This is a genomic window from Acetobacter oryzoeni (assembly GCF_004014775.2).
Classification (GTDB): domain Bacteria; phylum Pseudomonadota; class Alphaproteobacteria; order Acetobacterales; family Acetobacteraceae; genus Acetobacter; species Acetobacter oryzoeni.
Genome location: NZ_CP042808.1, coordinates 1,266,308 through 1,323,978, shown reverse-complemented (window position 1 = coordinate 1,323,978; position 57,671 = coordinate 1,266,308). Strand labels below are relative to the sequence as shown.

The window sequence follows — 57,671 nt, the reverse complement described above, 5'->3', positions numbered from 1 at the left end:
GTTTCCATCGTAAAAACCAATATTGGCAAGATGTGCGCCGCTATCGTTAAAACCCGGTAGTGTTTGCTTGTGAAACAGAAGCTTTTTAAGTGTTTTTACATTCCGGTTTGCAAAAGTTGTTTCCCACCGCAAATCTGTATCCCATGTGCGCAGCAAATGTAAAAAGAATGCAGCATCATCTTTAATTGGGTTCGGAAAACTGGAGAAAAATACCTCTTCTTCATCAGTGGATGCGGCATTATGAGCCTCCGCAGCCTGATACATAAGAAGCCTACGATACGGGGCTTCCAGTGTGCCTCCAATCCAACTGGCAAACGGGCATTCCGCCACAATCATGTCTTTCAGATTTCGGGTAAGCACAACGCCTTCCATGCGAAAAAGCCGCAATATTTTTCTAAAAGACCAGCCATTTTTTCCTTTGAGCCACATTTTGCGGAATGCTTTGACCCATTTTGGATCGTTCAAAATACGTGCACGGCCCAAACGGTCATCTAGTTCCAGTTCGTTAAGTGCCCGAAATTCAGGGATTTCATCAGCAATCGGATTGATGGCGCCGTCACTCCAGATGCGAAACGATGAGGAGAGAGCTTGAAAGCGCAAGTTCCCTTTGAATATGCGCGAGTTCAGTATTGAAGAAAGTAGGAGACAAAGATACATGGCGGAACGGTTGGTTTGTAGATCAATCGCTGCCAACACTGTGGTTTTGAGTGAATGCTTGTAAAGGCGTCCACTGCTGAGCATAAAGCTGCGTACAGCAACAAAAATATTGTCTTTTGGGGGCGTGGCCTGCCAAACACGATTATAACGTCGTACAATGTTTGTCAGCCGGGATAATTCTTGGAAACAAGCATACTGTGTTGGAATTTTTTTCTTTTTATTGGGTGAATTGGCCAGAAAATGAAAAGGCAGTGCATCGGTTGAGAAACCGGCATAACCTTGAGCCATGCCAGCTTCCAGAAGTTGCACCATATGGGCAAGTTCCTGCTGTGTTGGCTTCCTGCTGATAGATGCGGTTAACCCCATGACTGCAATTCTGAGCATGGAATGAGGTATGAGCGGCACCACATTTGGCCCCAGAGGCAGGCTTTCCAGATGATGAAGGTAGCTTTCTGAATCTGACCACGTACATGCATCGGCAACCCTTTTGAGGATTGGTTTTGGCATGTTTTCAACCCGTGCAAAACAATCAACAATAGGGTCTTCGCCATTACTGCGCTGATGGCCATATGTGACCCCAATAGAGCAATTACTTATGACAACAGTTGTCGTTCCATGCCGCACTACTTCTGGCAATTCGGGAGCGAGCTCTATTTCCAGATCAAGATGAGTATGAATATCCAGTAATCCTGGCATCAGCCATAAACCCTGACATTCTATCTCAACAGTATTACATGCCGCTTCAAGATGAGATCCGATGGCAGTAATTTTACCATTCGTAACAGCAACATCTGCAATGGCAGGAGGTGCTCCAGAGCCATCAAACAGAAGGCTATTTCGGCAAATAATATCAGCCATATATATCTCCGAAAATAGCGCAGAAAGGCATGAAAAGCATATGCTGACTGTTCTGTCGGCACATAATTTATCTCATCACAACAGATTTGAAGGGTAATTGGTTTCTAAATAATTTGTTTTGTATAAATGTGTGTGAAAATTAATTATACAATCAACATTTTTCGGAATTATAAGTGCATAATTCAAGAAGTATTTATTAAATGTATATATTTTTCGGAAATTCAGCGGAAAGCGAAGCCTATACACAAGAATAGAACCCGTTTTATGCACGAGTTTATAAGAAAATTAAGCAGATCGTAATTTTGTGTCTGCGATTTTCTGGTTTGGGATAATATATGGGCCAGCAGCCTTATCAACACTGCGGACAAACCTTTTGTTTGCCCGCAGTGAATGCACATTAATCAGAATACAGATATAGGAAAATAAAACCAGCTTTTCTATTTTTTATTCTTTAGCTTTGCATCCCATGCAGCTCGCACTTCGGCAGGTGTCATTTGCTTCTGTCCTTTTGGGGCTGGCTGAGCCGGTTGCGATTTCTTACTGCTTACTGTGCGGAATTTAGCAGGGGAAAGCTTGCTTTTTCCTACGGAACCACGTGCATGAGACAAGGCTCCGGGTGCAATGCCTGCTGCGGGGTTGCTGTTAACTTCCTGAACAGCACGGCTGCACAAAGATTTATCACCGACACCAATCTGAATGGTTGGAAGCAAAGCAAGTGGTGGAAAAACAAACCCAAGCCCTGCGGCCGCAGCTGCGCGGCCAAGAATTTCGGCACCAGGCAAAACAGTAGGGGATTTGATGGGACCGGTAATATGAAACGCACCAGGCAACGAAGCGATGGTGGGGTTTTGTGAACGTGTGGTGAGTTCGTAATCCAGCTTATTCGTGCGGAAATTGATGGTACCTTTGCCCAAGGTGCGAGATTCACCCGTTTCAAGCAACAGAGTGTTAGTGGAAACAATACCGTTCTTGAGCGGCATATCGGCAATAAAGCAGCGAATATCTGTATGGGAGGGCAGGCCAATCGCGCTAAGAACAGCGTTAGCCAATTGCAACCCCAACACACTTGGCAAGATAGCGGTAATATCCCCGCCTTGATCCAGCACCAGCGTAAGTCCCCCATTGCCAGCAGCCATTAAGGAAGCAATGGAATTACCTTTTGCTTTCAGAGTCATATGCCCACCAATAATACCTTGGGCTTTTGAATCTGTAGTGGCCTGCATTATGCGTGAAAGATCAATCCGGGCAAAATCAATCCGGGCGGTCGTATCAAACAGTTTGCCGTCTGGCTTAAGGGTGGCAGAACTGGCCAAAGTGCCATTTCCAACCGCAAAATTCAGGCGTTTGAGGTCAATGGCGCCATCAGTCACAAAAAACTCGGCATCAATGTTATCAAGCGGCACTTTCTGGTTTTCGATATGCGCCCCATGATACGTGACATGAGCATTCACAGCATTCAGTTTAGGAATGTTGATAGGCGTATCAGGCAGCACCGTGTTGCTTTTGGCTTCTGCTTTTTCTTCAGCCTTTGTCTTATCTGGCTTTGCACCAATAAAGCCCCCCAAATCAACAAGATTTACCTGCTTGGAATGAAGGTTTGCCTGTACGAATATGGTTTTTTCATGCGGGTTGACTTCAATGGTCCCCCCAATGTCACTCGTGCCCATTTTGCCTTCAAAATCTCGGAACACAATATGCTCACGGGTATAATCCAAAGCGCCAGTAATGTTGTAAGCTGGCGTGCGGGGAATGGGCACACCAGTGAGGGGGTACAGCAAGGACATATCTGGCCCGGCAAAGTGCAGTTTCAGGCGGGCACCAGCAAGAGTGAGGGGGTGGACCACATCACCTTTCAGTGTGGCTGTTGTTGGGCCATTTTGCACAAAAAGATCAACCGGGTAGGGTTCTTTATCTGTAACAAAAGAGAGAACCGTTCCTCCTACAAAGCGGGCTGTAATAGGTTGTTGCGCATAACGCCCCTTGGCTGTGAGGCGCAGAGCCCCACGGCTGTTACCTTCTGGTGGGGTTGTTTCCACTCCCATCTGCATATCAGCCTGTAGCGGATCATGCCGAACATGCAGCGCGCCATTGGTAATACGCAGTTCCCCAATATCAGGGAGGCTGGTTGCCTTATCTGCGTTCTTTTTATCTGTGGAGGCAGGCTTTCCGTCTGCAGTAAAGGTATAGTTGTTTTCACCATTCTTGCGGGCAAGAATATCTGCTTTGGGGTCTGTCAGCGCTATAAGCGGAATATGGAGCGCATGATGCCATATGTAGGACCAGACATCGACTGAAACAGCTAATTCCTTGGATTCAGCAAATAGGCTTTTTTCCTGAGAAAAGGTCTGAGGCTGTTCAATCTTCAGGTTTTCTACGCGAATGGTTGTGATGCGGCCCAAGCCCACATGCAGATGCTCAATAGTTGTTTTACGATGGAGCATTTCTGTAGCGCGGGAATTGACCAAAGGTACAAACCAGTCCCACGACCAGAACAGAATCAGCAGAATAATGGCCAGCAGGAAGGAGCCAAACCCTATCAGCACCGGGTGTGATTTTGCAGGTGTCTGAGGGGGTGTTTCAGTCATAAGGTAGGCTCCTTGATGGTATAAAGGCCAAAAAGATTAAAATTAAAATATGTCAGGGATAGAAAAACTTATCCCGGCATTACGTCTATATAACAAGGCCAACGCTATGTTGGGTTGCGAAGTTCCTGCCTGAAAACGGCAGAAAGGGAATGTGTGTTCCTAAAAAAGACACTCGTCCTAAATATGGCCAGAGATACCAGCGTAAGGCATACCTGTAATGCTTTGTGCTTGGATTGCTGGTTTACTTCTAAGGTTATGCCTAAACATGGCTTATGATCGCATCTCATCCGGCTCAGTCTGCAAGCCTTATCCCGCGTACCTTGCGCCATGCCAATGGCATAAAACTTCGTAAGGCTGCCCCACGCACCCAGCAAGCCGAATGGCATCCTTCAAAAAAAAGGGCGGATCCGGTGTCTATCCTTGAGGCGCAAGGGGCGCATCGGATCAGCGCATTGCTGCCTGTGCGGTATGCACGTATGGCAGTATCTCCTTTCGCGTTTTTGCGCGGAGCGGCGGCGGTGATGGCCGCAGATTTGGCTGGAACACTTACCGCAGGCCCAAAAGTGCAGAGTTGCGGAGATTGCCATCTGGCCAACTTTGGCAGCTATGCCTCTGCCGAAGGAATACCGGTTTTTGATATCAATGACTTTGATGAAACACTTCCTGCTCCATTTGAATGGGATATCAAACGCTTAGGCACCTCCTTGGTTCTTGCTGGACGGGAAGCAGGGCTTGCTGATGGATCTGCCCGTAATCTGGCACGTAGCATGGCGCAATCCTATGCGCAGGAAATGGCGCATCTGGCCCCTATAAGTCCTTTGGAAATCTGGGCAGAACGCATTGACCTTTCTGCTGCCATTGCGGGTTTTCAGAACAAACAGGCTCGCAAAAAAGTCCAGAGCCTGTTGGAAGCGCGATTAGAAAGCGCGCGCAAACATTTTGGCCTTGTGGCGGAAGATTGTGGAACGCCGCGTCTGACAGAAAAACCACCTTTGGTGGTGCGTCTGCCAGAACAGGATGCCGCAATACGCACAGCCTTTGCCAGATATATTGCAACACAACCTCCCGAGCGCGCTATTCTGCTTTCTCGCTATGCATTGCAAGATGTTATTTTCAAGGTTGTTGGGGTAGGGAGTGTGGGGACATTCTGCGCCATAGGTCTATTTTCAACGCCAGATAATGAAGTTTTGCTGCTTCAGATCAAGGAAGCCCAGACTTCTGTTTTAGCGCCATATCTTCAGCCTTCTCCTTTCCACAATCAGGGTGAACGTGTTGTGGTCGGGCAACGTATTATGCAAACAGCATCTGATGCATTTTTAGGCTGGACGCATAGTTGTGGCACGGATGAAGCAGATGGTGAAACCGGGAATCTTTCTATCGGGCAGCGTCAGTTTTATGTGCGCCGGTTGAAAGATCAGCGCTTGGCTGCAATTGGGGCAGAGTTTGCACAGGTTGGTCTGCCTGATTATGCGCTTTTATGTGGCCGTACGCTGGCACGTGCCCATGCACGCTCTGCCGATGTTGCCACTTTAGCAGGCTATCTAGGAGGAGGGCGTGCGTTTGCTGATGCCATAGCTGGGTTCTCCGTTGCTTATGCAGATCAGACAAAAGCTGATTGGAAAGCTTTTTGTGCTGCCATTAAAACTGGTCGTATTTCCACCCAACTTTCTGCATCACCATCCAAAGAAAGCACATCTCAAAAGCAGAAATCTTAAACAGCATATTACAAAGCCTTCAGCACCCCAAACACCATTAAAATCTGATTTTTGGGGTGCTGTGAATCTTGGCTTTACAAAAAACCGTCCAGCCGGTATGTTTTGTCTATGGCAAACCATAAGACACGTACGAACAATCCAGAATCCGTAAAAAGCAATCTTTTAGATGCTGCGGCTGAAATACTGATTCATGAAAGTGCACAAAAACTGACATTGAATCTGGTTGCGCAAAAAGCAGGCGTAAGCAAAGGTGGCTTGCTGCATCATTTTCCCTCCAAAGAGAAGCTTCTTGACGGATTGTTCCATCGTGAACTCAATCTCTTTAGAGATGAGATACTGGCCACCATGGAAAAAGACCCAGTGAAAACTGGGCGAGCGGCACGTGCCTATATCGGCTTGGGAAACGCCTCTAACCCACAGGATAAAAGCTATATTATTCTGCGCCAGCTTTTGTCTGTCATGCTTTCAGACAGCAAACTGTCTCAGGAATGGACGCGCATTTATTGGCAAACAATAAAATCTACTGGTCTTTTTGAAGAAAGCTCACCGTTGATGATTCTATGCTGCCTAGCAGCAGATGGATTGTCGCTGTGGGAAATATTAGGCGCGGAAAAACTGAATGGTATTCAATACGAAGAAATTCAGAACATTATTGAACACATCACACATTCCAAAAAGATTGAACAATGAAAGGATTTTTATATATATTCTTTACAGTGGTTGCTGAAGTGGTGGGCACGGCAGCACTTAAAGAAACACAAAATTTCACAAAACCTCTCCCAATTTTCGTTATGAGTATTGGGTATGTGTTATCATTCCTTTTTCTGTCCCTTGCCTTAAAAATTACACCTATGAGTGTAGTTTATAGTGTGTCTTCTGGGCTAGGTATTGTTTTTTCATGCCTTATTAGCAGATTTTATTTTAATCAAAGCTTAGATTACTCTCAAATATTAGGTATTGTTCTTATATTTTTTGGTGTTTTGCTGTCTAATGGCAGTAATATTCACAACACGTAGAACCCCGCACAATAGATCCAATGCATAGTTGTAAGTATTATGTATCATAACAGAAAAAAAACAAATTTTTTTTATAAGGCTGTTTTGATTGCAGCTTTTATATCTGCAAGTGGTTGCAAGGAAAAACGTCCTGAAACTGTAGCTCCACAACAAAAGCCTGTTGAAGCAGTTCAGGTTGTACCAGCTAATCATAACTCATCAAACTATGTAGGTTTCTACACAACCGAGCATATCATATCTGTTTCTTCAGTAAGGGAAGGAAAAATCAAAAATATTCCTGTACATGAAGGCGAAATCATACATAAAGACGATGTTTTGGTTGTTATGCACAATACAGATTCAAAACTTCTTCTGGCGCAAGCTCAGAATGAGTTTGAAGAAGCACATGCCAATACACTTCAACTTTCTGATCTCGTAAAGCGCAGTAATGGTTTGGATGCGATAGGTGCTTTATCTACAAGCGCAATAAAAGATAGACAATCAGCTCTCGCCATGGCGCGCGCAAAAGAAAAAGCCGCAAAAGAATCTGTAAAACTGGCTGAAAGTCATGAACAGCAAAGCATGATACGCGCCCCAGAGGATGGAACTCTCATAAAAATTTCTACGCAGCCCGGTGCATTAACCGGGGCAGGAAATGAGGTTGCTGTGCTGGCTGCAGGAAAACCCGAAATTGATGTCGAATTATATGATTCAAATTGTGTAAATATTGGCGAGAAAGCCGAAATTAAGATTACAACAGGCACCTCCCAATCTATTATTACACAAGGAGAGGTGGTACGTATCAGCCCATACTTTGATGATGAAACAAAAATAAGGCATGCAAGGGTGTTATTAAAAACACCCTTGCCAATACCATTTAATGATTCAGTTCTGGTCAACTTTATTCCAGAACAAGTAAAAAATCGTGTTCGTGTGCCTCTTACAGCGCTTTTTTATAAACAGGGGCTCCCTTATGTTTGGAAAGTGAGTGAAGACCAACAACATATTTCTGAACAGCGTATCACGATTATAAGCTTGAGCGGGCAAGATGCCGTTGTAACGGGGCTTTTGCCTCAGCAACTTGTTGTTTCAAATGGCCCGGATCTTCTTCGCCACGAAGATATCGTGAAAATTGTTCAAATGGATGATCATTCATGATGTCTCAAAAGTTCAATCCATCTCGCTGGGGTGTGGAACATCCTCAGCTTATTGGCTTTTTGATGATTATCTCTCTTATTGCAGGGGGATGGCAATTTGCAAATTTGGGTCGAGCTGAAGATCCTAATTTCACATTAAAAAGCATGACTATTTCGGCCCAATGGTCTGGTGCAAGCCCAGACGCATTGCAGACACAAATTATAGATCCGCTGGAGCAAGAATTACGTGGTATAGAATTTTTAGATTCCCTTTCTACTTACTGTAACCCGTCTTTCTGTGTCACTCAGGTTTCATTAAATGATAATGCTCCAAAAGAGCAGGTCCCGCAGATATGGCAAAAAGTTCGTAATAAAGTATCTGATGTTTCTCCTTCTTTACCAGAAGGAAGCAGTCTGTCTGTAAACGATGATTTTGCAGATGTGTATGGTTATACTTTTGCGCTCACAGGCCCTGAAATATCCAGTCTTTCTCCAATAGCCAAGAAAATCAAAACAGGTTTCCAGAGAATTCCTGATGTTGGAAAAGTACAGGTTATTGGAGAAATTCCAGCAACATTTAATATAGATATAGATCCTACCCGCCTAAAAAATACGGGTATAGGTTTGCAGCAATTTTCTGAATCTATACAGCAGCACAGTCTTATTGCCTCAGGAGGCATGCTGGACTTTGGCATTGATGTACCTATTGATGTTTCTGGTGCCGCAGATAATCAGGAATCTATAGAGCAGATCACATTACCTTCAAAATCTGGTAATTTGCATGTTAAAGACATTGCAACTGTTAGCCGTGGATATGTTGATCCTCCATCCAGCATTGTCCGGTATCATGGCCAGCCGGCATTAATTATAGCCGTGGCAATGGCAAAAGATGGAGATGGTCTGGCCTTAGGTAAAAGGCTGAATACAGAACTGGGCAAAATAAATGCGGACCTTCCTACAGGGCTAAAGTTTGTTCAGGTTGAAGATCAAAGTAAAATTATTAAGGAAGCTGTAAATACATTCCTTTTAAAATTCTTTTTTGCACTCCTGGTCGTGTTGATTGTGGCTTTTGGCACGCTCGGATTTCGAAGCGGTATGGTTGTGGCATTTTCTGTGCCGCTTACCTTATCTTTTGTCGCATTATATATGAAAATATCAGGTATTAGCTTAGAGCGTATTTCTCTTGGTGCTTTAATACTGTCTCTTGGTCTGTTAGTTGATGATGCTATTATTAGTATTGAGGCCATGATTGTGCAGTTATCTAACGGCGCAAGCCGAGAGGATGCTGCATCCTACGCATGGTCGCACACTGCGTTCCCCATGCTTACGGGCACGTTAATCACAATTATAAGCTTTCTACCTGTCGGAATAGCTAAATCTACTACAGGTGAGTATGCCGGTGAAATTTTCTGGGTAAGTGCAGCGGCATTACTTTGCAGTTGGGTTGTAGCTGTGGTTTTTATACCATTGCTTGGCGTATGGTTTTTACCACAACCCAAAAATGCACTAGAAAATGAACCTTCGTTAGAAAGCAAAAGCATTCTTCTTTTAAGAAAAATTCTTGAGTGGGTTATTGTTAAAAGAAAAACTGTGTGCGCAGTAACCATTTTTCTTCTTGTTATTGCAATATTTGGCACAAACTTAGTGAATCAGCAGTTCTTCCCATTATCGGACCGTCCAGAACTGATTGTTGATGTTGCATTACCCCCCGGCAGCTCGCTGAGTAAAACAAATAAAATTGTAAGTAATATTGAAAGCAGGATTTTATCCTTACCTTCACTGTATCATATTGAAACACATATTGGAGATGGTGCTCCCAGATTTTACATGCCTTATATTCCTGCCAGTCCCAGCGCTTCACACGCAACACTTTTGCTGGTTGCCAAGGATCTGGATGCCCGAGAAGAAATTTTCAGGAAGATCAAAGAATTTGCTAATGATATCCCGGCAAGCCTTCATGTACAAAGACTTTCCTTGGGGCCAACTGCTGATTTTCCAGTGCAATATCGGGTTATCGGGCCCAATGTAGATGAAATTATAAATATTTCCCATGAAATAAGAGATATTCTTAAAAAAACACCTGGCACATCTGATGTACAAATTGACTGGGGCAACCGCACTTTATCTGAATCATTCAAGCTGGATTCAGGTAAAGTTGTTCATTTTGGAAGTAATCGCATTGCCGTTGCACAACAGCTGCAGGCTTTTCTTTCTGGGGAAGTGGTAGGAACAATTTTCAGCACAGATAATCACCGTAGTCTGGTTATTCGTGCAGAAGAAAAATACCGTCATGACCCGCAATTATGGATGCTGCTTCCGATACAAACGCCAATGGGCAATGTGTTTTTAGGTCAATTGGGCTCCTTGGAAGTCAAACAGGTTTTTCCCGTTATATGGCGGCGAAATGGGGCGCCGTGCATAACCGTTCAATCTGATGTTCTGCCGGGCGCCGAACCCTTGGACATTGTTGAGCAAATAAAACCTGAAATAGATAATATAAAAAAGCATCTTCCATATGGTTATAGAGTGGAAATAGGGGGGGATGCCGAGCTTTCTCAAACAGCAAATGATGCGATATTTGCTTTATTACCCCCAACAGTAGGCATCATGCTGCTGATTTTGATGCTGCAATTACAACAGTTCAGCCGTGTTATACTGGTTTTATGCTCCAGTTTTTTAGGGGTAATAGGCGCTGTATTGGGCTTGCTTATTTTTAATGCCCCCTTTGGTTTTGTGGCTTTGTTAGGTTTAATTGCTCTGGCTGGAATGATCATGCGCAATACCATCTTATTGGTTGATCAAATAGAATATAATAAGCGGAATGGCTTATCCTTAAATGCGTCTGTTATTGATGCAACACTATTACGCGCAAGGCCAGTTATACTTACAGCCTTAGCATCAGTTTTTGCCTTCATTCCTTTGGCCTTCAATATTTTTTGGGGACCTATGGCCATTGTCATGATTGGAGGTTTGAGTGTTGCGACATTTCTTACTCTTCTTGCCTTGCCAGCTTTTTACTTAGTGATGTTTGGTGAAAAACAAAAAGATAAGGCTGTCCAATGATTTTTATATTTTCCAAATCCCAGAAAAATACAGTTGCACTCTTACTATCAGGAATATTGTTGGGAGCATGCTCCCTGCAGCCTAAAACACCACTCCCCAAAGTCGCCTTACCACAAATGTGGGAGAATACTCCTGCCCAGCAGTTTAATGGGAAGGTTCAAAAAAAATGGTGGCAAAATTTCAATCAACCAGAGCTGGATAAGCTTATAGATATTGGCCTTCAGGAAAATATTGATATCAATATTGCTTATGAAAAACTGCAGGCATCTCGCATTGAAACAAAAATAGCCTATGTCGCCAATATGCCAGAAATTAACGGCACAGCAGGGTATAGTAGAAATTATACATCTACAGCAGGTATAGGTGATGTATTGCGGCCTCTGTTAGGGCTAGATCAAGGTGGTTCATACCTAGAACCTAAAGGGGTTTCTTATAGTAATTTTAATACCGGCATGTTTGCATCATGGGAATTGGATTTATGGGGCCGCTATAAGTTAATGCGGAAGGTGGCAGATGCTAACCGTCAGGCTTTTCAAGATGATATAGAGGCTGTGTCTCTTTCATTCGAAGCAGAAATCTGTCGTCTCTATTTTCTTTGGCGCAATCTTGCACAAATGGTAGAAATAGAAAAACAAGCATCCAATATTTTAAAAGAAATAGAAGTTATAAATAATGCCTCATATCAACGCGGTCTCATTTCACAAACAGTTCTTCTTGAGCAAAGCAATCAGTTTCATAAGGTTTTTATGAAGTATCAGGAACTGGATAATGCACAGCTGGCCGTGCAGCGTGCGCTTTCCATGTTAGTATATAACCGCCCAGATGCTTTATCTGTAATGAATGATAGTTTTTCACCTATCGATTATACTCAGACCACACCAGCACCTTTAAAAATTCCATCCGTATTGGTGAAAAGTCGGCCAGATATTCGTGCGGCTGAACAAAGATTGCATGCAGCTTCAGCTATGGTTGGTATTGCCAGGGCGGATTTTTACCCCCGAATTACGTTTTCTGGCGAACTCTCCATAGATGCGTTAACCTTAACCGAGTTCGGATGGGGCGCACGAAATACTCAATTTGGCCCAACGCTCACACTACCTATTTTTGAAGGTGGAAAAATTGCGCGACAAGTGGAATTGCGCCAATCCGAACTCAAAAACGCTGGGCTGGAATATAAGCGAACTGTGTTAAATGCTTGGAAAGAAACAGAAGACGCTCTTGCCAACTACAACATGACACGCGAACAGTATGGAAATGCTGTGCAAATGGCTGAAAATGCAAAAATCAGCTCAAAAAGGGTAGGGGTTTCTTACCGGCACGGAGATGAATCTAAAGCAGAATTTCTTGTCAGCCAGCTTGCCAATCTAGATGCCGAGATTGAGCTTTTAAACATGCAACAACGTTTGATGGAGAACTACATTCGCCTTTACGTGGTTTCAGGCGGGTAAAGTGTAGGCCTCCAAAACCTACACAGAGGCCAACGCCAACCCTTCGGCAACAGAAACAAACTCCCCACCCAATTCAACCCGATCTTCTCCAAAGCGAGACGTAAAAAGTTGTCTAACTGCAGGTACGAAAGACGTGCCCCCAGTTAGAAACACGCGGTCAATCTGTTCTGGCGCAAGAGAGGCCTGACTGAGTGCTTGATCAATACCTTCACCAAGTTTGGCAATATCAGGGGCAATCCAGCGGTCAAAATCTGCGCGTGAGACGGTTGTTTTAATATCCAGACCGGGTTGAGAGTAAGAAAGCTCAGCACTTTCCGCAGAGGATAAAGCACGTTTGGTGGCAGAAACCGCATTATAAAGTTCTTGCCCATGCTGCTCACGAATAAGCTCTATCAGGCTTTTCAGTTTTTCCGGTTCAGAAGCCGTTCGGGCAACATCTGCAATTTCATTAAGAATACGCGGAGTGCGCATCAAAGAAAGACGATGCCAGCGTGCTAGAGAGTGGTACCATTCAATAGGTACTGGCAGGGGCTCCCCTCCCATAATGCGGAATGTGCAATCACGCCCAAGATAAGGGGCCACAACATTATCAATAATACGGAAATCAAACTGATCCCCAGCCAGCCCTACACCTGTATGGCCAAGCGGCTGTGCCCCTTGATTGCTGGCGGGGTCAAAACGCATGATCGAAAAGTCACTCGTCCCACCGCCAAAGTCACCAACCAGCACAGTTGCGGGCCGATCCAGCCGCTGCATGAAGCGCCAGCCCGCGGCTTCTGGCTCCATCATAACGGCCACATCTGCAAATCCTGCCTGCGTAAAGGCCGCCCTTAGCCGGGCTTCCCCCAAGGCGTTATCTGCGTTTTCGCCTACAAAATGCACCGGCCGCCCAACCGTAACGTGGCATTCTGCCGGAGTAATATCTGTAAGCGCCATCAATTCCCGCAGGAACGTAGCAATCAGATTTTCCAACGAAAGGCGCTGGCTAAAAACCTGTGTCTCACGAAAGCTGGCTTGAGCCAGATAAGACTTCATGGACATGATAAGCCGCGTTTCGGACGGATCATCAAGATGCGCCTCAACAGCGTAAGCGCCCACAGCCCGCTGGAGCAGCCGCCTGCCGCCTTCCATCTCTTGCCATAAGGCAAGAAGCGTGGGGCAGGTTTGAGAAGAACCACCATCCGGCGTAGGGAAAGAAATGGTCTGAATGGTACGATCAGGACGCGCGATAACGATGACGCTATTGGTCGTACCGAAATCAATGCCGATCTGGATGGGGCGGGCTGAAATAATCATGGTTGGCGGAAAATAATGTCCACTTGCCATGCTGTCCATGCCTCATGATGCTCTACCGCACCAGATATCTGCATTTTCCTCAATAACAGGCGCGATTAGTTCTGGGCGTTAGCTGGGGCAATCACTTTCAACGTACCATCTGGTAGGGGGCTTTGGAGCTGAAGAGCCTCTTCCGCTGGCGCATTCATCCAGATATCCAGCTCTTCCGGCTGCGTGAGAATAACCGGCATGGCTTTTGGGTGAATGGCTCCAACCTCCCGGTTGGCTTCTGTGGTCAGAAATCCAAAGAGATCATCCGTTGTTTCCCCGTCTGCCAGTTTGCGCACAGATGTCCATTGGCACCAGATCCCGGCAAAAAATGCCAGAGGTTCATCATCGCTACGGGCAAACCATACGGGTTGTGACTTACCATCTGGCAGGCGCGTGGGTTCTGAAAAAGCCGTTAGCGGCACAAGGCAGCGATGCCCCACATGCTCCCAACGTTTCCACCACATGGAAGATGGGTGGCGGATATTGGTAACACCCCGGTCAACCTTGTGTCCCTTAAGATAGTTTGGTGGGGTGGGCATGCCCCAGCGCGCCATCATCAATTCCCGGCCTTGTGCTGTATTGCGCACAATGGGCGCCATGGTGTTGGGGTAGATATCTGGCAACGGTTGAAGATTGCCCGTGTGGTCTGCCACCACCTTTGCTGCCTTGCGAATGGCCTGTGGGTTGGATGTCATGGAATAGAGATTACACATCAGCTGGCTCCAAAGGCACGTTAATCCGTGATCATGCTGGGTGAATGCTTTAACGCCCGCAATGCCTCTATCAGTTCAAGTGCATTCTGTGTGGCGGCACCAAAGGTAGTGTTATCATAAATTGTCCAAACATCCGTACCACATGCGCTTAATGCGGCAACACTGTTTGCATGTGCCTGCACAGCTTCTGCGCTATACGGTGATTCATAAATGCGCGGAGAGCCATGTAGCCGAAAATAGGCAAGACCATTCCATCCTCCGGGTTGTGCAGCAGAAGCAAATCGAGCCGGATCCGCCGCAACCCGTGAGACATGCTGCCTTTTCAGCATTAGATCAACTTCTGGCTGAAACCAGCTTACATGCCTAGGTTCCAGTACAACCGGGCCGTTGATGATAACTTTCAGATCATGAAGAAACTGTTCAGCAATATCTCCGGGATAAGCAAAACTGGGGGGCAGTTGCACCAGAATAGGGCCACGCTTATTGCCTAAACCGCTGGTTTCCTCAGCAAAGCGCGCAACAAGGTCCTGGCACCCTATAAAGCGCTGCTCATGCGTAATTGTCTTGGGAAGTTTAACGGAAAAACGGAAATCAGAGGATACGCTCGCCGCCCAGCGCACATAAGTTTTGTGCTGATGAGGGCGATAGAAACTGCTGTTAATCTCCACAGCAGAAAAACGCGTGCCGTAGCGTTCAAGATGCGTACCAGTTGCAGGAAATTCTGCAGCGAGTTGGGCAGGAACCGACCAGCCAGCAACGCCGATGCGAATGGGCATAAGCGGTTTCTCCTCTAGTTTGCTAAGAATTAAAAGAACGCCTTTCCATTTTGTAAAACAATTTGTTTCTGATGATAATCTTGCAGCGCTTTGCGGTGTGTCACGCTGATAATTGTACAATTGGGCAAGAGTGTTAGCAGCGCCTCATAAAGGCCGTGCTCATTGGTTTCATCCAGTGCAGAGGTGGCTTCGTCCAGAAACAGAATGGAGGGTTGAAATAGAAAAACCCGTGCCAAGGCCAGACGCTGCTGCTCTCCACCAGACAGGATATTCCCCCATACTTGCTCTTCATCCAGACGAGACACATAACCACCCAGATTTGCGGCATGCAGGGCTGCTTCATACGCGTGCAAATCATGCTTCTCTGGCAATAACGGGTAGGAAAGGGCTTGCCGCAAAGGCCCCGATGGCACGTAGCTTTGTTGCGGAACAAACATGGCTTTCGCGCTGTTAAGGCACACTTCTCCACTGCCATAAGGCCATAACCCGGCTAAGCAGCGTAAAAATGTGCTCTTTCCGCTGCCGGATGCCCCGTAAATGGCCCATCGCTCACCGGCTTGAAATGTCAGGCTGCCAAAGTCCAGAAATCTCTGCCCGGAAGGCAGGTTAAGAACCAGATTATGGGTTGAAACTGTATTTTGGTTTGTAGGTTTGCAAACAATACCTTGTCTCGGCTTTTGCTGTATGATGCGTTCAAATTCAGCCAGACGCTGCAATGTGGAGCGCAGATTGGCTAGATCTGTGTAGTTATCAATAAACCATTGCAAACTTCTTCGAACCTGCATGAAAGCCGCATTGATACGCGCATAAGTGCCAAACGTAAGTGCATGCGCCATAATTTTGGGCACCAGCAAAACCCATAAAATAATGGAAGCGGTTTGATTATAAAACGTTCCCACAAAGTTGGCACGCCAGGTGTAATGCACAACCTTGCGCCAATTTTTGGCAATGTGGGCTAGGTGAGTGGAAAAGCGCAGATGCTCAGCATCTTCCCCTTTATAAAAAGCAACCTGTTCAGAGTTGCGCCGCAAATCAAGCAGGCTTGCGCGTAAATCGGCATCGTAATGCTGTTGCTGATAATCAGCGTTTACTAAGGGGCCACCCACTTTTTCTATAACAAAGGAAACCAATACAGAAACAAGAACTGTTCCAAAAAACAGATAGCCGGGAATATGATAGATATGCCCCCAAAGTGGCACCGATAACGCTCCGCCGATTTCCCATAAAACAATGGAGAATGACAGCAACGTCATCACAGCCTGAATAGCATCCAACCCCAGTTTAAGAACAAGGGTTGTCATTTGTGCAAGGTCATCTGCAATACGCTGGTCTGGGTTATCTGCCTGCGCGGCATCATGCTCCAAACGGTAATAGGTCGTGTCTTTCAGGTAGTGTTGCAGATAAACCTTTGTGTTCCATAAGCGCCAGCGCATGGAAAGGATCTGTGTCAGATAGGTTTGCAGCACATAAATGCCGGCTGAAAGAGCGCAAGCCGCAATATAAACCGGCAACATGCCTAGGGCTTTGCGCACATGGAAGGCAAAAAAGGCATCAAAAAACTTTTGGTCCCAAATGCCAAACCATACGGCAGTGCGCACATAAAGCAGCGAAAGCCCAATAATAAGCCCTAGCAGCCCCCATGCTTTCCATTTTTCTGCGGACACCCAGAAAGGAAGCAGAATTTTCCAGTCCGAAAAAGAGTGAGAAGAAGAGGGGGGATCAGTACGTAGCACGAAGCGTTGCCATGAAATTGCGAGGGGCTGCAGGAAAGTTGAACTGCCATATACCACTGGCGCGTTCGTAATAATGGCGGTTGGTCAGATTATAGGCATTCAGTTGCAGACGCAGATTACGGTTGATCTTGTAACCAATCATGCCATCCATCGTCATGTATCCACCTTGCACGGTGGTAGCGTAACTCCCGCGCAGATTGCTGTTGGCATCTATTCCAACCCCTATGTTCAGGTCTTTCAACCGTCCATCTGGCACGGTGTAATGCACCCAGGATTTGAACATGTGGTGGGGAGAGTAAACGCCGCCAAAATCGCTTACGCGGGAATTGGAAACTTTGGTATCCAGATACGTATAGCCAATGGAAACATCCAGATTAGGCAGAACTTGCCCATCTATCTGCATTTCCCACCCCTGGCGGCGAATAGGCCCAGTGGTGACGTAAAACTGTGCATGCAGAGGGTCTTGCACCGGCTGGTTTACACTCTCCATCCGGAACAGAGCAGAAGAAACATTTAACCGGCCATGAAAATATTCCGCCTTAAACCCGGTTTCAATCTGGTTACCACGCTGAGGCGTTAGCCCGCCACCGTGATACGTTTCCTTGCCCACAGAAGGGGTGAAAATACTGGAGTAGCTGGCATACCAAGAGATATGGGGCGTAATCTGGTAAACTGCTCCCAGATAAGGCGTAAGCTCTCCATGTATGTTGGATGTTGTCTGCCATTGTGTTGCTGGTGCGGGGGCAATATCGCGCAGTTTCTCGTAATAGCGTGAGGCGCGTCCGCCCAGAATAAGAGAGAGCTTTTTGGTGAGTTCAAACCGGAGCTGGCCATAAAACCCCCATTGATAGGCGTAATCATCCGTGCCCCAACCATTGGTGTTTGTGGCATAGTTAAAACAGCTCGCTGCGGGTTTTTTAACAACATCCGTGTTGTTTATGCTCACATCATTATAGATGGCGTTACAGGTGTTGTTGGCATACTGCGTAACCTGTTCGTACGAATTATAGTTAAACCCGAAAAGCGCATGATGCGTGCGGTTTAAAAAATGGAAACTGCCCTGGGCATAAATATCCGCAGAGCGTGATGAATTCGTACCCTTAAAGGCAGCAATGCCTTGGTCCCGATACTGTAAGGTCCCTGTGCTGGGGTCTATCTGGTTCCAGGGTTCGTTATAAAGCGTGTTGTAGCTTTGATCGTAAAATGTGCCACGTGCTGTTGCTGACCAATCTCCCCAGAGTTTCTGGTTGAGTGAGGCAATGGTCTGTTGAGTCATGTAATTGGAATATCCCCAGCTCTGGCTAGGGTTTGCCGAGCGGCTGCCAGACCACAGCGTATTGGCCGTTGTAAGCGGCAATCCGTAGTAGGGGGCCTGATTATCCTGCTGTTGCGCTGCGTGAGAAACCATAAAGGTGGTGCGCGGGGTTATATCCCACTCCAGCACCCCATAGGCCTGCCATTTGCGGGTATGGGCATATTTGTAAAAGTAATCATTATCTTCAAACAGATCAGCCGTGCGAAAGCGAAGAGTTTTGGATTTGTTGAGCGCTACCGTCATATCCACATCAGCGCGGTAGTTGTTAAAGCTTCCAACGCTGGCGGCACCGCTTAGCGCAAAATCCTGCCCCGGTTTTTTGGTGACCTCATTTACAACGCCACCCGCGCCACCAGCCCCCTGTAACAGGCCCGAAGACCCACGCAGCACCTCGATACGATCATACATGGAAAGATCAAAACTGGCGTTATTCAACGTTCCTGAAGCGTTTGGCGTGCCATCCACAGAAGTGGTGAGTTGGTACCCACGTGAGTAGAAATTCGAATTGGCCGTAGAGGCCGGCATAACCCGAATACCGTTAATCTGGCGCATGGCATCCGTCATTGTCAGCATGTTGGAATCTTCCATACGCTGCTGTGTAATGACAGATACAGACTGGGGAATATCCTTCAGTGCAACCGGCGTTTTCCCCCACGCTTCTATTGTTGGCACAGTGTAGGAATGTCGGGAGCCAGATCCATATACAGTAATATTCTGATGAGTTGTTTCAGCAGATGCGTGATTTGCCGAAGATGAACACCCGCATGAAGGCCCTGAAGCGCTGCATTTTTTAGGCCCACTGGTTGAGGTTGGCGTGCAGTAGACGGGGGGTGAAGCAGCCAATGCTGGCGCACAGATAAGCGTAAGACCGCCTACCATAACCCCAAAACATGGGAGTGTTCGAAAAATACGAGACATACCTATCTGTCCTGACAGCGTCATACATAAAGGCTGACAGGGCAGGTTGATGTATCCAGCCCTTATGGCTGGTTCCCGCATAAGGCGGGAATGACAGATGCTATTATATTACAGATAGCAGCCGCAAAAACGTGTTCCTGTCAGTAAAGACATGACAGGGAAAGAGGCGGCCCACGTGTATGGGGAAGGCCCGTAAAAACACCAGCAGGTGGAGCCCGTGGGGCACGATCATGATAGATCTGCCGCTTTGCCAGCAGCATAATGCTTAAGGCAATAAAAACCCCGATAAAGGCGATATCAGGCAGTTGCAGCAGCGGGCAGAGAGGGCAGAACCCGTTGTTATCATCATGCGAATGGTGTGCGGGATCATGCCCTTCATCATCGTCAGGCATAACCATGGCATCATCCATATCAGGGCATGCCGGGCTTTTAAGTGCTGGGCCAATATGAAGGCCGGTAAGGCGTTCAAGCGTAGCGCGGGGCATTTCCCCCAGCTGCGCATGGCTTTGGAGGAAAAGCTGCCCAACAAGCCCCACCATCACGCAAATGGCCACCAGCCATCGGCTGGCAAACAGGCGCATTTTTGCGTGCATGGTGGCTGATCTAGACAAAAATCCTCTCCAAATTGTGCTCTTGTTAAAGGAAGATTATTTGCCTTTTGTCAAGAAAGAGTAAGTGGCATTGCACAATGTGGGCTGTAAAATGGCACATGCCACAGATCAGCAAGGCTGTTCTGTGGTAGGGGCAGGTATAGCTGCTCCTATATCAGTTCTCTCGCTTTTGTGGGTGCAGGGGCGTAACCCTGTAAAAGACCTGCACGAAGCTTTTGTCAGCTTACAGCTTTTTTAAGCCGCATGCGGGTTAGACTGTTATTCCTGCAAAGAGGAAACAAACCATGTCAGCTTACAGCATTTTACGTACCGCTATTGAACAGAAAAAAGCCGTTTCTTTTACGCTTCATGACAAGCCGCAGGTTGGTTCACCCCACGCTCTGGGCAAAGGAGATGGCGTAGAAAAAGTGCTGATGTATCGTGGTGTGGATGCACATGAAAAGCGCGTGCCTGCTCAGGGGCAGTGGGATTGCCTTGCCGTATCTGAACTGAGCGACGTGAAACTGCTTGCAGATGAGCCGTTCCACCAAGGCCACCCGGATGCCGCACAGCGCGCTGGCATTCGTGAAGTAGATATTGAACTCTGATATACCCCTGTTTATCGGCATCATTCTATGTGATGCCGATAAAACCGCACATTATTTCCAAAGGTGATGGAAATGGTGCAGCGGGCCGTGGCCATGCCCGACATCAAGCGTATCACTCGCCGCAAGAGCGCCATGTAGATACGCTTTTGCCTCACGCACGCTCTCTTCCACCGATTTGGAAGGTAGTAACGCCGCTATTGCAGCAGAGAGTGTGCAGCCAGTACCGTGGTCATTACGTGTGTGGATACGGGGCGCTGCAAACTCCATAATTTCATCGGGGCCATACAGCAGATCAACACTCTCGGTTGATCCTTCAAGATGGCCACCTTTCAGCAAAACCCATTCTGAACCCAGCTTGGCCAACTCTTTTACCCGTAAGCGCATTTCATCCAGCGTCCACATAGGGTCGGCATCCAGCAAAACGCCTGCTTCTGGCAGGTTGGGGGTAATAAGCGTTGCAAGTGGCACCAGCTGGTCTCTGATAGTGCTGACTGCACTGCTTTCCAGAAGGTGATCTCCACTTTTGGCTACCATAACCGGGTCAAGCACAATATTTTTTGCACCATGATGATGCAGCCGTTCTGCAATAACCTCGGCAATGCCGATATTGGGCACCATTCCAATTTTAACGGCATCCACCCGCACGTCATCAAACACGCTATCAATTTGCTCACCCACAAATTGTGGGTCTAGCGCCACAAAGGACCGTACGCCTTGGGTGTTCTGGGCCACCACAGCCGTAATGGCCGCCATGCCATAAGCCCCCATGGCCGAAAATGCTTTAATATCTGCATGAATGCCTGCGCCACCTGTGGGATCGGTGCCGGCAATACTCAAAACATTGGCGATCATGGTCAGGCAATTCCCTTTCCGCAAGAACATGGCTCCCTGCCGCGCAATTCCAGCAAAAAGGATAGGGTGGCCAAACCTGTCCCTTCGCCGGCATAACCCGGATCAGGTTCAAAGGGTCATTGCGCTGCCTGTTGGCTCTGCAATCTCTCAGCCCCATGTCGGGGCACCCCTCGGTAAGGCCTAACGTATCAGGGCAGGGCCCTTTATGCACGCCATATTCAAGGTGAATCTGGTAAGGCCGGGGTAACTCTGCTTTTTATTTTTGCAGCACAGGGGGAGAAATGGCTACGCCGTTTTCCCATGTTTCAATAATCTTGTCGGCATTTGCTATATTGGCGGCAGGGTTACCGGTAACCACCAATACATCTGCCCGTTTACCCGGTGCCAATACGCCCCTATCAGAAAGATTCAGCAAATCTGCTGCGTTCTGGGTGGCGACATGAATAGTCTGCAAAGGTGTTAGCCCTGCCTGCACGGTAAGGGCGAGTTCCCGATGTTCTGCCACACCGGGCACGCGCAAAGGGGTGGCGCCGCTATCTGTGCCAAAACCGATTTTTACACCAGCATCATGCAGTGTTTTCAGGTTTTGCAGGTTCATCTCTAAAGATGAGCGGGCAAAATCAGCCTGTTTGCCGGCTTTGTGCTGTGCCTGCCATGCAGGATCATTAATCTGTTTCTGTAACGGGCCAGAAAGCCCTGCTATTGCAAAGGGAGTTTGCGTCCACGGCGCGCGATCAGCCCATGCTGTTGTGGCTTCATCCAGTTGAAGGGTGGCAATATACCAGATGCCGCGGGATTTCAGCGCCGCAACCAGCTCTGGCGTAACGGGTTTGTCCCGCACGCCATGAGCAAGAATATCCACCCCAGCAGCCACAACATGCTGGGCATCTTCCAAGTCATGAATATGCGCTGCCACGCGTAACTTGCGTTTGTGGGATTCCTCCACAACGGCAGCAATAATATCCGGGCTCATTTTAACGGGAAGCGTGCCATCAAAATCATCAACCCAGATTTTAACCAGATCTGTGCCTTCATCTGCCATTGTATCCACGGCTTCTCGGGCTTCATTGGCCGTTTTGGGGCGAAAAAGCTGGTTAGGAGCAACATTTACAGGCGGCGCCCCATTGGGAACACCAATGCCCTGATCAACCCCAAATAGATCAGCCGGCGTTTTCCCTGCGTGCGCTTCCTTACGGAGCGGATCAAACACATCTGGCACGTTATTACCCAACGCCGTAACCGTGGTGACACCGTACCGACGATACTGCCCAAGTGCTGCCATGATATTGGCCCGTGTATAAAATTGGGAACCCGTGGTTACGCCCTCATACTGCCCAACATGGCTGTGATCGGAAATAATACCGGGCAGGGCAGTATCTCCTGAACGATCCAGCACTTTGGCATCTTTGGGTATGACCACATTCTTGCCAACAGCAAGAATATGATCTCCCTGCATCACAAGTGTTGCATCTTCTATAGGGGGTGCTCCGGTGCCATCCACAATACGCACATGCGTGAGTGCAACGGGAGGAGCAGAGGCTGCAAGCGCCGGTGTTATCATGAACAGAGCGGTTGTGATGAAAAACATACGGCGCATATTGATTCCCCTAAGAGCGGCATGAACGGGAAGAAATTGGTATTCGTTCCATGTTTAGCAGATATTCATGAGCCAAGGATCACTTCTACTTTATGTAAAAGCCCATCATCTTGCATGTTCACTTCATGCATCATGTAACTTTGCAGACCATCTACGGTGATCTTTCTAACACCACGGCAGACATGATCCGGGTTTTTCACCAGAATATTGTATCGCGCTGTTTTCCATTGCAATGTTACCTCAAATTCCGGCCAATGCTGCGGAATGCACGGGTCTATCAAAAGCTTGTCTGCATGGATACGCACGCCAAGAATGGTCTCGGTTCCCACCCGTTGCATCCAACCGGCAGACCCGGTGTACCAAGACCACCCACCACGCCCAACATGCGGGGCTTCGGAATACACATCAGCGGCAATAACGTAGGGCTCCAGCTTGTAACGGGCTGCTTGTTCCTGTGTCTGGCTATGGGTGATGGGGTTGAGCATATGAAACAACGTTTGGGCCAGATTACCATCACCCAAGGCCGCTATAGCCATAACCGTCCATAAAGCGGCATGGGTGTACTGGCCGCCATTTTCACGTATGCCAGGTGGGTATCCACGAATATAGCCGGGGTCTGGCATGGCTTTATCAAATGGTGGCGTAAGCACCAGAATGAGCCCATCCTGCTGCCGCACAAGCCTATGAATGGCAGAGCGCATGGCGTGGTTGGCCCGTTCCGGCATGGCTGCCCCAGAAAGCACAGACCATGATTGAGAAATGGCATCTATCTGACATTCCGGCATGGTGTGGGAACCTAGGGGCGTGCCATCATCAAAATAGGCCCGCAGGTACCAATCTCCATCCCATGTGTGTTCCAGCGCTTTGGCCAGTTTACGGGTGTGTTGTTGCCATTTATCTGCCCGCATATCCTCATTACGGGCGCGAGCAATAGGAATAAATATCTCAAGCGTGGTGTAGAGGAACCAACCAAGCCACACACTTTCTCCACGGCCCTGTTCCCCCACACGGTTCATGCCATCGTTCCAGTCTCCCGTGCCCATAAGGGGAAGGCCATGCACACCCACGGCAAGGCTCCGATCAAGCGCACGGGCGCAATGCTCAAAAAGTGTTGCGCTTTCGGCCGAGTGTGCTGGAACCATGAAGTTGTCATGCTCGGTTATGGGTAGCGGAGGGGCTTCCAGAAAACCGATATTTTCATCCAGAACAGCCAGATCACCTGTTGTGGTTACGTAATGCGCAACCGTGTAACCAAGCCATGTGCAATCATCCGAAATATGGGTGCGCACGCCTGCTCCTGTTTGCGGCAGCCACCAATGCTGCACATCGCCTTCCACAAACTGGCGGGAGGCTGCGCGAACAAGATGCTCCCGCACCAAAGCGGGGCAGGAGGCCGCAAGGGCCATGCCATCCTGCAACTGATCTCTGAACCCATAAGCCCCACTGGCCTGATAAAAACCTGCGCGGGCACGCACGCGGCTGGAAAGTGTTTGATACAACAGCCAGCCATTGAGCATGATATCCATGCTGCGATCAGGCGTTTTAACCTGAACAGACCCACAAATACTGTTCCACTGCTGTTTGACCTCATCCAGAACGGTGTCCAGATCAACCGTCCGGTAATGGGCAATTATTCGTCTGGCTTCAGCCTCGTTTTCTGCTTCTCCTAGCAGGAAAACAATTTCCACCCGTCCATCTGCTGGCAGAGTAACTATGGTTTGCAAAACACCGCACGGATCAAGCCCAGCACCGGTGCTTCCCTGCACGGTATCTGCCAATGTTAGGGCATAAGGGCTATTCAGTGTACCATTTCTACCTACAAAGGAGGTTCGGTCTCCTGAACTGGCAGTGACGTAACCGCCAATATCGGCAAAGGCAACGCGACCACCATAAACCGCACTCCATTGATTGCGTGCAAACAGCGCCCCTGTGGCTTCATCTATTTGCGTTGTAATAAACGGCGCTGTTTTGGAGCGCGCCGTACCAAGCACCCATTCAACATATCCGGTCAGAGAAAGTGTGCGGGCATGGCCTGAAAGGTTATGCAACTGAAGGCGCGAAATCTTTATAGGGTCTTTTACCGGCGCATATTGCAACAGCGTGCTGCCTATGCCGTGCGCGATACGATCATACCGCGTATAGCCTCGCCCATGTCGGCAAACATAGGTTGCTTCTATATCACGGCGAATAGTGGCTGTGGGGCTCCATAATACCTTTGTATCTTCATCCCGCAGATAAAAAATCTCGCCCGGTTGGTTACTGACAGGATCATTGGACCACGGGGTTATCTGGTGTTCACGGCTGTTCAGCGCCCATGTATAACCGCTTCCTTCGGCAGATGCCTGAAAACCCGCAGTATCATTGGCAATCACGTTAATCCATGGAGCAGGCGTTGTACGGCCAGATGCCAATACCACCACATATTCCTGGCCATTCTTAGCAAACCCGCCATGGCCATTAAAAAATTCAAGTTCGGGAATATCTGGTACCTTGAAGGCACTGGGCGTGAACACATGCGGTGTTTGAAACAAAACAGATTTTGGAGCCACGGCCACATCGGCCTGATCAAGCTGTTCTGCCAAACCCTTATCTGCTGAAAGAACAACCCGGGCTGCCGCCAACAAAAGGTTCTTAACTGGTGCGGATATCAGATCAGCCCGTAAAATGCTGATAGAGCCCGCCACGGTTGCCGTTTTGGGCATGGAGCGAACAAGGTTTTCAAGAGTGTTCTGTAAATCCTGCAGGTAAGAAGATGGATGTTCATTCATTAGCACCAGATCGACAGCAACCTGCTTAAGCCGCAAGTATTCATGGGCCAGCAGAACCTGCCGGATAATATCCGTATCTGGCGTATCCTTTACGCGCAAAACCACCAGAGGCAGATCACCAGAAATACCTTGTTCCCACAGTATTGGCTGGGCGGCCATACCCTGCATGATAACTGCGGATGGTGCCCGTAAGGCAGCATTTGCAAACAGAATGTGGCCTGCCAAACGCTGGAACAGATCTGCTTCTGCTGGTGTAATATCAAAATGCCGAAACTGGATTTGCGCCTGTGTCCAGGACAGTGTGCGCGCACGGTCCAGCGCTGTATCATCCTGATGCACCTCAATCAGGCGTTCGAGCTCCTGACGGGATGAAGCCACCATTGTCCAGAATGTTATCCGCGCTGTAGCGCCTGGTTTAATGCTGACACGGCTGCGCATTGCAAAGCAGGGGTCCAGCACTGTTCCTGTTTGGCCAGATAATTCTGTTTCTCCCGCCAATGCAGCAGGGGATTGTAGTGTACGGCCACGGCCAACAAACTGTGCGCGGTTTGTTTCTACCGTCATGGGTGTGGCGCACACAGCCACATGCGCAGCCCAGATTTCCGGTTCATCAGGCGTGCGGCGCCTACGGGTTGCTATAAGCGCTTTGGCTTCTGGTAGATAATCTGTTTCTACAAACAGTTTTGTAAACGCTGGATGCGCAAGATCAGCATCCGGCGCAAGCAAAGCGAGTTCTGCATAAGATGTAATGTCTATTTCAACATTCTCATAGCCACCATTAAAAACGGTCAGGTAGCGCACATCAGCATCATCTTCCGCAGAAACCATAACCTCAACCGTTGTGGTGAGAGCACCATCACGCCGGGTAAATTCTGCACGATCTTCATGAAAAACACTTACGTAATCATCTGGCTCCTCCCCACAGGGCTGAATGCCAGCAGACCAGACTTTCCCGGTTTTTACGTTTTTGAGGTAGAGATATGACCCAAAATTATCCAGCGTTGGGTCTTCCCGCCACCGCGTAACAGCCAAGCCTTGCCACATGGTGTAGCCTGATCCTGCAGCCGTGAGCATAACTGTATAACGGCCATTGGAAAGAAGATGCGTAAAAGGTACTGGCGTATAATCCGTACCGTAATAGCGGCCAGATGTAGCTTGCGGCAATTCCGAACGGGGAAGCGGGTATTCTTCTATTGGCAGAGGGTGAGCCACCGCACCGGTGCGTGGGGCGCGTTCCTGCAACAGCAATTCGGCCGAGGCTATCACCGGGTCATCATGAAAGCGTTTTCTCATGATGCCGTCCAGAACGGCATCTGCAACGGAAAGAATAGACATGCCCTGGTGATGCGCCATGTAAGCCTGCACAATGGCCATTTTCTGCCCATCCGGCACGCGTTCTGGAGTGTAATCCAGGGCTTCGTAAAAACCGTATCGACCGTGCGCGCCTGTTTTTTCCAGAACAGAGAGATTGGCCACAGCTTTTTGCGGATCAACCATAGAGGCCAGCAGGGTGGCATAGGGCGCCACAACTCTATCCTGCCCAAGGCCACGTTTTAACCCTAGCCCCGGAATGCCAAAGTTGGAGTATTGATACGTATAATCGACATCCCGCACATTATAGGCTGATTCCGAAATACCCCATGGAATGTTGTGCGATTGCCCATAAGCAATCTGGCGCTGCACAATAAGCGCATTGGTTTGCTGGAGCAGGCTGCCTATAGGCGCGCGCATAACCAGAGAAGGCATAAGATATTCAAACATTGAGCCAGACCACGATACCAGTGCGGCTCCGCTGCCAGCCGAGGTAAGGGCCCGCCCCAGACGGAACCAGTCTCGCGCGGGAATGTCTCCTTTTGCGATAGCAAAAAAGACCGCCAACCGAGATTCAGAGGCCAGCAGATCATAGCAGTTACTATCGGGCGTATCTTCGGTTACCACAAACCCGATAGACAGAAGCTTGCGTGCAGGATCGCGCAAAAAGGCAAAGTCCATACCATATGCAAGCATGGTTGCTTTGGTTTGCAGCTCTTTCAGCCGGGCTTCAAATGTTGTGCCTTGCGCGTGGTCCAAATCACGCAAATGGCTTTCAATCGCTTTTAATGGTGCCAAACACCAAAAAAGTGGGTCTGCGGCAGTTTGTTCTTCTGCTGCAGTGGGTTCGGCATACAGGTGGGATGCGTGTTCTGCTATGGTTTGCGCCTGCTTCAGCAATGAAAGCAAACTGGCCTCGGTTTTTACTTCAGAGGCGCTCAGAACAGATGTTTTTAACCGTGCGAGTGACCGAACAAGAACTTTTTGCTGCTTTGTATTCTGCAATCGTTCACCATTACGGAAAGTAAGATCTGTAATGGCTAAAGTAATGGCATCTGCTATTCCCTCACGCCACATGGATGGTTGGGCTGAATTGAGAGTCCATTCTCGGCAAACACGGGCCAAAGCAACAAGATGGCCAGCAAAATTACCGCTATCTACGGTAGAAACATATAAAGGTGCCAGAGGCTCCAAATCAGCCGTACTGTACCAGTTATACAAATGCCCTTTGTGTTTTTCTAATGCATCCAGTGTTTTAAATGTGTTTTCAAGCCGCTCTATTGTATCTGCCAAGCCATTCCAGCCAAAATCATAGGCGCTGACAGTGCATAAAAGATAAAGCCCTATATTGGTGGGAGATGTGCGTCTGGCTACAACGGGAGAGGGGACTTCCTGAAAATTGTCTGGCGGAAGCATGTGATCATCCGCTGTAACAAACTCCTCAAAAAAGCGCCATGTATTGCGGGCTGTCAGTCGCAAAGTGCGAATATCAGTGCGAGATGGGCGGGATTGCGCCGTTAAAACAGCTACCCGGCTTGTCCATAACCCAATAGCGGGAGAAAACGCCCACAGAACAGCCAGTGGGCCAATAAAAATCAGGTTTTCCACATCCTGCATGGTTACTTGTATGACAAGAATAACCGCAATAAGTGGGGCAGAAAGCATCTTCAGGTAATATTGAAGCAGCCCGGATTGCAAAAGATCTGCCGTTTGCGCTGCAGGCACCCATTGCAACAAATATCGCCGTGTTACAAAAACGCGCCCAAGGGTGCGTATAATTGCATCACCTAACAAACAGGCCTGATGCACCAGAAACGTGATGTTCAGTGCCGACATCACAACGGCATTGGAAATGGATGCTCCCAATACATTAAAATAGCTACGAAAACTGATCCATTCTCGGCGTGGAGCAATATCGGGAATAACTGGCAGAAAAGCAGGTACGGCCATAATCAGAAGGATAAACAACGTCCAGATACCGGCGTTTTCTGGCAACAAAATCCAACTGATAATCAGAGCCAACAAAGTAAAGGGCGCGCATAAGGTGCGGCGCAAATTATCCACCATTTTCCAGCGCGCAATTCCAGATAAACTGTCGCGCGGGGAAGGGGTGCGAAATATGCCTGAAACAATCCAGGGAAGCAGTTGCCAGTCTCCCCGCGTCCAACGATGGAGCCTTTGAGCCGCAACCAGGTAATCTGTCGGAAACTCCTCTATCACCTCAATATCAGACGCCAACCCGGCACGCGCAAAAATACCCTCAAACAGATCATGGCTTAAAAGGGTTGCTTCTGGCACACGCCCGGCCAAGGCTGCTTCAAACGCATCAATTTCGTAAATGCCTTTGCCCGCGTAAGATCCCTCTCCAAACATATCCTGATAAAGATCTGATATGGCAGATGAATAGGCATCTATTCCGCTAGATGCAGAAAAAATGCGTTGGAACAACGTGCTCTGATGCCCGATAGGCAAAGAGGGGGTAACGCGCGGTTGCAAAACGGCATAACCCTGTTGCACACGCCCGGTTGTGGCATTGAACTGTGGCGCATTAAGGGGGTGCGCCAGTTTACCCACCAGTTTTTTAACGGTTTCAAGGGGCAGGCGTGTATCTGCATCCAGCGTGACGATATATTTTACAGCTTGAGGAATATTCTGGCAGCATTCTGCCAAAAAAGTGGTGTCTGTTGCACCGCGCAACAGTCGGTTCAGTTCATGCAACTTGCCCCGCTTGCGTTCCCACCCCATCCATACACCTTCACTCTCGCTCCAAACCCTGTGGCGATGAAGAAGGAGAAACCTGTTACCATCCGGGACAGATCCGTATTTTTGGTTAAGATGATGAATACCGGCAGAAGCGGACTGAAAAAGTGCCGCATCCTCTGGGGCAGAAGCCTCTGAATGATCAGACCAGTCTGTCAAAAGCGCAAAGTACACACCGCTATCATGTGTGGCCAGGTAGTGGACTTCCAACCGGGATAAAAGCTCCTCCACCGTTTTTACGTTGGTAAGCAGGGCAGGAATAACCACCATTGTGCGCAATTTTACCGGAATACCGCCTAAAAGCTCCAATCCCGGTAATGCCGTTACCTTGGTAACGCGCAAAGCCATCCAGTTAATGCACGCAACTGCTGCTTCCAATGCGGGGGCAAATGCCAGAACCGCCACCAAGATTACCCACGGGAACCATGCTCTTTCCTGAAAGGAAAGCCATACAGGACCAACTAGGAAGATCAGCGCCAGCATAAAAACAATTACGGCATAACCTGTAATGCCGCTTTGGCAGAATGTTTGCGCCAGTTTTCTGGTAAGGCTTGGGCGAAAGCCGATGGAGGCCTCCAGAATGGAGCGCCCCTCCATTACCAGATAATAACCGGGATCATTCTTGCGTTGGTCAAACGTATTGGAAGAAGCAGCTTCCTGCGCTAAGGAAACCGCCTTTTTGGCAATATCAATTTCATCAACAGTGCTGCCATAGGCCAAATCTTCAATGGCTTTGCGGTAAAGGTCTCGGCTGGCAAAATCTGCGCATGTAAAACTTGCGTATTCTGCAAATACTGTATCTACCAAACACACTTGTTCAAATGTTTCTGTCCAGTCGGATTCTGCAATATGCCGCAAACTGGTAATAATATTTCGAATGGTAGCGTTAAAGGCGCCCTGTGTTTGTAAATATTCCTGAATGCCTTGCTCGATATTTGTTTTTTTGTCTGCCAGACGCTGCTCCAGCCATATAAGCACAGGATCTTTTTCTGGATCTATTCCTCTTGAGCGATGAGCAAGCTGCGCCGTAAATGCAGGCGTAATAATGCGTGGATCTATTTGAGATAATATGGCGGACAATGCGGGCGCATCGCTCTTTCGCGCAGATGCAAGCTGATCAGCCAAAATATCCGCTGCTTGTTGGCTGGCATGGCTATCTATAATGGCGCTTACAATCCGGCGCAGATTTTCTATTAAAACAATGCGCAAGGTAATGGGAACAGCCCAAAGCTCACCTATCGTAAGTGGTGTAACCGTTTGGTAGGCAAGCAGAAACCGGCGCAGAAAATCGGGCTGAAGATAGCTGTCTGTATGGGCCACAAAAGCCCATGTAATGCCAAACACGCGCGGCAAACCTATAAAAGGGCCATTCGCAAGCTTGGGCAGGCGCGTATAGTAACCACTCGGCAAATCCAGACTGGTTTCTCTAATTTGCATATCAATAAGGGCATAGTTATCTGCCAACCATTGGGCGGCTGGTGGTAGCAGTCGTCCTCTTTGGCTTGCCTTGGTTACTGTTTCATTCGCCGCAGCCAGCAGGGCCGCATTTTCTGCCAATCTGCGCTTAAGAGGCTGCCCGCGCCGATTATGTTTGGCGGGCACAACGGCCTGTGCAACTGCCAAGCTTTTGGCGTGCGCTTCCAAACGTTCAATGCCAAAAATTTCGCTTTTTATCGGGAAAAGGTCATCCTGTATGTTGATATGAATATGCCCCCCGAACAAACGGCGTAAAAACGAACGGCTGGCACTTTTGGGGCCGGTATCAGATGGTTGTTCTGTATGCATGTACCAACTCCCTTATAAGGGCCGTACTCACGTTAAACGCGGCCTTTATGTGCTATTTCCGAAACAGGCTTTTTCTTGTTTTTGAGGTAGAAGACGGTGCTTTTTCTTTTAGAAGAGTCTGCTTTTTCACCGCTTCATTTTGCGCTTTGTTGTTTTCTGAAGCCGGCTTTTTACCGCCTGCTTTGGCATCAGCTGTCTTCTGCTCCGCCTTTTTCTGTGTTTTGGAGGAACGGGAAGGGGCCTGAGTATTGACAAAAGGAGTGCGCATATTCGTTCTCCATCCAAGAGAAGCAGTCGCAGGTGTTTCGCGTGTACTTTGGGTAGATTGCAAAAAAGAAAATGAAGTTACCCGGCAGATAAAATATTATTCTAACCGCCAAGTATTCAGCCGTTATTCAACGCTGGAATGCATTAAACGTTCCAGAACGGGATGTATCTTAAAAAGTAGAAGCAGAAATAATTTTTAACGGAAAATAGCCGCTCATTCAGCTTGGGCTTATTGGGCGGTATCAATCATCCAACCGCACTGTTCGCCCTTGTTTAATACGTGCGCGATGAGCTTTTCCTTGTAGGCGCCGCTGCCGTGCTGCGCGGCTAGGACGGGTGGCAACACGAAAAGCCGGGCGATGCGCAGCCTCACGTATTAAAGCCGCCAGACGTTCTATTGCATCCTCCCGATTGCGTTGCTGCGTGCGAAAACGCCGTGCCGTAATAACAATAACGCCATCACGCGTGGCTCGACTGCCCGCCAATTCCAGCAAACGCGCCCGCACCCGATCTGGCAAGGATGCAGAATACGCTGCATCGAACCGTAACTGAGCAGCCGTGGCAACCTTGTTGACATTCTGCCCACCCGGACCAGACGCCAAGATATAAGTGACCTCCAATTCGGAATCGGCCAGAGAAATATTGGGAAGGATAGAAATTGCCATAAACTCAACATAACACGTTTTGTGCTGTTGTGCTTGCGTGCTGGCATCCACCACAGGAACTATTCTGCCCCCCATACGTAAGACTTAAAATACGGGGAGCGACGAAACCTTAAAGGCGTACGATTTTAAGACATGTAAAGGGACGACGCTCCCGCCAAAACAACGGCGAGGAGAAGATCATGGCTGTCAAAAAAAATACGTCAGGCAAGGCTGCTAAAACCAAATTTGAACCGAGTTATACAGAACAGCAGGGAAATGGGGGAGAAACACACCAACAAGCTGGGGGTGATGTTGCAACGCTTACCTCTGCTCAGGGTATTCCCGTAGCGGATGATCAGAACACGTTGCGTTACGGTGCCCGCGGCCCGGCATTGATGGAGGATTTCCATTTTCGGGAAAAGATTTTCCACTTTGACCACGAACGTATTCCCGAACGCGTTGTGCATGCCCGTGGCTATGGTGCCCACGGTTATTTTGAGCTGACAGATAGCCTTGCAGACGTTACCCGCGCAGCTATTTTCCAGAATGTGGGAGAACGTACACCTGCTTTTGTGCGGTTTTCCACGGTTGCAGGCTCCAAAGGCTCATTTGATGTTGCGCGAGATGTTCGCGGATTTGCCGTTAAACTCTACACCAAGGAAGGCAACTGGGATCTGGTTGGCAACAATATCCCGGTATTCTTCATTCAGGATGCCATCAAGTTTCCCGATATGGTGCATTCCGTAAAACCCGCGCCAGACCGTGATTTTCCGCAGGCTCAATCGGCCCATGATAACTTCTGGGATTTCATTTCGCTTACCCCAGAAAGCTTCCATATGATCATGTGGGTCATGTCAGACCGGGGTATCCCGCGATCCTTTCGTTTTATGGAAGGGTTTGGGGTGCATACATTCCGTTTTCTGGACAGCAATGACCGCTCAACCTTTGTGAAGTTTCATTGGAAGCCAAAGCAGGGCTTACAGTCTGTTGTCTGGAACGAAGCGGTCAAGATCAATGGGGCGGACCCTGATTTCCATCGGCGAGATCTTTGGAACGCAATTTCCAGCGGAGACTTTCCTGAATGGGAACTTGGCGTGCAGCTTTTTGATGAAGAATTTGCTGAAAAGTTCGATTTCGATGTGCTGGACCCCACCAAACTCATTCCCGAAGAGTTAGTGCCTGTAAGAACGGTAGGCCGCCTGGTGCTAGACCACGTAGTTGATAACTTTTTTGCCGAAACAGAGCAGGTTGCGTTTTGCACCCAAAATGTGCCGCCTGGCATTGATTTCTCGAACGACCCATTGCTTCAGGGCCGCAACTTCTCATATCTGGATACGCAGGTAAAACGGCTTGGCAGCCCCAATTTTACGCATATTCCCATTAATGCCCCCAAATGCCCCATGGCGCATTTTCAACAAGATGGGCATATGGCCATGCACAACCCCGTGGGCCGTGCCAATTACGAGCCAAATAGTTGGGGCGCAGCAGGTGGCCCGCGTGAAAACCCCAAACAGGGCTTCCGCAGTTTTGCAAGTGAGGAAACCGGCCCCAAACGGCGGTTGCGGCCCGAAAGTTTTTCAGACCACTACAGTCAGGCCCGGCAGTTTTACATCAGCCAGACGCCTATTGAACAGAAACATATTGCAGATGGCATTACGTTTGAACTGAGCAAGGTGGAGCGGCCTGATATCCGTTCGCGCGTTGTCTCTCATCTCCTGCATATTGATGAGGAACTGGCAACAACGGTGGCCGATCATCTGGGCTTACCTGTAGTGCCCGAACCCGCTGAGGTAACGCAGCCTACACGCACTGATCTTCCTCCATCTGATGCCCTCAGTATCGTTAAAAATGGGCCAAAAACGTTTGCTGGCCGTAAAATGGGTATTCTGGCGACAGATGGCGTAGATGCAGACCTTTTTGCTGCGCTCATTGCCGCTCTTCAGGCAGAAAAAGCCAATTATAAAGTCATCGCCCCCAAAATTGGCGGCATTACACTCTCAGATGGTACCAAGGTAGCTGCGCAGCAGAAAATAGACGGCGGGCCATCGGTATTATACGATGCTGTAGCCATTCTGGCTTCCAAGGAAGGCACAAAAGTGCTGGCCAGCACTCCTGCTGCCAAAGACTTCCTGACGGACGCTTTCACGCACTGCAAATATATTGGGTATTCTTCAGAAGCTTGCACATTATTCAAAAAGGCAGGTTTGGCAGATGATGTTGATAAAGGCTGCATTAAACTGGGCAGTCAAAACGATGCCAACGCATTTGTAAAAACCTGTGGCAATCTCCGCTTCTGGCAGCGTGAAAAACTGGATTGAAGTAAAAAGAAACTCTCCCTCATGTGCGTTTAGGAGCGTAGGTGAGGGGGCTTTTACCCACCACTTGATTCTTTTTTCTGCCTCACGCTGTGGGCATATTTATCACCCCATTCCTTTAATGCATGGATGACCGGCTTGAGTGTTTTACCCAAGTCGGTCAGTTCATATTCCACGCGTGGTGGCACTTCTGGAAAAACCGTGCGGGAAATCAGGCCATCGGCTTCCAGTTCTCGCAACTGGTTTGTCAGCATACGCTGCGTTACATTTGGCATACGCCTACGGAATTCGCTAAAGCGCAGCACGCCATCTTCAAACAGATGATACAGAATAAGCGCCTTCCATTTACCCCCAAACAACTCCAGCGTGGCTTCTACGGTGCAGCCGGGGCTGCATGTTAGCGTGGTATGGCGAATACGGGGCATGGTATCATTCCTGACACTATAGGCGGTTTATGTGCGTTCTTGCGCCTTAAACCTAATAGGCCAATGTTTACGAGCAGACCAGAGACTATTTCTGCTTCTGAACAAGGCTGATCATGACTTCAATTTCTCTTTTTGATCCCATAAGACTGGGTGATCTGCCCCTGAAAAACCGGATCTTTCTGCCGCCTCTCACGCGCTGCCGCAGCACCCAACCGGGCGATATCCCCGATGCGCTTATGGCCGAATACTATGCCCAGCGCACACAGGCAGGTTTTCTGATTACCGAGGGCACGCAAATTGAACCACGCGGGCAGGGCTATGCCTGGACACCCGGCATTTACTCTCCTGAACAGATTGCGGGCTGGAAACTGGTAACAGATGCAGTGCATGCCCAAAAGCGCCCCATCTTTGCACAGCTTTGGCATGTAGGCCGTGTTTCTCATCATCTTTTGCAGCCCAATCACCAACCGCCTATTGCACCATCTGCTGTGGCTGCAACGGGTGTGAATGTTTTTATCCCAACTGGCCCGGGCACCGGAAAACTGGTGCCGCCCGATACTCCGCGCGCTTTAACCATTCCCGAAATTCATGAACTGGTAGAGCTTTATGCGCAGGCCGCCAGAAACGCACTGCAAGCCGGATTTGATGGCGTGGAAATTCACGCTGCCAATGGGTATCTCATCAACCAGTTTATTTCTGAACGCGCCAATTTTCGCACAGATGCCTATGGTGGTTCACTCTCCAACCGTCTGAGATTTCTGCGTGAAGTGGTTGAGGCTGTTTCTGCCGTGGTTTCCCCTGAAAGGCTGGGCGTCAGGTTTTCTCCACTGTTCAGCACAACTACGGAAGAACGCGTTTATCTTGGCTTGTTGGAAAGCAATCCGGCAGAAACCTATACCCAAGCGGTACGTGTTTTGGCCGATGCAGGCATTGCGTATCTCTCTCTGGCAGAAGCGGACTGGGATAACGCGCCAGATATGCCAGATTCATTCCGTGCGGCCGTAAGAGATATCTTTCCGGGCCGCATTTTGTGCGCGGGCCGTTACGATAAAGCCAAAGCAGACCACGTTTTGCAAAATGGCTGGGCAGACATGATCGGATTTGGCCGCAAATTCATCGCCAACCCGGATTTGCCTGCGCGTTTGCAGCACGGATGGCCCCTTAACGCCATAGACCCCACAACCATGTATGGCGGCGGCGCGCACGGATACACCGATTACCCTTTCTATAATCAGGACGCCAAAAAATGATTACATATCAGACAATTAACCCCACAACTGAAGCTGTTGAACACACGTTTGAGCTGCATACCCCAGAACAGATGCGCCAGATTATAGACAAGGCAGACCATATCTGGCGCACAGATTGGAAAAAGCGCAGCATTGCCGAGCGTAAAGTCATCATGTCAAAGGCGGCTGGTCTGCTGCGTAAGGATCGGCAGGCCCATGCGCGCCTGATTGCCACGGAAATGGGCAAAGCGCTGCCAGATGCATTGGAAGAAATTGATATTACGGCAGATATTCTTGCCTTCTATGCCAATGGGGCAGAGGAGTTTCTGGCTCCCACACCACTTAAGGTGAAAGATGGCAGCGCAAAAATAATCAATCAGCCACTCGGTGTTATTTATTGCATCGAACCTTGGAACTTTCCCTATTACCAATTGGCCCGTGTAGCCGGCCCCAACCTGATAGCAGGCAATGTGGTAATAGCCAAGCATGCCCCTAACGTGCCGCAATGTGCCTTGGCGTTTGAAAAACTGTTTCATGATGCCGGAGCGCCAGCAGGCGTTTATACCAATATTTTCCTAAGCAATGATCAATCTGCCGAGTTGATCAAGGATGTGCGTATTCGTGGTGTGGCACTTACCGGTAGTGAGCGGGCAGGGCAGACCGTAGCGGCAGAAGCAGGGGCTGCACTCAAGAAGGACACAATGGAACTGGGTGGCAGTGATGCCTTTATTGTGCTGGATGATGCCGATCTGGAACTTGCCGTCAAATGGGCTACATGGGGCCGCTTTGCCAATAACGGGCAAGTATGCACCGCTGCCAAACGCATGATTGTGCATGAAAAAATTTATGATGCGTTTCTGGATGGGCTAAAAAAGGCCATCACCCAATTCCGTATTGGGGACCCACTGGCAGAAGGCACAACACATGGCCCCATGAGCAGCCAACGCGCTTTGGATCTGGTGCTGGAACAGATTGATGAAGCCGTAAAAGCCGGCGCAACACTGGTTGCTGGTGGCAAGCGGATAAACCGTAAAGGGTTTTTTATGGAGCCCACAATTCTGACCAATGTCAAAAAAGATAACCCTGTTTTTTATCAGGAAATCTTTGGCCCGGTTGCGGTTGTTCATAAGGTGGCATCTGAGCAGGAAGCCGTTGATCTGGCGAATGATTCACCCTACGGCCTTGGTGGTTCCGTATTTTCACGCGATATCGGACGGGCAGAAAAGGTGGCCGAGCAGGTTGAAACCGGCATGATGTTTATTAACACAGCCACTGCTGCCGCGCCCGAACTACCATTTGGTGGCATTAAAAATTCTGGCTTTGGGCGGGAGCTTTCTTTCCTCGGGATTGAGGAATTCATTAACCGCAAGCTTATTCGTATAGGTTAAAAAACGTATCGTTCTGCTTTGTGTCTGCCCTTAACAAACGCGGCAGACACAAAGCAAACGAACATGCCAAGCTATTTACCACTTACAGCCGCAAGGTTTGCAGAATGCTGGCTTGGTTGTTTAACAGGCAAACAACGCAGCCAACTCCAGCCAGCCAATGCTGCAATAACAGATCCTGCAAATATCCCCAGTTTTGCTGATACGATTGTATCTGCATCCTTAAAGGCCAAACCAGCAATAAACAGACTGATGGTAAAGCCAATGCCGCACAGCAGAGAAAGCCCGAAAAGCATTTTTATTGATGTTGCTGCTGGGGCAGGCGCTATGCGCAGTTGGAGTGACAATATGGTTGCTCCAAACACTCCCACGGGCTTTCCCATAATCAGCCCCAGCATAATACCCAAGGGAACAGGAGCAAAAAGTGCCTCCATATGCACACCAGCAAGAGAAACCCCAACATTCATAAAGCCAAACAGGGGCAGCACCAGCCATGTCACGAATGGTGTTAATGCGGATGATACTTTTTCAAGCGGTGTAATCTGTTCTGCATCGGTTGTACGCGGTTGAGCCGGCAGGCAAAGGCCAGTAATCACCCCGGCAAGTGTTGGATGCAGGCCAGAAGATAAAAGCATACCCCACAGCAGCACACATCCGGCAGAATACACCCATAAAGATCTGCATCCCAACCGGTTTGCAGCAATCATGGCTACAGTTACACATAGCACACCAGCCAGTGCAGGCCAGTAAAGTGCAGCACCGTAAAACAGGGCAATAACAACAATGCCCAACACATCATCAAAAATGGCAAGCGCCATAAGCCATGCTCGCGCCCCGGCAGAAACACGCGCACCCAGCGCCATAATAACGGGCAGTGTAAATGCGGCATCGGTAGCTACAGGAATGGCCCATCCATGAACCGCATCTGCATGCTGATACGTTACCCAAAAATAGGTAAGCGCGGGCACAGCCATACCGCCCAATGCGCCAATCAACGGCAAGGCAATCTGACGCATGGATGAAAGATGGCCAGAAACCATCTCTTTCTTGATTTCCAGAATAATCAGCAGGAAAAAAAGCGTCATCAACCCATCAGATACCCATGCCTCAAGCGTATCTGGCGTGTGCGGTCCTAAAATAGAAAGCCGCATGGGTGTTGTAATCAGGGCTTCGTAACCACCACACCAAGCCGAGTTTTCCAGCACAAACCCCGTGAGCGAGGCCAGAAGCAGGGCTGTTGCTCCTCCTGCCGGAGACTGCAAAAAATGATGGATGCGATGAACGTACGCAGCAGGGGTTTCTGTCATGCGTGAATATTGAAGGCGTTATATGCCCCGCACAAGGGAGGAAAAACGTAAAGCCGCCGCTTTCCCTCCCGCAATCAAACCTAAATATATGTAGGTGATTTTATTCTGGCATGGGGGTGCACTGAGGCGTAACAGCTTGCCCGTTCATGACAGCCTGCGTGAAAGAAGCTGAATCTGGTAATGAGGCATTTACCGTCTGATCATGGTTCAGGCCTTTATAAACATGCGCCTGCACAAGTGTGCCAGCAGCGCAGGCTGCCTTTACCAATCCGTACTGAAGCGGCGGAGGCACATCCTTATCAAGCTCTCCGGTGCCAATAAACAGGGGTTGAGCCAGATGCATGGTAGGGTATTGCATTGCCTGTAAAGCCGGGGCCAGATTTTTTGCAAAATCGGTCTTAAGGGAGTTGCTGAAATTCAGGCCATCTTCCTTCACCTTGTCTGTCAGCTCATACACACACAAATTGGCTGCGGCACGGTAGGCTGGCATGGCTTTGGCCGTAAAAACGCTTTCCGGCTTAAAGCCTGTATCATAGCCAGAAAGGCCCTGTGCCAGATAAAGCGCATAAACAATAACGGGGTTATATGGCGCATTGTCCGGCGCTGTTGCCATCTGCTTGAGCAGTTCTGGTGTAATATAAGGTGCACCCGTGGCCACCGTGCCCCGAATATTCAGTTCTGGCGCATAGGTTGGAGCAAAAGCAGCCGAAGCAAAAGCGGCCCCTCCACCTTGAGACTGCCCGACAATCATGATCTTGTTCTGCAAACCCGGCACCGAGGCCAATGCTGCCTTCACGCCGTCCAGCAGGCTATAGGCTTCCACACGCGTATTTAGGTATGGGTGCGTGCCGGGAGTGCCTAAGCCCTGATAGTCCGTGCCCACTACGGCAAAGCCACGCTTCATCCATTCAGAAAGATAACGCTTGTTACGTGCGCTCCACGGGTTGTTAGAGGGCGCGCAACGGTCTGCAACGCCTACCGTGCCATGCGCCCAGGCAACAATGGGCCACCCACCAGCTGGCGGCTTACCCGCGGGCAAAATCACCTCTGCCGTAACCGGCACAAGCCCTTTGCCTGTAATGCCATTGGTGGAAAGGTACGTAATGCGCAGGGAACGCCCAGCATCTGGCAACGTAAAAGCCTCTGGTAAGGATTGCGTCGATGTAAGCGTACCAGCCGTGCCAGAAGGGGATGCTGTTGCTGCAATGGCCCCAGAACTCACCCCCATAAGGCAAAGACCAGCAACCAGACGAGAAACATGATAAACAGAGGGGAGAAAACGCAAGAGGGATCCTTCCTCAGGCTATTGGTCTTGTGTTTGACCGCCCGACAAATTGAAACTTAACAATGTTAAGAATGGAACATGGGGATAGAATGTCAAGTGTTCTGATGGTCATCGTGAATATTCTGGAAAATATGTAATGGGCCAGCCTGTTCAGCCTAAAAAAGCCTATCATCATGGAGACTTGCGTGCCGCTCTGTTGCGTTCCGCGCGCACTATTCTGGAGGAGCAGGGCATTGCTGCGCTGGGGTTGCGGGCCATTACACGCCATACGGGTGTTTCACAAACCGCAGCAATTCCGCACTTTGGTAATCTAACTGGCCTGCTTAGCGCACTGGCAACCATAGGGTATGAGGAACTGGCCGCAACGCTTACGCCGCTGCTTGATAAAGGGCCATATGCCGTGGGTGTAGCCTATGTGCAATTTGCCATGCAGCACCCCGGCCTGTTTACACTTATGTTCCGCAGCGATGTAATTGATAGGAAAAACCCGCATCTGGATGCCGCCGCAGCCAAAACATCTGCCATGCTCACACAATTGGTGGGAGAACTGAAAGGTCAGCATTCCGCCCATACACGTACCGGTGCGCGCGCAGCCTTGTGGGCCAAAGTGCATGGCTTGGCTGTATTGGCCATAGACGGGCTTCTGGAAGCGTTGCTGATGCGAGAAGGTGAGAAGATGACACTCAATGCCCTTATTGAAGATGCACTAAGGTCGTAAAAATCGGAATTTATTTTTTATTATTATGGGCTTATAGGTATTTTCTTACTTGTGCCGGGCTGCTTTCTGCCATTCTAAAAATGCATCCGTGTATTCCAATAATATGGTTGCACAATCATCGCTCTCATTTTAATTCCATCCGGACGGATTGAAATAATAGAGGACGGTGCATGGGCCGCCGCAGAACCATTGATCGGGAGAGCGTTCTGGACAGCGCGGAACTGCTTGTTCAGAAAGGCGGCGCCACCGCTTTAACGCTTGATGCCGTAGCCAAAGCCGCAGGAATTACCAAAGGTGGCCTGCAATACTGCTTTGGCAACAAGGATGACCTGATTACCGCCATGATTGATCGCTGGATAGCGGCTTTTGATCTGGAAATAGAAAAACATGCGGGGCCCAAGGCATCTTTGGCAGAGCGGGCGCGCGCCTATGTTCTGGCATGCCGCCAGATAGATGCCGCCACCCAAGCCAGAATGGTGGGTATGCTGATTACCCTGCTGCAATCCCCCAAATACCTTAACCGGATACGGGAATGGTACGCCGGATGGTTTGGGGATTGTAACGTTACCGCAGAAGATGCGCGGCAGGCACGTACTGCAATTTTTGCAGCCGAAGGGGCTTTCCTTCTCAGAAGCTTCGGCTTTATCGCTATGGATCAGTCTGGGTGGGATTCAGTGTTTACAGATTGCCTGCGGCTTATTACGCCCCAAGCAGAAACACCGTAATCTTTAAAACAGGAACCAATGAGTCTTTCATGATATTTCGCGCAGGTATGACACAATGAATATGGCAAGCCGTTTTTCATTAAAGAAGATTTTGCGTTCCGGTTCAGACACACAGGGAACAAACGTTAACACCCTTATTCAGTCTGGAACCTCGGATATTGTGCGTCAAAAACCTGCTCCACAGGTTCCGGCAGATCTGTCAGCCCTGAAAGCCATGGGGAACAGCCTGACACACACGCTGTCTTCCGCCTGTGAATGGTTGATGAAGCAGCAAAAGCCCGATGGTCATTGGGTGGGTTCTGTTGGGTCCAATGCCTCCATGGAAGCTGAATGGTGCTTGGCCTTGTGGTTCCTGGGGCTGGAAGATCACCCTCTGCGCCCACGTCTGGGCAAGGCTTTGCTTGAAATGCAGCGGCCCGATGGCTCTTGGGGCACATATTATGGTGCTGGCTGTGGTGATATCAACGCGACTGTGGAATCTTATGCAGCTCTCAGATCTTTGGGTTATGCAGAAGATGACCCGGCCGTTAGCAAAGCTGCTGCATGGATTATCAGCAAAGGCGGCCTGAAAAACGTACGTGTTTTCACCCGCTACTGGTTGGCCTTGATTGGGGAATGGCCGTGGGAGAAAACACCGAACCTTCCGCCAGAAATTATCTGGTTCCCCGATAATTTTGTTTTTTCCATTTACAACTTTGCGCAGTGGGCCCGCGCCACCATGATGCCGCTGGCAATTTTGTCTGCGCGTCGTCCATCACGCCCGCTGCGCCCGCAAGATCGGCTGGATGCTCTTTTCCCTGAAGGGCGAGCAAATTTTGATTACGAACTGCCCACCAAAGAGGGCAGGGATGTTATTGCGGACTTCTTCCGTCTAGCAGATAAAGGCCTGCATTGGCTGCAGTCTTCTTTTCTTAAACGCGCTCCTTCGCGGGAAGCGGCCATTAAATACGTGCTGGAATGGATTATCTGGCATCAGGATGCAGATGGTGGCTGGGGTGGTATTCAGCCGCCATGGGTGTACGGGCTGATGGCTCTACATGGTGAGGGCTATCAATTCCACCACCCTGTTATGGCAAAGGCACTGGATGCACTGAATGATCCGGGTTGGCGGCATGATAAAGGGGATGCCAGCTGGATTCAGGCCACAAACAGCCCGGTATGGGATACCATGCTGTCGCTCATGGCGCTGCATGATGCCAATGCCGAAGAACGCTTTACACCAGAAATGGATAAGGCTCTGGACTGGCTGCTTTCTCGCCAAGTGCGCGTGAAAGGGGATTGGTCTGTTAAACTCCCCAATACAGAACCCGGTGGCTGGGCGTTTGAATACGCCAATGACAGATACCCCGATACAGATGATACCGCCGTTGCGTTGATTGCTCTGGCATCCTGCCGTAACCGGCCTGAATGGCAAGCCAAAGGCGTAGAAGAAGCCATTGGCCGTGGCGTGCGGTGGCTGGTTGCCATGCAAAGTTCCTGCGGTGGCTGGGGCGCTTTTGATAAGGACAACAACAAGAGCATTCTTGCCAAAATCCCGTTCTGCGATTTTGGGGAAGCGCTGGATCCGCCATCGGTAGACGTTACGGCGCACGTTCTGGAAGCTTTTGGCCTGTTGGGCTTGCCGCGTGATCTGCCCTGTATCCAGCGTGGGCTGGCTTACATTCGTAAGGAGCAAGATCCAACAGGGCCCTGGTTTGGCCGCTGGGGTGTAAATTACCTGTATGGCACCGGGGCTGTTCTGCCTGCTCTGGCGGCACTGGGTGAGGATATGACACAGCCTTACATCTCCAAGGCGTGTGATTGGCTCATTAACTGTCAGCAGGAAAATGGCGGTTGGGGTGAAAGCTGTGCATCCTATATGGAAGTATCTTCCATCGGCCACGGCACCACTACGCCATCCCAAACGGCTTGGGCTCTTATGGGGCTGATAGCAGCCAACCGTCCGCAGGATTATAAGGCCATAGCCAAAGGCTGCCGCTACCTGATTGACTTGCAGGAAGAAGACGGAAGCTGGAATGAAGAGGAGTTTACCGGTACGGGCTTCCCCGGTTACGGTGTAGGCCAGACCATCAAGCTGGATGACCCTGCCATTTCAAAGCGCCTGATGCAGGGGGCCGAGCTCTCACGCGCCTTTATGCTGCGTTATGATCTTTACCGCCAACTCTTCCCGATTATTGCACTCAGCCGTGCGTCCCGTTTAATCAAAATCGGAAACTAACTTACAACAAGGATGCAGAGGGAAACTTCTGCATCCTTTATAATTTAGACATTACGTCATCCGACTTAGCAGTATTTAATGCCCTGAAGGGGTGATTGAGTCCTGATTATCTGCGGTGTGGCTGCCGGTTATGGCCATATCGCCACCGCCCTGCATACCGCCACCTCCACCATTACCACCCCCGCCGCCACCGGCTTTTTCTGCTCCACCATCTTTCCCTTTGCCACCAGAAGCCTGCACGCGGGTTGGGCCTTGTGTGGGAATACTCAGATCAGATGGAATAGGGGCAAGATCCAGCGCCTGCCTTACAAAATTACGCAAGGATACAACCAGATCATGCGTATGCACCCGCTGGCCTGCTACCAGTTCACGCGCCGCATGTTCTGCTAAACGCACATGTTCTTCCGTACCCAGAAGAATGATGTCGGATAAAGCTGCCTCTACAGCATCACGAATACGCCGTGCCCGGTCTGATGCATTGGCATCTTCCAATATGGAAGTGGTTGTTGTGGCATCCGTGTCCGCCATAACACGGAAATCTCGCTTATGCCGCGGGTCTACCGCCAGATCTCCGGTAAAAGAGCCACCCAATGTGCGGTAGGCTGCAATCAATGTGCGCAAACGTTCATTGATCTGGCGGTTCATACGCTCTCGCCGCTGCTGGATGAGCACCATCATCAACAGTCTGATGCCCACACCAATCAGGGTAATGAGCGAGAGCCCAATCATGGTGAACAGGAAGCTGTGCCATGAACTGAAGTCTAGATTATGCAATATGGGCTCCCGATGCTGATGGCTGTTCTAGAACATGACTTTAAGCAGTAACATACTGGCACAAATCAGCCCGAGCAGAGAAAACCCTTCCGTCAGAAGCAGTGGACGGCCCGCCCGAAAAACCGAACGTATGTCTATGCACAAGCCCAACGCAGCCATGGCCAGAATGGTTAAAAAATTGGCTGTAAAGCTTAACGGCGCAATGAGTTCATGCGGAATAACGTTCACGGAACGCGCAATCATCATGACAATAAAGCCAACAATGTACCATGGCACCATCTGCGGAGCACGATGCGTATGCTGCACTTTTCCACGGTTGAAACGTGCATGAAGTATGGAAAGGACAATACACACTGGCCCCAACATCAACACACGCATCAGCTTCACCAGCATACCAATATGGCCCGCATTACCGCCAAAAGCCGAGGCCGCAGCAGCAACCTGGGGCACGGCATAAACCGTTAGCCCGGCAAGGGCGCCACCGGTGCGGCTATCTAGGGGCAGAAAGGGCGCTACAAGTGGCAAACCCACAACCAGTATCAGGCCACCTGCTGCCGTAAAGGCAATAGTTGCGCCAATATCTTCATCTTTGGCATGAATGGTGGGGGCTGCCGCCATAATGGCCGAATTGCCGCAGATGGAGTTTCCGCAAGCTACCAGTAGAGTTTGGGGTAAAGGTAACCCCACCAAGCGGCCAATGCAGCTGGTAAATATCAGGCTAAATGCCACCAGCCCCATAACGCCAACCAAAAGCCATGGCCCGGCAGCAAATGCGGCATCAATGCTAAAAGAAGCCCCAAGCAGCACAATCCCGATGTTCAAAAGCGTTTTGGAGCATGTTCTGATACCCGGCTGCCACAGATGATCTGGCTTATGCATAGCCCGCACCACAACACCGGCAATAAGTGCCAGATTGAGCATTTCCAGCCAGATTTTCCCAAATAAAAATCCTTCAACCTGCTGGCAAAGGTAAGCAATGCCCGTAATACCCAAGCACAATAAAACACCAGGGAGATTATGGCTGATAACGTCCAATATACGCTGTTTGAATAGTAGTGGCTGCGCCTGAGATGTGGTGAACATGGCAATTTCCCTTTCTGCGCAAAAATAAGGGAAAGCCATTTCATCACTCCAACTCATTATTCTATTCATTCCAATCGAAAATTATGATTGATTGAAGTATGAAATCAGGCATGACACTAGAACAACTTCGCTTTTTTATTGCAGTTGCAGAGCGCGAGCACGTTACTGCGGCCAGCAAGGCTCTGCATGTTACGCAATCCGCCGTATCTGCCGCCATTGCCACGCTGGAAGAACAGCATGGGGTCAAGCTGTTTCACCGTGTTGGGCGTGGCATTTGCCTCACAGAAGCAGGCCGTCTGTTTTTACCAGAAGCACGTGCAGTTCTGGCGCAGGCAGAAACGGCCGAAAACATGCTGGAAGCTTTTAGCGGGCTAAAGCAAGGGACATTACGCGTTGTTGCCAGCCAGACTATTGCTGCCTATTGGCTGCCAGCGCTTTTGGTAAAATTCCACCGGCAATATCCGCAAATTGTTATGGATATTGCCATCAGCAACACAGAAGAAGCAGCACATCGCGTTAAAAACGGTGAAGTTGATTTGGGTATTGTAGAAGGGCTGGTGGATGATCCCGCCTTAGCGCAATGGCCCGTTGCAACAGATAGCCTGAGCATTGTGCAAGCCGATGCACATGTACCTGACACTATAGATGCCACGTGGCTTCGATCTGCCAAATGGGTCATGCGTGAACCGGGTTCTGGCACCCGTACCACACTGGAACACGCTTTACGCCAACACGGCATAGACCCGGCAGAACTGGATGTAACGCTTGTGTTGCCTTCTAACGAGAGTGTGCGCACTGCCATTGAGGCAGGGGCTGGTATTGGTGCTCTTTCTGCGCTCGTCATTGCACCCGCCGTGCAGGCGGGCACGTTGCATGCCGTGCCCCAAGCGTTGGGCACACGCTTCTTTTATGGCTTGCGGCATAAGGAGCGTTATCGCAGCCCGGCAGCAGAAGCTCTGTTGGATTTAATTGCCCAATCCAGCAAAGTTCAGACCTAAAAGCACAGCAATGGGCGCTAGGCTTTTACCGCTTGGTTGTTTGCGTATCCCAGCCACCGCCCAAAGCCCGCGCAAGGCGCACTGTTGCCAAAGCCTGCCGGGTTTGGGCACTTGCCAGTTCATCCTGTGCGGAAATCTTTTTTATCCGGGTAGTCAGAATATCCTGCATGGTAAACTGCCCGCCCTCGTAAAGGCCCTGCGCCTGAGTTGTGGCGAGAGAGAGGGATGAAACTTCTCCACTCAGGCTGGCAATGTTCTGGTCTGCGCTGGAACGGCTTTCATAAGCGTCTTCCACCTCTGCCAAAGCTGTCAGAACCGTTTGATCATACGATGCCACAGCCTGCTTTAGCTGAGAGTCCGCCGCGCGTATCTTGGCCTGTATGCGCCCAGCCGTAAAAATAGGCAGATAGGCATTAACAGCCATAAGCCCGCCAGAGCCGGATACACCCGGAATACCATCAAACCGCAAGCGCCCATCGCCACCAAAAAACTCTAACCCAAACCGTGGCAGCAAATCTGTTTTTGTGCTGATCAACCGCTCCAGATTGGCTTGCACAATATTCTTTTGCAACAACACATCTGGCCTGCGGTCCAGCACTGTAGAAGGCAATTCGGTAGCAGGTGGCGCTGGCACTCGGTATTGCGCCGGCGCTGACAGATCAGGCGCCTGTTCCGGCGGGAGGCCGGATAGAATAGCCAGCCGATGCCGGCACGCATCAAACGCGGCAACCAGTAATGGCCGTTGCGCTTGTACCTGATTGATCTGGGCCGTTATGGTTTCCAGATCAGCCCGTGTTGTCTGGCCGGCATCAAACCGAGCTGAGGCATAATGCAAAAGCTCCTGCAGCGTGCGGGCAGATTGATCCAGCAACGCAATACGCTGTTGCAGCCCGCGGGCAGTAAGGTAATTAGCAGCCACATCTGCCGCAATGGCCATATGTGTGCCATGCAGCACATCTGCCGCCGCCAAGGCCATATGTTGCGCAGCCCGTTTGCGGGCGCGGTTGCGGCCCCAGATATCTGGCTCCCACGCCATAGTTATGCCGGCCAGATGCCCATCCGTTGCCGGGTCCTGAATGTCTGGGTCTGCCATTTTCATAAGGGGTGGCACCGGGTGACGCCAATCTACACCACTACCCATCATGCCGCCTGTTGCGCCAATGGTGGGATACAGGGCGGATTTGGCCATTTGGGTATAGGCGCGAGATTCCTGCACGCGCTCTTGCGCCATGCGTATTTCCGGGTTGGCGGCTAACGCATTTTGCACAAGCTGATCAAGCAACGGATCCTGCCACGCTGTCCACCAGTTTGTCAGGTCCGTAGGTTGTGCATCCTGCGGTGTGGCACTGAACTGCGCCGGAACCACCACGTGGGAAGGCGGCAGTTTGGTATGGAAAGGAGAGCACGCCACCAAGCCAGTGCATAGAAGAGTGCTGAACAATAAGCGCGTAGAAAAGGAAGAAAGAAACATCAGCATTCAATCCTGGCGGGCAAGCATGGAACGGAAGCGAAGCAGCGCCATGGCAAGAAAGAGAGTAGAAGAGAACACAATAGCCAGTAGCGAAGGCCAGATGCTTTCCAGCCCCGCACCGCGATACAGAATGGATTGTGAGATTTTGACAAATTGCGTGGTAGGGAAAAACCGCACCAAGGATTGCACAGCCTCTGGCATACTTTCCACTGGTGTTGCCGCGCCAGAAAGCAGGTAGGCCACGGCATAAACCGGCACGACCAAAAGCCCAAACTGCGGCATGGTGGGCGCAATGGTGGCCAGCATCATCCCCAGAGATGTTACCGAAAACAGGTATAAAATAAGGCAGGCGGCAAACAGTAAAGGCGAGCCAGAAATAGGCACAGCCAGCCCGATATGCACAATAACCCAAAGGGAAAGCATGCTGGCTACAAAGATAACAGCACCATTTGCCAGAATTTTCCCAATAGCAATCTGGCTGGCGGAAACGGGCAGAACAAGCAGGTGCTCAATGGTGCCGTGCTCACGCTCACGAATAACCGCAGCCCCAACCAGCACGATGGAAAGAATTGTTGCGTTGGTGACAACCTGCATAACAGACGTAAACCATGCAGATTCACTATTCGGGTTAAAACGGATGCGGCTTTCAGGGTGAAACGGCATCAGCTTGTTGATATCGGGGGAATGGAGCTGCGCCTCTACTTCACCCAGAAAAATCTGTTGCAGATAAACACTGCCAAGCCCGGCCTGCGTCATGGCCGTGGCGTCAATCAGTTCCTGTATCTGTGGCGTGCGGCCTGCCAGCACATCGGCTTCAAAACGCGGTGGAATATCAATAACGAAATTGTAGGTTCCGTTATCCATGCCCGTTTTGCCGTCAATACGGTTGGTTAGGGTAGGGGGCTTGAAGTAAGGCGGCAGCACAACAGAACGTAACTGGCGTGAAAGGGCTGAGTGGTCTTCATCAATAAACGCAACTGTTGCGTTTGCAACATCCACACGCACCCCATGCGCCACCAGAACAATGGCCGCAGAAAATGCAAAAACAATCAGACCCATCAGCACAAAATCACGCATCAGGCTGTGGAATTCCTTGCGGCACAGCAGGCCGACATTTATGAGCCAGCGCAGCATCACGTATCCTGCTTTTTCAAGAAAAGGCGTGCCCCCACCATGTAAAGCGCGGCAAAACCACCCAGTGCCAGATACATGGAAAGAAAGGATTTAATACCCAATCCCTTGGTGAAACTGCCAAGGCTAATAAGCTGAAACCACGAAGCCGGGAAAGATTTGCCCAGATAATAGGTAAACCCGGTAAGCGTTGAAACCGGATACAGCAGACCAGAAAAATTGGCAGACATAATCAGGCAGATAATGGCCGTACCAAAAATAGCCGCCACCTGAGAACTGACAAAAGTTGAAATCAGCAGCCCCAGCCCGGTGCTTGCTAGAATATACAGCGTGGCCCCAATGCTCAGCCCTATAAAAGAGCCTTTAAGCGGCACCCCCAGAACGGTAACAGAAAGCGCCACCAGCACCAGATAAGCCATAACAGCCAATGCCACGTAAGGCAGTTGCTTGCCCACCAGATACTGCCCGGAACTGGCAGGGGAGGCATATAGGTTCATAATGGAACCAATTTCCTTTTCCCGCACAACACCAAGAGCTGTCAGCATGGTGGGAACAAGAATAAGCGCCAGCATGATGGTGCCGGGGGTCATGGCAAAAATGCTGCGGAATTCCTGATTGTACACAAAGCGCGGCACTATGCTTACGGGTATCAGGCTAGGTGTTACGGATGCCGGCAGTGTTTTTTGCATATTCGCCATATAGGTTAACAGCACGGCATCTGTGTAAGAGCGCACATTGGCGCTTAAAAAGGGCATGGAGCCATCAATAACCACCCCAATGGCCGGGTTACGCCCTGCGGCAACATCTCGGCCAAAACCGGGCGGGATATCCAACCCCATTGCAACCTGCCCATGGCGTATGCGTGTTTCCAGTGTTTCGCGATCTGGTGAAAACGCGGTTTCCTGAAAATAACGAGAGCCCCGAAACTGCTCCACCAGTTCACGGCTGGCATGGGTATGATCGTAATCTACCACAGTGTAGCGAATGGTGTTGATATCGAACGAGATACTATAAGCTGAAATCAGCAGTAGAATGGTCGGGCCAAGAATGGCGAACATCAACCGCAGGCGGTCACGCATCAGTTCCACAGCCTCACGCCGTGCAAAAGCCCAACAGCGTGAAAACCAGCGGATGTAGGGCGGTATTGTGCGCATTGCACCCGTTGCTGCTGCGGCAGCCTGCTGAGGCTTGGCAACAGCTATGGAATTACCTGCTTTTTCCAGGCATGAAATAAACGCATCTTCCAGAGTGGAGGCACCTTCCTCCTTCGTAATCTCGGCAGGGGTGCCCATAGCCAGCACCTTACCCTTATCCATAAGGGAAATACGGTCACACCGGGCGGCTTCGTTCATGAAGTGTGTGGAAACAAAAATGGTCACATGTTTCTGGCGTGAAAGCGCTACAAGGTGCTTCCAGAACATGTCTCGCGCGGCCGGGTCCACGCCAGAAGTTGGCTCATCCAGAATAAGAATATCCGGGTTGTTAATGCAGGCGGCGGCAAGTTGCAGCCGTTGCCGAAACCCCAAGGGCAAGCCCGTTGGGCGGCTATCGGCCTCATCTGCCAACTGAAAGCTTTGCAGCATGTTTTCAACACGCTGTTTGGCCTCGGTTGAGGAAAGCTGAAAAAGCTCTGCCTGCAACATCAGGTTCTGGCGTACCGTCAGTTCTTCATACAAAGAAAAACCCTGAGACATGTAGCCAATACGCATACGCGTTTTCATGTCTCCCGGTGTTATCGGGCGGCCAAACAGGGTTGCTGTGCCGCTGGTAATATCCAGCAGCCCTGTCAGCATTTTCATGGTGGTGGATTTACCGCAGCCATTAGAGCCCAAAAACCCGAAAATCTCACCTCGGCGGATACGGAAGCTCACATGGTCAACCGCCGTGAAAGATCCAAATTTACGCGTCAGGTTTTCAGCATCAATAACCGGGGGGCTGCCATCATCCTGATAAGGCGGAATTGCAAAATCAGAAATTTCCTTCTGATCCGCCGCAGGCAAAAGTGAGATGTACGCAGCTTCCACCGTTGTGGTGTGGGTCTGCTTCTTCACCTCATCTGTGGGGCCAGAGGCCAGAATACGCCCGTCATTCATGGCCACCAGCCATGAAAACCGCTCGGCTTCATCCATATAAGCGGTAGAAACAATAACGGTCATGGAGGGGCGCTCAGCCCGCATTTGCTCCACCAACGCCCAAAACTGACGCCGGGAAAGTGGATCCACCCCCGTTGTGGGTTCATCAAGAATAAGCAAGTCTGGCTCATGCACCAAGGAGCAGCAAAGGCTGACCTTTTGCTTCATACCGCCAGAAAGGTGGCCTGCAGGTCTGTCTGGAAAAGGCGCAAGACCGGTAGCATCCAGCAGATGCGTAATACGGTTGGCGCGGGTTGTGGCATCCAACGCAAACAGCCGACCAAAAAAGTCGATATTCTCACGCACAGAAAGGGTAGGGTAGAGGTTCTTGCCCAACCCTTGCGGCATAAAAGCCAGGCGAGAAAGAAAAGCCTCTCGCTCGGCTCTGTTGCTGATATCCACACCAAGTGTGTGAATGGCCCCACGCTGAAGATGCCGAACCCCCGCAATCAGCCCCAGAAGTGTTGATTTACCAACACCATCCGGCCCAATAAACGCAATGGTTTGCCCTGCGGGAAGGGTAAGGGAAATATCGTGCAGAACATCACGCCCACCATAAGCATGGCTTACACCTTCAACACGAATTTCAGAAGCAGATGCCCCCATTATCTGGCATCGCCAGACAGTGCTGCTTTAGGCCATGCGGCATCTGGCCGTTGCTTGATATAACCTTCACCTGTCATTCCGGCTTTTAACCATGTGCCGAGTTTCTTCTGCTCATCTGCGGTTACGCGCAGTTTCACGCGGTATACAAGTTGTTCACGCTCGGTGGCTGTTTCCACATATTTGGGGGTGAACTGGGCCTGACTATCAATAAAGGAAACAGTGGCCGCAACAGGCGTATCCATTCCATCAAACCGGATGCGCGCTTCATCACCTATTTTCAGATTGCTAATAGATGCGGTGGGGAAAAACAGCGTCATGTAAGGATCCACCGGATCCAGCATGGAGTACACACGCCCACCCGGCGGCAGAACACTTCCCGTTTCAATAACACGGTATTCAATCCGGCCAGAAACAGGGGCGCGAATGGTCATATCATCCAGAACAGTCTGAACCTGATTGACCTGCGCTGCGGCACCCTCTTTGGCATGCACGGCTTCCTGTACCGCCTGAGAGGCCGCATTTACCGCAGCCTGTGCAGTTTCAACCTGCGTGCGCCGTTGCGTAACCTCCATATCGGAAACAAGGTTTTGCTGCCGCATTTTCTGGGCGTGCCGCAATTCATCACGTGCAAGCTGCAAGGCTGCCTGACGCGCCACAAGCTCAGCCGAGGCTCGGCCTGCCGCACTTGCTGCGCGATTTTGCTGTGCACTTGCCTGATCGTATTGCGCCTGAATGGTTGCCTTATCTTCCTGCGCAAGAATCTGACCGGAGGTTACGGTGTCCCCTTCCTGCGCCAATAATTGCGTAATGCGCCCCGGATATTTCACGGCCACATCCACACGGGTAAATTCCAACCGCCCGTTTCCGTAAATAATGCCATCTGGCACACTTTGAGCGACTTGATGTTCATGCCATGCGAAGGCCCCGCCCGCGACTGCAAAGAGAGAAACAGCGATGATTGCAATTTTGGCAGGAGTTTTCACAATAAACCTTGCTGGAAAAAAGCTGATAACAATATGTTCAACGCGCAGAATGCAGACGGGGCATATGATTAAATTATGACACAATGGTCAAGTTATTATTTTATATACCAACACATTGCTCTACACAGGCTGCATAACCCATAATTTTCTGAGTTTTGCAGATTAAAAGAACAACAAAAACCCCTCAATGATCTTGATCAAAAAAGCAGCATAAACACCTTACAATTGCACCAAAACAAATTGACATTTTGTTCATGCTTGAAGTGTATCATAATGAAGTTGTTACATACCTAAAGCATCTATATCGCTTTAAAAACAGACGTTAGCATAGCAACCTTACCCATTGCCCATTCGTCTTTGACATTAGAGATTCAAACCGGAAAACACACTTATGCCTTTGCCCCGCGTTTCCATTTACTATTGCACACAATGCAACTGGCTTTTGCGCGCTGCATGGATGGCGCAAGAACTCCTTTCCACTTTTGGAAATCAATTGGGCGAGGTTGCACTTTGCCCTGATACAGGGGGAAAATTTGAAATCCGTTTAGATGATAAAGTAATATGGGAACGCAAGCGGGACGGGGGCTTTCCCAACCCCAAAGAACTCAAACAGAGAGTAAGAAATATTATTGCCCCAGAAAAAGATTTGGGTCACATAGATCGATAAAAAAGCGCATACAGAACTTAAAATAATTACTCTCACCTTTCTCTCTCCATTTTATTACTCATAAAATATTCATTTATGAGTATGCAGATATAACAATTACATAATTGCAAAAATATATTTGATATTCGCGCACCCATTTGTGTGCCTAAACATTTTGTTTTGCAGAGCCGTCTCACGCATCACGCTTTTTAAGATAGGGCAGAGCTTCAAGTTTAAATCACGATTAAAATTTTGTGTTTTATAATTGGCTCAATTTTTTATGTGTAATTTAATAATATAACTTTTAACTTCGTTATTTTGCGTGAGGAACTGATATGCGCTGCCATGATTCTGACGGACATTTCCCACCCGATCACTATTTGGCAACGAGGAAGTGCATTTTTTGTTTTTGGTAAGAAACGAAAATTTATCTTAACTTTTAAAAGTAACTATTTATCAGGAATAATATTTTTCTAGAGTTGCTTTTCCAGAGGTTTTTCAAGAAAGCAACGGAGGGAAACTGGCGCAATGCAGGATAACTCTCAACGAACAGAGGGGAAGGAGCGTTATGTTCTTCGCGCTGGTGGTGCGGTTGGGGCTGGTGCGCTTATAGCGGTTCTTCTTTTGCATGGAGCTGGTGTGTGGGGGCTGATGTATGGGATGGGCACGAAGGCGAGCGTGCCCGTTGAACACCCGCCCATCCAGACGGAAGTGCTGCCACCACCTCAGCCGCCACCGCCGCCACCTCCACCGCCGCCACCACCGCCGGTGATGGCAGAGCCGCCGCCGCCGTTCATTCCACCGCCCAAGATCAAGGTGCCGCCGCCGCCCAAGCCGCCTATCAAGCATGTGGCCAAGGCGCCCCCCAAACATCCGGCACCCCCACAGACCAAAACGGCCAAGGCGCCACCTGCCGCCACCGAACCTGCCGCCAGCGCACCGTCATCCGATGCGCCAGACACCACGGCCGGAACGGCACCGCTTAACCATGTGCAGCCGGTCTATCCCCCAGAAATGGAGGAAGACAACATCGAGGGCCGCGTGACGGTTGCATGTGATGTGGAACCCACGGGCATGACCAGCAACTGCCAGGTGCAGTCGGTCTCTGGTGGTCAGGCCTTTGCCCAGGCGGCGTTGGATTACGTGCACAAGGCCCGTTATCGCCCGGCCATGCGCAATGGTGTGCCGGTGAAGGAACTGCACAAGGTCTATGTCATCCACTTCAAGCTGGATGACTAAGATCAGCTTACGAACACAATAACGGATTGCCCGGCCCATAATGGCCATACCCTGCCGGATCGGGCCCTGATGATGAGGATTATGAGGAAGATGACCAGACTGCCCCGTTCTTTTGTGTCAGGTCTTGCGGCTCCGGCTCTGGCGCTGCTGATGAGCACTGCAGCCCCAGTTGCGGCTTTTGCGCAGGATGCCGCGCCCGCAGCACCCGCACCCGCAGCCACGGCCCCGGCTCCTGATGCGGCGCCATCTTCCGCACCGGCACCTGCCGCCACACCGGATGCAGCCCCAGCCCCTGCGGCGCCAGAAGCGCCTGCACCTGCTGCCAGCGCCCCGGCCGAACAGGCGCCACCTGCAGCAGACACCAAGGAAGAAGCCAACCCCTACGGTCTGGGTGCTCTGTGGTCCAATGGGGATATCATTGCCCGCGGCGTGCTGCTGATCATGCTCACCATGTCCCTGGGCACATGGTATATCATGATCACCAAGTTCATCGAGCAGGCCCGCCTGTTCGCCGCCGCCAAGGAAGCCACCAAAAGCTTCTGGACCAAGCACAGCATTCAGGAAGGTGCTTCCGCACTCACTTCCACATCCCCGTTCCGCTACATCGCCGATACCGGTATTGTGGCTGCCGAACACCATGAAGGCACGATGCAGGAAAGCATTGACCTGCATAGCTGGACGGGCATGTCCATCCAGCGCGCGGTCAACAACATCCAGAACAGCCTGCAAAAGGGTCTGGCCTTTCTGGGCACCGTGGGTTCCACCTCTCCGTTCATCGGTCTGTTCGGCACGGTGTGGGGGATCTACCACGCGCTGACAGCCATCGGCATTGCCGGTCAGGCTTCCATCGACAAGGTGGCAGGGCCCGTGGGTGAATCCCTGATCATGACGGCCATTGGTCTGGCCACCGCTGTGCCGGCCGTTCTGGGCTACAACCTGCTGGTGCGCCGTAACAAGACAGCCATGGACCTGGTGCGTGACTTTGCCGCTGACCTGCAATCCATCCTCATCGGTGGCGTGCGTCATGGGGCTGCGGTGGATCAGATTGTGGTGCGCCCGGACAACTCCCCCACCACGGCCACGGTTTCCAACCGCGTCGGCTAATCGCTCAGGTCAAGGCAAGGAGAACGCTTATGGGCATGCAGGTTGGCGATAGCGGCGGGGAAGACGACGTCGTCTCCGCCATCAACACCACACCGCTTGTGGATGTGATGCTGGTGCTGCTGATCATCTTTCTGATCACCATTCCGGTGGCGACACATACCGTGAAGGTGCAGCTGCCCAAGGACATGAACCAGCCAACCCAGACCAAGCTGAGCAATGTGGTTTTGGCAGTCACGGCGGATGGTCAGACCTTCTGGGATGAAACGCCGATCAGGGACCGGGCCGATCTTCTGGCCCGGCTGGAGAAGGCGGCGGTGCAGAAGCCCCAGCCGCAGATCCAGATCCGCGGAGATGTGACCACACGCTATGAGAGTGTGGGCCGTCTGGTGGCGACGTGTCAGGAAGCGGGCATCAGCCATATCGATTTCATTACGGAAAAGCCGAAATAGGCAGGGGCGGGTGGCGCAGCACGCCACCCCATCCTGTGGGGGAGAGCACAGGCCATGGGCATGAATGTTGGCTCCGAGAGCACAACGGAAGATGAAGGCATTGTCGATATCAACACCACGCCGCTGATTGACGTGATGCTGGTGTTGCTGATCATGCTGATCATCACCATCCCGTTGCAGACGCAGGCGGTCTCGATTGATCTGCCGCAGGGCAACCCGCCGCCCAGCACGGAAGAAACACCTGTGGTGACACTGGTTGTGGACTTTGACAACTCGCTGACCTGGAATGGCCAGCCCATCAATGGCGAGGCCGATCTGCAGGCGCATCTGCGTGAGATCGCCAGCGGGCCAGAGGCTTCCCGCCCGGAGTTCCACCTCCAGCCCAACCGTCTGGCTGACTACAAAACCGTCATCCACGTCATGGCCGACGCACAGCGCCTCGGCGTCACAAAACTCGGAATCGTCGGACAGGAACAGTTCGCTGACGGTAAGTAATAGGGAGGGGTTTGACCTGCTGGTGTGGTCAAGTATCTGATACGTCGTATTATCTTATTTCCATTGATGAAAAGCGGTTGATTGTCATGCAACATACATTCCAGTCGGGGCGCGGGATGGTGACATCACCGCATCATCTGGCCAGCCAGAGCGGCCTTTCCATACTAAAACAGGGCGGCACAGCCCTGGAGGCCGTTGTAGCAATGGCCTCTACCTTATGTGCCGTTTACCCACATATGACCGGCATTGGGGGCGATGCCTTTTGGCTGGTTTCTTACCCAGATGGCCGGGTAGAAGTTATAGAAGCCTGTGGTGCCGGAGCTTTGCAGGGTTCGATAGACGCATATCGTAACGCGGGCCATACAACTGTGCCATGGCGTGGGGGCTGGGCGGCCAATACAATGGCAGGCACTGTTTCTGGCTGGCAGCTTGCCTTGCAACAGAGTGCATCTATCAAAAATCCCCTTCCAATAAACGCACTTTTGGAAGATGCTATTTGGTATGCAGAAAATGGCTATGTTGTTTCAGAAAGT

At 50.1% G+C, this 57,671-nt stretch carries 42 protein-coding genes, 1 pseudogene and 1 riboswitch (2 of these 44 running past the window's edge); of the genes and pseudogenes, 21 read left to right on the top strand and 22 right to left on the bottom strand.

Annotated features, from left to right (window positions below; all coding sequences use genetic code 11):
• Both EOV40_RS06245 and EOV40_RS06240 read right to left on the bottom strand, forming a co-directional pair.
• Window positions 1-1,515: the 5' portion of an N-acyl-D-amino-acid deacylase family protein gene (locus EOV40_RS06245; RefSeq protein WP_128105357.1), read on the bottom strand. The gene continues 375 nt to the left of window position 1, outside the view; the window shows 1,515 of its 1,890 coding nt (coding positions 1-1,515); it begins with the start codon at window positions 1,513-1,515; its stop codon lies beyond the left edge, outside the window.
• A 437-nt stretch (window positions 1,516-1,952) separates the two neighbouring features.
• Window positions 1,953-4,100, bottom strand: a complete 2,148-nt coding sequence (locus tag EOV40_RS06240; protein ID WP_128105356.1) for an AsmA family protein — start codon at window positions 4,098-4,100, stop codon at window positions 1,953-1,955.
• Window positions 4,101-4,372: 272 nt separating this feature from the next.
• On the opposite strand from EOV40_RS06240, the gene EOV40_RS06235 reads away from it, so the two are divergent.
• From EOV40_RS06235 to EOV40_RS06210, 6 genes are all read left to right on the top strand, one after another.
• Entirely contained in the window at window positions 4,373-5,815 is a 1,443-nt protein-coding gene (locus EOV40_RS06235; RefSeq protein WP_128105355.1) for a DUF2252 domain-containing protein, read from the top strand.
• A gap of 108 nt (window positions 5,816-5,923) precedes the next feature.
• On the top strand, window positions 5,924-6,505 hold the full coding sequence (locus tag EOV40_RS06230) for a TetR/AcrR family transcriptional regulator (RefSeq protein ID WP_050819832.1): 582 nt from the start codon (window positions 5,924-5,926) through the stop codon (window positions 6,503-6,505).
• Window positions 6,502-6,831 carry a DMT family transporter gene (locus EOV40_RS06225; RefSeq protein WP_050819831.1) on the top strand — a complete coding sequence of 110 codons (330 nt, stop codon included), beginning with the start codon at window positions 6,502-6,504 and terminating at the stop codon, window positions 6,829-6,831. The genes EOV40_RS06230 and EOV40_RS06225 overlap by 4 nt, the downstream gene beginning before the upstream one ends.
• 39 nt (window positions 6,832-6,870) lie before the next feature.
• Window positions 6,871-7,968, top strand: a complete 1,098-nt coding sequence (locus EOV40_RS06220) for an efflux RND transporter periplasmic adaptor subunit (RefSeq protein ID WP_128105354.1) — start codon at window positions 6,871-6,873, stop codon at window positions 7,966-7,968.
• Window positions 7,965-11,009, top strand: coding sequence for an efflux RND transporter permease subunit (locus tag EOV40_RS06215; RefSeq protein ID WP_128105353.1), 3,045 nt, complete (start codon window positions 7,965-7,967; stop codon window positions 11,007-11,009). The genes EOV40_RS06220 and EOV40_RS06215 overlap by 4 nt, the downstream gene beginning before the upstream one ends.
• Window positions 11,006-12,457, top strand: a complete 1,452-nt coding sequence (locus tag EOV40_RS06210; RefSeq protein ID WP_244297018.1) for an efflux transporter outer membrane subunit — start codon at window positions 11,006-11,008, stop codon at window positions 12,455-12,457. The genes EOV40_RS06215 and EOV40_RS06210 overlap by 4 nt, the downstream gene beginning before the upstream one ends.
• A gap of 18 nt (window positions 12,458-12,475) precedes the next feature.
• Here EOV40_RS06210 and EOV40_RS06205 read toward each other — a convergent pair whose 3' ends face one another.
• From EOV40_RS06205 to EOV40_RS06180, 6 genes are read right to left on the bottom strand one after another with little or no spacing between them, the layout of a single operon-like run.
• Window positions 12,476-13,792: an Hsp70 family protein gene (locus EOV40_RS06205; RefSeq protein WP_128105352.1), complete on the bottom strand. Its 1,317-nt coding sequence runs from the start codon at window positions 13,790-13,792 to the stop codon at window positions 12,476-12,478.
• A gap of 56 nt (window positions 13,793-13,848) precedes the next feature.
• Entirely contained in the window at window positions 13,849-14,496 is a 648-nt protein-coding gene (locus EOV40_RS06200) for an SOS response-associated peptidase (RefSeq protein WP_128105351.1), read from the bottom strand.
• Between the two features lie 20 nt (window positions 14,497-14,516).
• The gene (locus tag EOV40_RS06195; protein WP_128105350.1) at window positions 14,517-15,272 is read right to left on the bottom strand and encodes a DUF72 domain-containing protein; all 756 of its coding nucleotides are present in this window, start codon (window positions 15,270-15,272) and stop codon (window positions 14,517-14,519) included.
• Between the two features lie 29 nt (window positions 15,273-15,301).
• Window positions 15,302-17,062 (bottom strand): ABC transporter ATP-binding protein/permease, encoded by a 1,761-nt coding sequence (locus EOV40_RS06190; protein WP_128105349.1) that lies wholly within the window; start codon window positions 17,060-17,062, stop codon window positions 15,302-15,304.
• On the bottom strand, window positions 16,992-19,319 hold the full coding sequence (locus tag EOV40_RS06185; protein ID WP_128105348.1) for a TonB-dependent siderophore receptor: 2,328 nt from the start codon (window positions 19,317-19,319) through the stop codon (window positions 16,992-16,994). Before EOV40_RS06185 ends, EOV40_RS06190 begins: the two co-directional genes overlap by 71 nt.
• A 59-nt stretch (window positions 19,320-19,378) precedes the next feature.
• The gene (locus EOV40_RS06180) at window positions 19,379-19,819 is read right to left on the bottom strand and encodes a DUF2946 family protein (RefSeq protein ID WP_128106199.1); all 441 of its coding nucleotides are present in this window, start codon (window positions 19,817-19,819) and stop codon (window positions 19,379-19,381) included.
• A gap of 121 nt (window positions 19,820-19,940) precedes the next feature.
• Between EOV40_RS06180 and EOV40_RS06175 the strand changes: the two genes are divergently transcribed.
• The gene (locus EOV40_RS06175) at window positions 19,941-20,087 is read left to right on the top strand and encodes an MYXO-CTERM sorting domain-containing protein (protein WP_128105347.1); all 147 of its coding nucleotides are present in this window, start codon (window positions 19,941-19,943) and stop codon (window positions 20,085-20,087) included.
• Window positions 20,088-20,133: 46 nt separating this feature from the next.
• Window positions 20,134-20,436 carry a hypothetical protein gene (locus tag EOV40_RS06170; RefSeq protein ID WP_050819829.1) on the top strand — a complete coding sequence of 101 codons (303 nt, stop codon included), beginning with the start codon at window positions 20,134-20,136 and terminating at the stop codon, window positions 20,434-20,436.
• Between the two features lie 51 nt (window positions 20,437-20,487).
• On the opposite strand, the gene thiD is transcribed toward EOV40_RS06170, so the two are convergent.
• The 5 genes from thiD to arfB all read right to left on the bottom strand — a co-directional run bounded on the left by thiD (window position 20,488) and on the right by arfB (window position 32,441).
• Complete coding sequence (gene thiD, locus EOV40_RS06165; RefSeq protein WP_128105346.1) at window positions 20,488-21,288, bottom strand: bifunctional hydroxymethylpyrimidine kinase/phosphomethylpyrimidine kinase; 801 nt, start codon at window positions 21,286-21,288, stop codon at window positions 20,488-20,490.
• 61 nt (window positions 21,289-21,349) lie between these two features.
• Window positions 21,350-21,469: riboswitch (TPP riboswitch) on the bottom strand.
• Between the two features lie 75 nt (window positions 21,470-21,544).
• Entirely contained in the window at window positions 21,545-22,885 is a 1,341-nt protein-coding gene (locus EOV40_RS06160) for an amidohydrolase family protein (RefSeq protein WP_128105345.1), read from the bottom strand.
• 65 nt (window positions 22,886-22,950) lie between these two features.
• On the bottom strand, window positions 22,951-31,509 hold the full coding sequence (locus tag EOV40_RS06155; protein ID WP_128105344.1) for a GH36-type glycosyl hydrolase domain-containing protein: 8,559 nt from the start codon (window positions 31,507-31,509) through the stop codon (window positions 22,951-22,953).
• Between the two features lie 52 nt (window positions 31,510-31,561).
• Window positions 31,562-31,777 carry a hypothetical protein gene (locus EOV40_RS06150; RefSeq protein ID WP_128105343.1) on the bottom strand — a complete coding sequence of 72 codons (216 nt, stop codon included), beginning with the start codon at window positions 31,775-31,777 and terminating at the stop codon, window positions 31,562-31,564.
• Between the two features lie 241 nt (window positions 31,778-32,018).
• Window positions 32,019-32,441, bottom strand: a complete 423-nt coding sequence (arfB, locus tag EOV40_RS06145) for an alternative ribosome rescue aminoacyl-tRNA hydrolase ArfB (RefSeq protein WP_128105342.1) — start codon at window positions 32,439-32,441, stop codon at window positions 32,019-32,021.
• Window positions 32,442-32,620: 179 nt separating this feature from the next.
• Here arfB and katE point away from each other — a divergent pair, with 179 nt between their 5' ends.
• Complete coding sequence (katE, locus tag EOV40_RS06140; RefSeq protein WP_128105341.1) at window positions 32,621-34,738, top strand: catalase; 2,118 nt, start codon at window positions 32,621-32,623, stop codon at window positions 34,736-34,738.
• Window positions 34,739-34,791: 53 nt separating this feature from the next.
• Here katE and EOV40_RS06135 read toward each other — a convergent pair whose 3' ends face one another.
• On the bottom strand, window positions 34,792-35,160 hold the full coding sequence (locus EOV40_RS06135) for a winged helix-turn-helix transcriptional regulator (protein ID WP_050819823.1): 369 nt from the start codon (window positions 35,158-35,160) through the stop codon (window positions 34,792-34,794).
• 113 nt (window positions 35,161-35,273) lie between these two features.
• Here EOV40_RS06135 and EOV40_RS06130 point away from each other — a divergent pair, with 113 nt between their 5' ends.
• Together EOV40_RS06130 and EOV40_RS06125 are read left to right on the top strand one after the other, a co-directional pair.
• Entirely contained in the window at window positions 35,274-36,410 is a 1,137-nt protein-coding gene (locus EOV40_RS06130; RefSeq protein ID WP_128105340.1) for an alkene reductase, read from the top strand.
• A complete protein-coding gene (locus tag EOV40_RS06125) occupies window positions 36,407-37,777 on the top strand; it encodes an NAD-dependent succinate-semialdehyde dehydrogenase (protein WP_128105339.1) in 1,371 nt (456 codons plus the stop codon). The genes EOV40_RS06130 and EOV40_RS06125 overlap by 4 nt, the downstream gene beginning before the upstream one ends.
• Before the next feature lie 71 nt (window positions 37,778-37,848).
• On the opposite strand, the gene nhaA is transcribed toward EOV40_RS06125, so the two are convergent.
• Together nhaA and EOV40_RS06115 are read right to left on the bottom strand one after the other, a co-directional pair.
• Window positions 37,849-39,081, bottom strand: coding sequence for a Na+/H+ antiporter NhaA (nhaA, locus tag EOV40_RS06120; protein WP_128105338.1), 1,233 nt, complete (start codon window positions 39,079-39,081; stop codon window positions 37,849-37,851).
• A gap of 100 nt (window positions 39,082-39,181) precedes the next feature.
• Window positions 39,182-40,366 carry a lipase family protein gene (locus EOV40_RS06115; RefSeq protein WP_128105337.1) on the bottom strand — a complete coding sequence of 395 codons (1,185 nt, stop codon included), beginning with the start codon at window positions 40,364-40,366 and terminating at the stop codon, window positions 39,182-39,184.
• 136 nt (window positions 40,367-40,502) lie between these two features.
• Between EOV40_RS06115 and EOV40_RS06110 the strand changes: the two genes are divergently transcribed.
• The 3 genes from EOV40_RS06110 to shc all read left to right on the top strand — a co-directional run bounded on the left by EOV40_RS06110 (window position 40,503) and on the right by shc (window position 44,027).
• Window positions 40,503-41,084 carry a TetR/AcrR family transcriptional regulator gene (locus EOV40_RS06110; RefSeq protein WP_128105336.1) on the top strand — a complete coding sequence of 194 codons (582 nt, stop codon included), beginning with the start codon at window positions 40,503-40,505 and terminating at the stop codon, window positions 41,082-41,084.
• 170 nt (window positions 41,085-41,254) lie between these two features.
• A complete protein-coding gene (locus tag EOV40_RS06105; RefSeq protein WP_003624473.1) occupies window positions 41,255-41,809 on the top strand; it encodes a TetR/AcrR family transcriptional regulator in 555 nt (184 codons plus the stop codon).
• 55 nt (window positions 41,810-41,864) lie between these two features.
• Window positions 41,865-44,027 carry a squalene--hopene cyclase gene (gene shc, locus EOV40_RS06100; protein ID WP_050819817.1) on the top strand — a complete coding sequence of 721 codons (2,163 nt, stop codon included), beginning with the start codon at window positions 41,865-41,867 and terminating at the stop codon, window positions 44,025-44,027.
• A gap of 75 nt (window positions 44,028-44,102) precedes the next feature.
• Here the strand turns inward: shc and EOV40_RS06095 are convergent, their stop codons facing one another.
• Together EOV40_RS06095 and EOV40_RS06090 are read right to left on the bottom strand one after the other, a co-directional pair.
• Window positions 44,103-44,801, bottom strand: coding sequence for a hypothetical protein (locus EOV40_RS06095; protein ID WP_208729284.1), 699 nt, complete (start codon window positions 44,799-44,801; stop codon window positions 44,103-44,105).
• 27 nt (window positions 44,802-44,828) lie between these two features.
• A pseudogene (locus EOV40_RS06090) lies at window positions 44,829-45,928 on the bottom strand (YeiH family protein).
• A gap of 54 nt (window positions 45,929-45,982) precedes the next feature.
• Here EOV40_RS06090 and EOV40_RS06085 point away from each other — a divergent pair.
• Window positions 45,983-46,882: a LysR family transcriptional regulator gene (locus EOV40_RS06085; protein WP_087652086.1), complete on the top strand. Its 900-nt coding sequence runs from the start codon at window positions 45,983-45,985 to the stop codon at window positions 46,880-46,882.
• A gap of 25 nt (window positions 46,883-46,907) precedes the next feature.
• On the opposite strand, the gene EOV40_RS06080 is transcribed toward EOV40_RS06085, so the two are convergent.
• The 4 genes from EOV40_RS06080 to EOV40_RS06065 are packed head-to-tail and all read right to left on the bottom strand — an operon-like array spanning window position 46,908 to window position 53,205.
• On the bottom strand, window positions 46,908-48,359 hold the full coding sequence (locus EOV40_RS06080; protein ID WP_128105334.1) for a TolC family protein: 1,452 nt from the start codon (window positions 48,357-48,359) through the stop codon (window positions 46,908-46,910).
• Window positions 48,360-49,487 carry an ABC transporter permease gene (locus EOV40_RS06075; RefSeq protein WP_050819812.1) on the bottom strand — a complete coding sequence of 376 codons (1,128 nt, stop codon included), beginning with the start codon at window positions 49,485-49,487 and terminating at the stop codon, window positions 48,360-48,362. It abuts the gene before it with no gap.
• Window positions 49,487-52,222 (bottom strand): ribosome-associated ATPase/putative transporter RbbA, encoded by a 2,736-nt coding sequence (gene rbbA, locus EOV40_RS06070; protein ID WP_128105333.1) that lies wholly within the window; start codon window positions 52,220-52,222, stop codon window positions 49,487-49,489. Before rbbA ends, EOV40_RS06075 begins: the two co-directional genes overlap by 1 nt.
• The gene (locus tag EOV40_RS06065) at window positions 52,222-53,205 is read right to left on the bottom strand and encodes an HlyD family secretion protein (RefSeq protein ID WP_128105332.1); all 984 of its coding nucleotides are present in this window, start codon (window positions 53,203-53,205) and stop codon (window positions 52,222-52,224) included. Before EOV40_RS06065 ends, rbbA begins: the two co-directional genes overlap by 1 nt.
• A gap of 391 nt (window positions 53,206-53,596) precedes the next feature.
• Between EOV40_RS06065 and EOV40_RS06060 the strand changes: the two genes are divergently transcribed.
• From EOV40_RS06060 to EOV40_RS06035, 6 genes are all read left to right on the top strand, one after another.
• A complete protein-coding gene (locus EOV40_RS06060) occupies window positions 53,597-53,872 on the top strand; it encodes a SelT/SelW/SelH family protein (protein WP_050819809.1) in 276 nt (91 codons plus the stop codon).
• A gap of 507 nt (window positions 53,873-54,379) precedes the next feature.
• Window positions 54,380-55,090: an energy transducer TonB gene (locus tag EOV40_RS06055; RefSeq protein ID WP_087652088.1), complete on the top strand. Its 711-nt coding sequence runs from the start codon at window positions 54,380-54,382 to the stop codon at window positions 55,088-55,090.
• A gap of 90 nt (window positions 55,091-55,180) precedes the next feature.
• Entirely contained in the window at window positions 55,181-56,194 is a 1,014-nt protein-coding gene (locus EOV40_RS06050) for a MotA/TolQ/ExbB proton channel family protein (protein ID WP_244296871.1), read from the top strand.
• 29 nt (window positions 56,195-56,223) lie between these two features.
• Complete coding sequence (locus EOV40_RS06045) at window positions 56,224-56,643, top strand: ExbD/TolR family protein (RefSeq protein ID WP_128104741.1); 420 nt, start codon at window positions 56,224-56,226, stop codon at window positions 56,641-56,643.
• Between the two features lie 54 nt (window positions 56,644-56,697).
• Window positions 56,698-57,138, top strand: a complete 441-nt coding sequence (locus tag EOV40_RS06040; protein ID WP_012812288.1) for an ExbD/TolR family protein — start codon at window positions 56,698-56,700, stop codon at window positions 57,136-57,138.
• 86 nt (window positions 57,139-57,224) lie between these two features.
• A protein-coding gene (locus EOV40_RS06035) for a gamma-glutamyltransferase family protein (protein ID WP_128105331.1) crosses the window boundary here: on the top strand, window positions 57,225-57,671 show its 5' portion. The gene runs 1,146 nt beyond the window's last position; the window shows 447 of its 1,593 coding nt (coding positions 1-447); its start codon is at window positions 57,225-57,227; its stop codon lies off the right edge, out of view.

What these genes read in the sequence shown, in the direction of transcription:
- EOV40_RS06240 (WP_128105356.1), bottom strand. Translation starts at nt 4,100, where the DNA reads ATGACTGAAACACCCCCTCAGACACCTGCAAAATCACACCCGGTGCTG.
- EOV40_RS06235 (WP_128105355.1), top strand. Translation starts at nt 4,373, where the DNA reads ATGATCGCATCTCATCCGGCTCAGTCTGCAAGCCTTATCCCGCGTACC.
- EOV40_RS06230 (WP_050819832.1), top strand. Translation starts at nt 5,924, where the DNA reads ATGGCAAACCATAAGACACGTACGAACAATCCAGAATCCGTAAAAAGC.
- EOV40_RS06225 (WP_050819831.1), top strand. Translation starts at nt 6,502, where the DNA reads ATGAAAGGATTTTTATATATATTCTTTACAGTGGTTGCTGAAGTGGTG.
- EOV40_RS06220 (WP_128105354.1), top strand. Translation starts at nt 6,871, where the DNA reads ATGTATCATAACAGAAAAAAAACAAATTTTTTTTATAAGGCTGTTTTG.
- EOV40_RS06215 (WP_128105353.1), top strand. Translation starts at nt 7,965, where the DNA reads ATGATGTCTCAAAAGTTCAATCCATCTCGCTGGGGTGTGGAACATCCT.
- EOV40_RS06210 (WP_244297018.1), top strand. Translation starts at nt 11,006, where the DNA reads ATGATTTTTATATTTTCCAAATCCCAGAAAAATACAGTTGCACTCTTA.
- EOV40_RS06205 (WP_128105352.1), bottom strand. Translation starts at nt 13,792, where the DNA reads ATGGACAGCATGGCAAGTGGACATTATTTTCCGCCAACCATGATTATT.
- EOV40_RS06200 (WP_128105351.1), bottom strand. Translation starts at nt 14,496, where the DNA reads ATGTGTAATCTCTATTCCATGACATCCAACCCACAGGCCATTCGCAAG.
- EOV40_RS06195 (WP_128105350.1), bottom strand. Translation starts at nt 15,272, where the DNA reads ATGCCCATTCGCATCGGCGTTGCTGGCTGGTCGGTTCCTGCCCAACTC.
- EOV40_RS06185 (WP_128105348.1), bottom strand. Translation starts at nt 19,319, where the DNA reads ATGCGGGAACCAGCCATAAGGGCTGGATACATCAACCTGCCCTGTCAG.
- EOV40_RS06180 (WP_128106199.1), bottom strand. Translation starts at nt 19,819, where the DNA reads ATGCGCCTGTTTGCCAGCCGATGGCTGGTGGCCATTTGCGTGATGGTG.
- EOV40_RS06175 (WP_128105347.1), top strand. Translation starts at nt 19,941, where the DNA reads ATGGCACATGCCACAGATCAGCAAGGCTGTTCTGTGGTAGGGGCAGGT.
- EOV40_RS06170 (WP_050819829.1), top strand. Translation starts at nt 20,134, where the DNA reads ATGTCAGCTTACAGCATTTTACGTACCGCTATTGAACAGAAAAAAGCC.
- thiD (WP_128105346.1), bottom strand. Translation starts at nt 21,288, where the DNA reads ATGATCGCCAATGTTTTGAGTATTGCCGGCACCGATCCCACAGGTGGC.
- EOV40_RS06160 (WP_128105345.1), bottom strand. Translation starts at nt 22,885, where the DNA reads ATGCGCCGTATGTTTTTCATCACAACCGCTCTGTTCATGATAACACCG.
- EOV40_RS06155 (WP_128105344.1), bottom strand. Translation starts at nt 31,509, where the DNA reads ATGCATACAGAACAACCATCTGATACCGGCCCCAAAAGTGCCAGCCGT.
- EOV40_RS06150 (WP_128105343.1), bottom strand. Translation starts at nt 31,777, where the DNA reads ATGCGCACTCCTTTTGTCAATACTCAGGCCCCTTCCCGTTCCTCCAAA.
- arfB (WP_128105342.1), bottom strand. Translation starts at nt 32,441, where the DNA reads ATGGCAATTTCTATCCTTCCCAATATTTCTCTGGCCGATTCCGAATTG.
- katE (WP_128105341.1), top strand. Translation starts at nt 32,621, where the DNA reads ATGGCTGTCAAAAAAAATACGTCAGGCAAGGCTGCTAAAACCAAATTT.
- EOV40_RS06135 (WP_050819823.1), bottom strand. Translation starts at nt 35,160, where the DNA reads ATGCCCCGTATTCGCCATACCACGCTAACATGCAGCCCCGGCTGCACC.
- EOV40_RS06130 (WP_128105340.1), top strand. Translation starts at nt 35,274, where the DNA reads ATGACTTCAATTTCTCTTTTTGATCCCATAAGACTGGGTGATCTGCCC.
- EOV40_RS06125 (WP_128105339.1), top strand. Translation starts at nt 36,407, where the DNA reads ATGATTACATATCAGACAATTAACCCCACAACTGAAGCTGTTGAACAC.
- nhaA (WP_128105338.1), bottom strand. Translation starts at nt 39,081, where the DNA reads ATGACAGAAACCCCTGCTGCGTACGTTCATCGCATCCATCATTTTTTG.
- EOV40_RS06110 (WP_128105336.1), top strand. Translation starts at nt 40,503, where the DNA reads ATGGGCCAGCCTGTTCAGCCTAAAAAAGCCTATCATCATGGAGACTTG.
- EOV40_RS06105 (WP_003624473.1), top strand. Translation starts at nt 41,255, where the DNA reads ATGGGCCGCCGCAGAACCATTGATCGGGAGAGCGTTCTGGACAGCGCG.
- shc (WP_050819817.1), top strand. Translation starts at nt 41,865, where the DNA reads ATGAATATGGCAAGCCGTTTTTCATTAAAGAAGATTTTGCGTTCCGGT.
- EOV40_RS06085 (WP_087652086.1), top strand. Translation starts at nt 45,983, where the DNA reads ATGAAATCAGGCATGACACTAGAACAACTTCGCTTTTTTATTGCAGTT.
- EOV40_RS06080 (WP_128105334.1), bottom strand. Translation starts at nt 48,359, where the DNA reads ATGCTGATGTTTCTTTCTTCCTTTTCTACGCGCTTATTGTTCAGCACT.
- EOV40_RS06075 (WP_050819812.1), bottom strand. Translation starts at nt 49,487, where the DNA reads ATGCTGCGCTGGCTCATAAATGTCGGCCTGCTGTGCCGCAAGGAATTC.
- rbbA (WP_128105333.1), bottom strand. Translation starts at nt 52,222, where the DNA reads ATGGGGGCATCTGCTTCTGAAATTCGTGTTGAAGGTGTAAGCCATGCT.
- EOV40_RS06060 (WP_050819809.1), top strand. Translation starts at nt 53,597, where the DNA reads ATGCCTTTGCCCCGCGTTTCCATTTACTATTGCACACAATGCAACTGG.
- EOV40_RS06055 (WP_087652088.1), top strand. Translation starts at nt 54,380, where the DNA reads ATGCAGGATAACTCTCAACGAACAGAGGGGAAGGAGCGTTATGTTCTT.
- EOV40_RS06050 (WP_244296871.1), top strand. Translation starts at nt 55,181, where the DNA reads ATGACCAGACTGCCCCGTTCTTTTGTGTCAGGTCTTGCGGCTCCGGCT.
- EOV40_RS06045 (WP_128104741.1), top strand. Translation starts at nt 56,224, where the DNA reads ATGGGCATGCAGGTTGGCGATAGCGGCGGGGAAGACGACGTCGTCTCC.
- EOV40_RS06040 (WP_012812288.1), top strand. Translation starts at nt 56,698, where the DNA reads ATGGGCATGAATGTTGGCTCCGAGAGCACAACGGAAGATGAAGGCATT.